Consider the following 55,024-nt stretch of genomic DNA (forward strand, 5'->3'; position numbering starts at 1 on the left):
GTCCAGCACGGTCGGGATGAAGGCGGAAGGCAAATCGGCATGGTACATCTTTCGCATATGGGGCGTCATCATGCTGGCCTGCAGCTTCTCCGCCTTCGCCGGAGTCGCGCTGATCGGCGCGCTTGGCGGGTTCTGGATTGGCGGCGCGACCGCCTTCGCGGCGGGGGCGATTTTCGTCATGCTGATCGACACGATGATCCCCGAAGCGTTCGACGAGATCCACGCGCTGTCCGGCCCGGTCGCGGCAGTCGGGTTCCTGTTGGCCTTCGCCGCGACACATCTGCTGTGAGGCCGTCCCCGGCCTTGGTCCTAGCCTTCGCCCATGCAAAAGGGGCGGCCCCATGGACCGCCCCTCAAGATCGTTCTGCACTACAGAGCCAGATTTATTTCTTGGCCTGCGTATGGTGCGCGCCGATGAACCATGCATCCTTGCTCACGCCGCGGCTGACGGCGGTGTAAAGGTCTGCCGTCTCCTCGTCGCCCGCGTCGCCGACTTCCTTCAGGCCCTCGTGGACCAGCGACACGAATTGCACCATGCGGCTCTTCAACGCTTCGATATGGGTATCCTGATGGACCGCATCGCGCGGATAGCCTTCCAGCTTGCCGTTCTTCTCGACGCCTTCCAGCGTGCCGTCGGCGGTGCCGCCCAAGATGACGATGCGTTCGGCGATCACGTCGACATGCTCGTCCATGCGCGCGCGCACCTCGTCCAGAAGCTCGTGGATGCCGATAAAGCTGGGGCCCTTGATGTTCCAATGCGCCTGTTTGAGCGCCAGTTGCAGCTGAATTCCGGTCGCCAGCGAAATGTTCAGATGGTTGATCGACGCCTCGCGGGCGTTGTCGCTCAGGTAGTCTGTGAACTTCTCGGTCATGTCTTGTCCTTTCCGGTATCTCGCGCCCTTGCACGGCAAAGGCAGTGTCCCTCAGGCGGGATATACCACTACTACGCGGCAGGGCGCGCTGAGGTTCCATGCGGCGCGTTCTGCGGGCGGAATTCTCGGGGGTCGGCACACTTATGGCGGTGCGGCGCCGAATTTTGGCCGCAGATGCAGCGTGATGACAGCAAATTGAGGCAAGCGTCCAACCCGCCTTAAGCGGCCTGATCGGCGCGCGGACAATTGCGCTTGCCCTTGCGGAAAGGCCCTGCGCAAATGCCGGTATGAGACTGTCCGAAAATACCATTGGCGCGCTGCTGATGATGGCCTCGATGGCGGCCTATACGCTGAACGACACGCTGATGAAGTCGCTTTCGGGGCATGTGCCGCTGTTCCAGGTGATCTTTTTGCGCGGCTGCCTGACCAGTGCGGCGGTCGCGGTGATCGCGTGGCGCATGGGCGCGTTTTCCAAGCGCGTCTCGCGCCGCGATACCGGCGCCATCGCCTTGCGGGTGCTGGGCGAGGTGGCGGGCACCTATTTCTTCCTCACGGCGCTTTATCACATGCCGCTGGCGAATGTGACGTCCATCCTTCAGGCGCTGCCGCTGGCGATCACGCTGACCGCCGCGTTGGTGTTTCGCGAAAAGATCGGGCTGCCGCGCCTTGGCGCGATCACGGTGGGGTTCATCGGCGTCATGCTGATCGTGCGGCCGGGCGCGGAGGGGTTCAACCTCTATGCGCTTTACGGCCTGGCCGCGGTGGGGTGCCTGACGGTGCGCGATCTGGCCACCCGCAGCCTCAGCCGCGAGACGTCGTCCATGCTGGTGACATTCGCCACGTCGGTGACGGTGATGGCGGCCTTCGGTCTGGCGCAGCTGGGCGGTGAGTGGGCGCCGCTGGACCGCACCGACATCGCCAAGATCGGCGGCGCGGCGGCACTGATCGTCGCGGGATACCTCACGTCGATCATGGTGGTGCGCGTGGGCGACATCGGATTTACCGCGCCGTTCCGCTATACCGCGATCCTCTGGGCGCTGGTGCTGGGCTGGCTGGCCTTTGGCGACTGGCCGGCGCCCATCGTTCTGGTCGGCGCCGGGATCGTGGTGGCCAGCGGGCTGTTCACGCTTTACCGCGAGGCGCGTCTAGGGCGGAAAAGACGGCCCGTACCTGTTCTTCGTCCACGTTGAAGCGGTCCCTGAAGATCTGCCTTTGCGCATCCGTCAGCGGCTTCAGCCCGGTGGGGCGGAACTTGGCGGCGCTGTCATTGTCGGTGTGCTTGGCGCGGATATACATCGGCGGGCGCGGCTGGATGATGGCCGGCATCTCGTGATGCAGCTTGTGATGGCCGTAATTCATGATCGTGCGCGCGTCGCCTTCGGCGAAATGCACCGCAAGGCCGCAGGCCCAGAAGGCGCTGATCACGTCGCCCGCAATGATGCCATCGGCGGACAGGGTCGCCGAATAGCCGCGGTTGAACTCGATCACCGTGCGCGGCTCGCGGCGGCGGAGCCGACCGGTGCGGCGCGCGACCGAGCGGATCTGTTCGACGAAATCGACCCCCATCGCGTCGTCGTCGTCAAGCCGGAACTGCAGGCTTTCGGGGCGCGCCTTGCCCAGCTCGTCCTGTATCGCCAGTTGCAGGGCAAGGCGGTGTTTCAGCGGCTCGCGCGGCACGATCTTGATCTGTGGCACCGGATCGCAAAGCGCGTGAAGTTTTTCCAGAAACGGCGCGGGCATGTTCGGCCCGATGATGACGAGAAAGGTGAAATCTGGATCGGTCTGCGCGCGGACCGACGGCAGGGTCAGCGCCTCGAAATGGGCAAAGCGCAGCGCCATGCGGGCAGGCGCGTAAAGATACGCCTCGCGCTCGGCGACGGTGTCGTGCATCCGCTTGAAGCCGCCAAGCGCGGGATAGGAGAAACGGCAAACGCCGATGACGCGCATGGGATATCCTAACGGTACAGCGCGCGGACGGCGTGCGCGTCGATATTGTAGGTCCGCCGGAAGGCCGCTTCGCCTTCGCCGTCCAGCAGGGGCAGGCGGACAGGTTTGATCCCGTCCTTCTGGCGCGAATCGTTGAACCGGTTGTGCCCGCGAACGAACATGTCCTCGCCGGGCAGGGTGACGACAGGCATCACGCGGCCCAGCTTGGCATGGCTGAAATTCATGATGCCGCGCGACGCCCCCGGCGCAACGGCCATCCCCAGCGCGGGGGTCCACAGGGTTTCGACCGTCGGCTTGGCGTGGATGCCTTCGGGCCCGATGCGCGCGATATGCCCCTGATTGAAGTCGATGCCGACATAGCGATGCCTGCGCAGCATCGGCGCCAGATCGCCCGCCGCCTCGCGCAGGCGCTGCACGAAGGTGACGGCGACGGCATCGTCGTCATCCATGCGGAACTGGAGCGAGGGCAGGGCGCTGTCCTGGCGCACCTGGTTGATGACATCGCACATCACCTGCCTGTGGCGCCCCGGCGCGCGCGGAATCACCACCGCCTGCGGCATGTCCTGCACCAGATCCAGCAATCGGGTCAGCAGCGGCGCGGGCATCGCGTCGCCCACGACGATGGCCAGCGTGAAATCCGGGTCCGTCTGTGCCATCAGCGGCGGCAGGGTCAGCGCCTGAAACGTGGCGAAACGCTCGTCCATGCGCAGGGGATCGTACAGGAACGCGGCGCGCGCCTCGATGCTGTCATGCTCGATCTGGAAGCCCCCGAGGGCGGGGTAGGAGAACCGGCAAAGCCCGATCACCTGCATCTTGGTTTTGCTCATTGACTGTGCGATCCTGCCCCGTGCTGCCGTGGGCCGACACTGCCAGCCGATCACAGCCAAGACAAGGCAGGCGCAGTGCAGGGGCATGACATTTCGCAAAAAGGGCCGAGGACATGAGCAAGCGTCTGGTAATGGACTATGTCGAATTTTACGCGCCCGAACTGGAGCGCGAGCAGGCATTCATGGGCACTGCCTTCGGTTGGGAGTTCGTCGACTACGGCCCGGACTACAGGGATATCCGGCAGGCCGGCATCGGCGGGGGTATCGAGCGCGCGGCGCAGGCTGCGCCGCTGATCGTGCTGAAGGCGGATGATCTGGAGGCGGCGCTGGCGCAGGTGCGCGCCGCGGGGGCCACGATCACGCGCGATATCTTCGATTTCCCCGGCGGCCGACGGTTCGAGTTTCGCACGCCCGCGGGCACGCAGATGGCCGTCTGGTGCAAGGCGGCGGAGTGACTGCCGCATCCGGGCGCGCCACTGGCAAAAACTCGCGTTGCGACAGGGTGAAGGTGCCCTCGGGGGCCTGTTGACAACCCCTGCGACTCCCCCTATACGCGCCTCATCCGGCTTTGGGGGGTCGCCCCGTCTGCCGATATCAGAACTGAAGTGGTCAAGATCCGGACGCCCGCCGTCCCGATCCTCTGGAAACTCGCCGCGTCCGCACCAGCAAGGGTTCGGGTCGCGGTTGTTGCCTATTGCGGACGCGTAACGGGCATGGATTAACCGCGCAGGTAAGACCTGTGCACACACATGTGTTGAGAGACGGGGAAAGAACCGGAATGCCAACGATCCAACAGTTGATCCGCAAGCCGCGGCAGCCGAAAGTAAGAGCGCAGAAATCGCAGCATTTGCAGGGTTGCCCGCAAAAGCGCGGCGTCTGCACACGCGTTTACACAACCACTCCGAAGAAGCCGAACTCGGCCATGCGGAAGGTCGCCAAGGTGCGTCTGACCAATGGCTTTGAGGTCATCAGCTATATTCCGGGTGAGAGCCACAACCTGCAGGAGCACTCGGTGGTCCTGATCCGCGGCGGCCGTGTCAAGGACCTTCCCGGTGTGCGCTATCACATCCTGCGCGGCGTTCTCGACACCCAGGGCGTCAAGGACCGCAAGCAGCGTCGTTCGAAATATGGCGCCAAGCGCCCGAAGTAAGAGGATTACCAGATGTCCCGTCGTCACGCCGCCGAAAAGCGCGAAGTCCTGCCCGATGCCAAGTATGGTGACCGGGTTCTGACGAAATTCATGAACAACCTGATGGTCGACGGCAAGAAATCCGCCGCCGAGCGCATCGTCTACAACGCGATGACCCGCGTTGAGGAAAAGGTGAAGCGCGCCCCGATCGAGATCTTTCACGAGGCGCTCGATCTGATCAAGCCGTCCGTCGAGGTGCGTTCGCGCCGCGTTGGCGGTGCGACCTACCAGGTCCCCGTCGAGGTGCGCCCCGAGCGCCGCGAGGCGCTTGCGATCCGCTGGCTGATCAATGCCAGCCGCGCGCGCAACGAAAACACGATGGAAGAGCGCCTTGCAGGCGAGCTTCTGGATGCCGTGAACAGCCGCGGTAGCGCCGTCAAAAAGCGCGAAGACACTCACAAGATGGCCGACGCGAACAAAGCGTTCAGCCATTACCGTTGGTAATCTGATACACTGAGGAAGCAGCCACATGGCACGCGACTACGCTCTAGAACGCTACCGTAACTTCGGCATCATGGCCCATATCGATGCAGGCAAGACCACCTGCAGCGAGCGGATCCTGTTTTATACAGGCAAGAACCACGTGATGGGCGAAACCCATGACGGGGCCGGCACGATGGATTGGATGGAGCAGGAGCAGGAGCGTGGCATCACGATCACCTCGGCTGCGACCACCACCTTCTGGCAGCGCCAGAATGATCCGACGCAGGACGGCACGTCCGAAACCAAGTACCGGATGAACATCATCGACACGCCCGGCCACGTCGACTTCACCATCGAAGTCGAGCGTTCGCTGGCCGTGCTCGACGGTGCCGTCGCGGTTCTGGACGCCAACGCCGGCGTCGAGCCCCAGACCGAAACCGTCTGGCGCCAGGCCGACCGCTACAAGGTGCCGCGGGTCGTGTTCGTCAACAAGATGGACAAGATCGGCGCCGATTTCTTCAACTGCGTCAAGATGATCAAGGACCGGACGGGCGCCACGCCTGCACCGATCCAGATCCCGATCGGTTCGGAAAACGATCTGGAAGGCATCGTCGATCTGGTCACGATGGAAGAGTGGGTCTGGAAGGGCGAGGATCTGGGCGCGAACTGGACACGCGGTCCGATCCGCGACAGCCTCAAGGATCTGGCCGACGAATGGCGCGCCAACCTGATCGAGGTTGCCGTCGAAATGGACGACGACGCGATGGAGCAGTATCTGGAAGGCGTCGAGCCTGATGAAGACACGCTGCGCAAGCTGATCCGCAAGGGCACGCTGTCGCTGAGCTTCGTTCCGATCCTGTGCGGTTCTGCGTTCAAGAACAAGGGCGTGCAGCCTCTTCTTAATGCTGTGGTTGACTATCTGCCCAGCCCCAAGGACGTTGTCGACTACATGGGCTTTGCCCCCGATGACGAGACCGAGACGCGCAACATCCCGCGCCGCGCGGACGATTCGATGCCCTTCTCGGGTCTCGCGTTCAAGATCATGAACGACCCGTTCGTCGGCTCGCTGACCTTCACGCGCATCTATTCGGGCGTCCTCAAGAAGGGCGATACCGTCCAGAACACGACCAAGGGCAAGAGAGAGCGCATCGGCCGCATGATGATGATGCACGCGGTGCAGCGCGAGGAGATCGACGAGGCATTCGCCGGCGACATCATCGCGCTTGCGGGTCTGAAGGACACCACCACGGGCGACACGCTGTCGGATCCCAAGGATCTGGTGGTTCTGGAAACCATGACCTTCCCCGATCCGGTCATCGAGATCGCGGTCGAGCCCAAGACCAAGGGCGACCAGGAAAAGATGTCGGCCGGTCTGGCACGTCTGGCGGCCGAGGATCCCTCGTTCCGCGTCGAGACGGACATCGAATCCGGTCAGACCATCATGAAGGGCATGGGCGAGCTTCACCTCGACATCCTGGTGGATCGTCTGCGCCGCGAATTCAAGGTTGACGCCAATATCGGTGCGCCGCAGGTGGCCTACCGCGAGACGATCGGCCACGAGGTCGAGCATACCTACACCCACAAGAAGCAGTCGGGTGGTTCGGGTCAGTTCGCCGAGGTCAAGCTGGTCATTTCGCCGACGGAAGCCGGAGAAGGCTTCTCCTTCGAGAGCCGCATCGTCGGTGGCGCGGTGCCCAAGGAATATATTCCGGGCGTCGAAAAGGGTATCCGTTCGGTCATGGACAGCGGTCCTCTGGCGGGCTTCCCGGTCATCGACTTCAAGGTCGCGCTGATCGACGGCAAGTTTCACGACGTGGACTCCAGCGTCATGGCCTTCGAGATCGCGGCACGGATGGGCATGCGCGAAGGTCTGCGCAAGGCCGGCGCGAAGCTGCTCGAGCCGATCATGAAGGTCGAGGTCATCACCCCGGACGAGTATACCGGCGGGATCATCGGCGACCTGACATCGCGCCGCGGCCAGATTTCCGGCCAGGAAAATCGCGGCAACGCGATTGCGATCGACTGTAACGTGCCGCTGGCCAACATGTTCGGCTATATCAACACGTTGCGGTCCATGTCATCGGGCCGGGCCCAGTTCACGATGCAATTCTCGCATTACGAGCCGGTGCCGAGCAACATCTCGGAAGAGATCCAGGCCAAATACGCTTAAACCGGGTGGCGGGGACAACTCCGCCCTACCCAAACTGTAGGGCAGGCATGACGCCTGCCACCTGACTTGCAAAAAGAGGAGCCATACCATGGGCAAGGAAAAGTTTGACCGCAGCAAACCGCACGTGAACATCGGGACCATCGGTCACGTTGACCACGGCAAGACCACGCTGACGGCTGCCATCACCAAGTATTTCGGCGATTTCCGCGCATACGACCAGATCGACGGCGCGCCCGAAGAGAAGGCCCGCGGCATCACCATCTCGACCGCGCATGTCGAGTATGAGACCGAGAACCGCCACTACGCCCACGTCGACTGCCCCGGCCACGCCGACTACGTCAAGAACATGATCACCGGTGCCGCCCAGATGGACGGCGCGATCCTGGTCGTGAACGCGGCCGACGGCCCGATGCCCCAGACGCGCGAGCACATCCTGCTGGGCCGCCAGGTAGGTATTCCCTACATGGTCGTCTACATGAACAAGGTTGACCAGGTCGACGACGAAGAGCTGCTGGAACTGGTCGAGATGGAAATCCGCGAGCTGCTGTCCAGCTACGACTATCCCGGCGACGACATCCCCGTCATCCCCGGCTCGGCCCTGGCCGCTCTGGAAGACCGCGATCCCGAAATCGGCGAGCAGTCCATCCGCAAGCTGATGGCCGCGGTGGACGAGTACATCCCGACCCCGGCACGCGCCATCGATCAGCCCTTCCTGATGCCGGTCGAGGACGTGTTCTCGATCTCCGGTCGCGGAACGGTTGTGACCGGCCGTATCGAGCGCGGTGTGATCAACGTTGGCGACGAAATCGAAATCGTCGGCATCAAGGACACCAAGAAAACGACCTGCACGGGCGTGGAAATGTTCCGCAAGCTGCTGGATCGTGGTGAGGCAGGCGACAACATCGGCGCTCTGCTGCGCGGTATCGATCGTGAAGGCGTCGAGCGCGGCCAGGTTCTGTGCAAGCCGAAGTCGGTTACGCCCCACACCAAGTTCGAGGCCGAGGCGTATATCCTGAACAAGGAAGAGGGCGGTCGTCACACCCCGTTCTTCGCCAACTACCGTCCGCAGTTCTACTTCCGCACCACGGACGTCACCGGCACCGTCATCCTGCCCGAGGGCACGGAAATGGTCATGCCCGGCGACAACCTGCAGTTCGGTGTCGAGCTGATCGCCCCGATCGCGATGGAAGAGGGTCTGCGTTTCGCCATCCGTGAAGGCGGCCGTACCGTCGGCGCCGGCGTCGTTGCGAAGATCACCGAATAATCACCCTCGAATACTCACTCTGGGCGGGCGACATGCCCGCCCCAAGGGTTCGAAGAGGGAGGCCGGAATGGTCCGGCCTCCCTCCTATCAACTCCAATGCCGCGAAAGGCTAAAGACATGCAAAGCCAGAACATTCGCATTCGGCTGAAGGCGTTCGATTACCGCGTACTGGATGCCAGCACGCAGGAAATCGTCAACACCGCGAAGCGCACGGGCGCAGACGTCCGTGGCCCGATTCCGCTGCCGAACAAGATTGAAAAATTCACCGTTCTGCGTGGTCCCCACGTGAACAAGAAATCCCGCGATCAATGGGAAATCCGCACGCACAAGCGTCTGCTGGACATCGTTGATCCGACGCCCCAGACCGTGGACGCGCTGATGAAGCTCGACCTGGCTGCCGGCGTCGACGTTCAGATTTCGGTTTAAGGAGGGCACCCGGTATGTTGCGCTCTGGCGTTATCGCAAAGAAGGTGGGCATGACCCGTCTTTTCATGGAAGACGGCCGACAGGTTCCTGTCACCGTTCTTCAACTGGACAAACTGCAGGTCGTCGCACAGCGCACGGCCGAAACCCACGGCTATTCCGCGGTTCAGCTGGGCGCAGGCTCGGCCAAGGCCAAGCGGACCAGCCAGGCCATGCGCGGCCATTTCGCCGCCGCCAAGGTCGAGCCCAAGCGCAAGATCGCGGAATTCCGCGTGGCGCCCGAGAACCTGATCGCCGTCGGCGAGGAGATCACCGCGAACCACTACTTCGAAGGTCAGTTCGTGGATGTCTGCGGCACGTCGATCGGTAAGGGTTTTGCCGGTGCCATGAAGCGGCACAACTTCCGCGGTCTGGAAATGACCCACGGCGTGTCGATCAGCCACCGCTCGCACGGCTCGACGGGCCAGTGCCAGGATCCCGGCAAGGTCTTCAAGGGCAAGAAGATGGCGGGCCATATGGGTGCTGCGCGCATCACCACGCAGAACCTGCAGGTGATCAAGACCGATGCGGGCCGCGGCCTGATCATGGTCAAGGGCGCCGTTCCCGGCTCCAAGGGCGGCTGGGTGACGATCAAGGATGCGGTGAAAAAGCCGTTCCCCGAGAACGCCATCCTGCCCGCCGCGCTGAAATCTGCCGCTGAGGAGGCCGAAAAGGCCGCAGCCGAGGCCGCAGCAGCCGCAGCCGCCGAGGAAGAAGCCGCAGCCAAGGCCGCAGCCGAGGCGCAGGCCGCCCAGGAAGCCGCAGCCGAGAAAGAGGCCGAGGCCCAGATCGAGGCAGATACGGCAGAAGCCGCGGACCAGAGCGAGACTCTGGACGAGACCAAGAAGGATGACGAAGCATGAAACTCGACATGATCAAACTGGACGGCAGCACCGCCGGCTCGGTCGATCTGGGCGAAGACATCTTCGACCTGGAGCCCCGCGCCGACATCCTGCACCGTGTCGTCCGCTGGCAGCGCAACAAGGCGCAGGTCGGCACGCACAAGGTGAAAACCCGCTCCGAGGTCAAGTATTCGACCAAGAAGATCTACCGCCAGAAGGGCACCGGCGGCGCACGCCACGGCGCGCGCTCGGCTCCGATCTTCCGCGGGGGCGGCATCTACAAGGGCCCCGTCGTGCGGAGCCATGCGCATGACCTGCCCAAGAAGGTCCGCGCGCTGGGTCTCAAGCATGCCCTGAGCGCCAAGGCGCGCGCAGGCGAGCTGGTGATCATCGAGGATATCTCGGGCGTCACCAAGACCGGCATGCTGGCCAAGCAGATCAAGGATCTGGGCTGGAAGCGCGCGCTGGTCATCGACGGCGCCGAGGTGAACGAAGGTTTCGCCAAGGCCGCGCGCAACATCGACGGTCTGGACGTTCTTCCGACCATCGGTGCGAATGTCTATGACATCCTCAAGCGTGACACGCTGGTGATCACGAAGGCGGGCGTCGAAGCACTGGAGGCACGACTGAAATGAGCGCGAAACCCGAACATTACGACGTGATCCGCAAGCCCGTCGTGACCGAGAAGGCCACCATGGCGTCCGAGAACGGCGCGGTTGTCTTCGAGGTCGCCATCGGCGCCGCAAAGCCGCAGATCAAGGAGGCCGTCGAGGCGCTCTTCGGCGTCAAGGTGAAGGCCGTGAACACGACCATCACCAAGGGCAAGGCCAAGCGCTTCCGCGGCCAGATGGGCCGCCGCGCAGACGTCAAGAAGGCGTATGTCACGCTGGAAGAAGGCAACACGATCGACGTGACCACTGGTCTCTGAGGTCTGAATTGGCTTGAAGATTTGAAAACCCCGGCTGTAGTGGCCGGGGTTTTTTTCGTCGGCATGAACTCGGTGGCCAGACGGAAATTATTTCTGGCGCTGTGCTTTCTATTTGAGGCATACAGATCGGGTTTGCTTTGGCAGCGCAGAAATAGGGTTTTCAGAAATGGTTAAGTGGTTATTTAGGCTAGTTCTCTTCGGCGTAATTGGACTAGTGGCATATACAGCCTTGGAAACCTATCGTAAGGGATATTTTAACATCCCCGATTTGCCGGACGGAGCATATGTAATATCATACCGAAACGGGTTCCGTGGTATTGTTTTGGATGCGGAAGTCTCCAATGCATCCGTTGCCGACTATCCAAAATTTCTCCGCAGAATACACTTTGCAAACCCGAATAGAACATATCTTCTCGTACCCTTGGAGTTGCCAAATTGGATGTCCGATGTATGGTGCGTATTGCACTCAACCTTCGGACGACGAACGCGCAGTTTTCCAAGAGTCTATGCCGGAAGCTTTGAAGCGACAACTTGAGTATGCGCGACTGGATAGGGTATGCGGTATCGAGGTCGAAGGTGAAATAGTGCGTCGCGGTTTGATCTATTCGGCTCCGAAGCTGTAGTACGATTTGTAGCTCGCTTTGTATGGAAGATGTTCTCGCCATTCCCCCCGGCGCGTCAGGGCAAAGCGCCCTGGGTTGGCGGGGCAGGGGGGCAATCTTTGAAATCCTCGCATCCCCCACTTGACCGCGCCGCGCCAACCTCCTAAACGAGCCTATCACCGCAGCCCCGGATTCGTCCGGGGCTTCGTTTTCGTCCTTTTGGACGACCTAGCCGGGGACCTTCGGGGCCCTATACCCACGGTGGGCACGCGCCCACCCCTACATAGGCAGGACCACACCCCTGCCGTTTGCTAAACGGAAGACAGAAAGCATGGCACTCAAGTCGTATAAGCCAACGACGCCGGGCCAGCGCGGGCTGGTGCTGATCGACCGTTCGGAGCTGTACAAAGGACGCCCCGTCAAATCCCTCACCGAGGGTTTGTCGAAATCGGGCGGCCGGAACAACACCGGACGTATCACATCGCGTCGTCGCGGGGGTGGGGCCAAGCGCCTCTACCGGATCGTTGATTTCAAGCGGAACAAGTTCGACATGGCGGCCACCGTCGAGCGGATCGAATATGACCCGAACCGGACCGCCTTCATCGCGCTCGTCAAGTATGACGATGGCGAGCAGACCTATATCCTGGCGCCGCAGCGCCTCGCCATCGGCGACAAGATCTATTCCGGCGCGCGCGTCGACATCAAGCCCGGCAACTGCATGCCGTTCTCGGGCATGCCCATCGGCACGATCGTGCACAACATCGAGATGAAGCCCGGCAAGGGTGGCCAGATCGCACGCGCGGCAGGCACCTATGCCCAGTTCGTCGGCCGTGACGGTGGCTATGCACAGATCCGCCTCAGCTCGGGCGAATTGCGCCTCGTGCGTCAGGAATGCCGTGCCACGGTCGGTGCTGTCAGCAACCCCGACAACTCGAACCAGAACTACGGCAAGGCCGGGCGCATGCGTCACAAGGGCGTGCGTCCCAGCGTTCGCGGTGTCGTGATGAACCCGATCGACCACCCCCATGGTGGTGGTGAGGGCCGCACGTCGGGTGGTCGCCACCCCGTCACGCCCTGGGGCAAGCCCACGAAGGGTGCACGCACCCGCAACAAGAACAAGGCGTCGCAGAAGCTGATCATCCGCTCGCGTCACGCCAAGAAGAAGGGCCGCTAAGACATGGCACGTTCTGTATGGAAAGGCCCCTTTGTCGATGCCTACGTCCTGAAAAAGGCGGAAAGCTCGCGCGAGGGTGGCCGCAATGAAGTCATCAAGATATGGTCGCGCCGCTCGACGATCCTGCCCCAGTTCGTGGGCCTGACGTTCGGCGTCTACAACGGTCGCAAGCATATCCCTGTCAACGTCAGCGAAGACATGATCGGTCAGAAGTTCGGTGAATACTCGCCGACACGGACCTACACCGGTCATGCCGCCGACAAAAAAGCGAAGCGGAAGTAAGTCATGGGCAAGGAAAAGAACCCCCGCCGCGTGGCCGATAACGAAGCAATGGCAAAACTGCGCATGCTTCGCACCAGCCCGCAGAAACTGAACCTTCTGGCACAGCTCATCCGTGGCAAGAAGGTGGACAAGGCCCTGAACGATCTGACGTTCTCGCAAAAGCGGATCGCCGAGGATGTTCGCAAGTGCCTGCAATCCGCCATCGCCAACGCCGAGAACAACCATAATCTCGACGTGGATGAACTGGTCGTGGCCGAGGCCTATGTCGGCAAGAACCTGGTCATGAAGCGCGGTCGCCCGCGTGCCCGTGGCCGGTTCGGCGCCCTGCGCAAGCCGTTCTCGGAGATCACGATCAAACTGCGCCAAGTTGAGGAGCAAGCCTGATGGGTAACAAAGTCAATCCGATTGGCATGCGCCTTCAGATCAACCGGACCTGGGACAGCCGCTGGTATGCGGATACCAAGGATTACGGTAATCTGCTGCTCGAAGATCTTGCCATGCGCGAATTCATCAAGAACGAGTGCAAGCAGGCCGGCGTCAGCCGCGTCGTCATCGAGCGTCCGCACAAGAAGTGCCGCGTGACCGTTCACACAGCACGCCCCGGCGTCATCATCGGCAAGAAAGGCGCAGACATCGAAACCCTGCGCAAGAAGCTGGCGGCGATGACGGCAAGCGAGTTGCACCTGAACATCGTAGAAGTGCGCAAGCCTGAACTGGACGCCGCGCTGGTGGGTGAGAGCATCGCCCAGCAGCTGGAGCGCCGCGTCAGCTTCCGCCGTGCGATGAAGCGTGCCGTGCAGAACGCCATGCGTATGGGTGCCTTGGGTATCCGCGTGAACCTCGCCGGCCGCCTTGGCGGCGCCGAGATCGCCCGGACCGAATGGTATCGCGAGGGCCGCGTGCCCCTGCACACGCTGCGGGCCGATATCGATTACGCGCATGTCGAGGCGATGACCGCCTATGGCATCATCGGGATCAAGACCTGGATCTTCAAAGGCGAGATCATGGATCATGACCCGTCCGCGCGTGACCGCAAGGCCCAGGAACTTCAGGACGGCCCGGCACCTCGCGGTGCAGGCGGTCGTCGCTAAGGGGGAATGACAGATGCTACAACCAAAGCGCACTAAATTCCGCAAGCAGTTCAAGGGCCGCATCAAGGGCGAGGCCAAGGGCGGCTCGGACCTGAACTTCGGCTCGTTCGGCCTGAAGGCGACCCAGCCCGAGCGCATCACGGCGCGTCAGATCGAAGCGGCCCGCCGCGCGATGACACGCCACATGAAACGTCAGGGCCGTGTCTGGATCCGGATCTTCCCGGATGTGCCGGTCTCGTCCAAGCCGACCGAAGTCCGTATGGGTAAAGGTAAAGGCTCGGTCGACTACTGGGCCGCACGGGTCAAGCCGGGCCGGATCATGTTCGAACTGGACGGCGTCAGCGAAGAAGTCGCGGTCGAGGCCCTGCGCCTTGCGGCGATGAAGCTGCCGATCAAGACACGCGTCGTTCAGCGCGAAGATTGGTAACGGCGCGTCGGCGCAGCCGATAGAGAACAAAAGCCCCCGCCGAGCGATCGGCGGGGGCTTTAACTTTGTTAAACTGCGATACGCATTGGTTTTAGCGATCTCATGCCGCGCATGGCGATCCGGCGCGCTTCAGTCGTCGTCCGCGGGCTGCTCTTTGTTTTCAGGCGCCCTTTGCAACGGCAGCGGTTCTTTGAAGGTCAGCGTGCGATAGGGGAAAGGGATCTCGATCCCTGCGTCGTCCAACGCGCGCTTGACCGCCGCGACGACCTGATCGCGCGACGCGCGCACCTCGACCGGTTTCGAGCCGGTCCACCATGTCACTTCGAAATTGATCGAGGAGGACGCGAATTCCTGCGCAAAGATCTGGATCGGTTTGCTATCGCTTATCACGGTATCGCAGCCGCGCACCGCGTCCGTGATGACCGTGCGGGCCTCGTCCACGTCGACGTCATAGGCAACGCCGCAAATCACCGTCACCCGGCGGTGCTCCTGATCGGTGCGCACGGTCACGGGGTTCTTGAACAGGATCGAATTGGGCACGATCACCAGTTGCCCGTCAGTCTGGCGGATGTGGCTTTCGCGGATCGCGATGCGCGCGACCACGCCTTCGACCCCTTCGCATTCGACGTGATCGCCGATCCGCATCTCGCGGCGGAAGAGAATGATGATTCCGGCCAGAAAATTCTCGAACACGTCCTTGAACGCGAAGCCGATCGCGACCGAGCCGATGCCCAGCCCGGCCAGGATACTGGCCGGTGTCAGGCCGGGAAAGAGGATCACGGCGGCAATCATGATCCCGATGACCCAGATCGCGATCGAGGTCAGCAGGGTGAACAGCTCTTGCAGGCTTTTGCGCAGCCGGGTGCGCCGCAGCGTCCGGGCCAGTGCCGCCGCGGCCAGCTTGTTGACCAGCCACGCCAGAAAAATGACGATGATCGCCACTGTCAGTGACGGAACCAGGGTGATCGCGCCGCGTGCAATGCCGTGCAGCTGATCGATGAGAAGGTTAACAGGCTCCAGCGGTCATCTCCTTGTCGGGTCTGAAGCCAACGCCGCAGGCCCCGGATCGTTCAATCGGATGCGCCGGGGCGGCGGGATTATCCCCAAGCGTAGTTGAAACTGACCGAAATGCGATCATCTTCGGACATGTTCACCGGCACCTCGTGGCGCAGCCACGATTCCCACAGCAGCACCTCGCCGGCCTCGGGGGTCATATATGTAAACGTGCGCAGTTCATCCCGTGCATCCTTGCGGCGGGGCGGCGCGGCCATCATCATCGGCAGGCGCGGATCCTCGAACTTGATCGCGCTGGTGCCCTCGGGCATCGTCACATAGGTCGTGCCGGAAATCACCGAATGAGGGTGTATGTGCGACGCATGCGTGCCGCCTTCGGGCAGGATGTTGATCCACAGGCTGTCGAGCTTCAGCTTCTTTCCGCCCAGATCGAACTCCAGATCTTCCGCGAAAGCGGCGACGTGTTTGTCGAGCACCTTGACCAGATCGGCGAAGATCGGAAAGCGGTAGGGCAGGTCGTCCAGTGACGCATAGGAGGTGTAGCCGGGATAATCGTTATCCTCGCACCATTGCTGGCCGGCCTCGTCGTCATCGGCGATGGACCAGCAGGACGCCTCCAGCTCGCCCGCGTCGATGGGCTTGCCCAGCTCGCGCAGCGCGGCACGGTAAAGGCGGGTGACGAAGAGGGACGATATATCTGACATGGCCATTGTGATAGCGCAGCGGGCAGGGCGTGGCGAGAGCCTTTTGCAGACAGGGGTTGCGCCGGACGCGAGGGACCTCTATACGCGCCAGATCACAAGGATCTCCACCGGAATCAGGGTGACGCGTCGTGCGGCCCTCCAGTGATGTTGAAAGGAAAAAGGCGATGGACGCCAAGGAACTTCGCGAGAAGACACCCGACCAGCTGCGCGATGAGCTGGCAAATCTGAAAAAGGCGCAATTCAACCTGCGTTTCCAGGCGGCGACCGGCCAGCTGGAGAATGCGGCACAGATGCGCACCGCGCGCCGCAACGCGGCCCGTGTGCTGACCATCCTGAACGAGAAAGCCGCAGCCGCGGCAGCAGAATAAGGAGCCTGCAAGATGCCCAAACGTATCCTCTCTGGCACCGTGACAAGCGACGCCAACGCACAGACCATCTCGGTTTCGGTCGAGCGCCGCTTCAAGCACCCGGTTCTGCAAAAGACGATCCGGAAGTCCAAGAAATACCGCGCCCATGACGAGAACAACACGTTCAAGGTGGGTGACAAGGTGCGCATCATCGAATGCCCGCCGCGGTCCAAGACGAAGCGCTGGGAGGTTCTGGAGGGCTGAGCCCGCCAAGACCAAGCCAGCTTAATCGAAACCCCGGGGCAAGGGCCGCATCGCCCCCCGGTAGGTCGGGAGAAACCAAATGATCCAGATGCAGACAAACCTGGATGTTGCTGACAACAGCGGCGCGCGCCGCGTTCAGTGCATCAAGGTTCTGGGTGGTTCCAAGCGTCGTTACGCGAGTGTCGGTGACATCATCGTCGTATCGGTCAAGGAAGCCATCCCCCGCGGCCGTGTGAAGAAGGGTGACGTCCGCAAGGCCGTCGTCGTTCGCACCGCCAAGGAAGTGCGCCGCGAAGACGGCACCGGCATCAAGTTCGACGGCAACGCCGCCGTCATCCTGAACAACGCGGGCGAGCCGATCGGCACCCGTATCTTCGGGCCGGTGGTTCGCGAGCTGCGCGCCAAGAAATTCATGAAAATCATCTCGCTCGCCCCGGAGGTGCTGTGACATGGCTGCCAAACTGAAGAAGGGCGACAAGGTCGTCGTGATCGCAGGCAAGGACAAGGGCAAGGAAGGCACGATCGCCTCCGTTGATCCCAAATCCGGCAAGGCCGTTGTCGATGGCGTCAACATGGCCATCCGCCACACCCGCCAGAGCCAGACCAACCAGGGCGGCCGCCTGCCGAAGGCGATGCCGATCGAGCTGAGCAACATCGCGCTGCTGGATGCCAAGGGCAAGCCGACACGCGTCGGCTTCGACATCAAGGACGGCAAGAAAGTGCGCGTCGCCAAGACCACGGGGGACGTGATCGATGCTTGATACCGCAAACTATACCCCGCGCCTGCGCGCGCAGTTCGACGGTGAGATCAAGGCCAAGCTGAAAGAAGAATTCGGCTATACCAACGACATGCAGATCCCGCGTCTGGACAAGATCGTCCTGAACATCGGCTGCGGGTCCGAGGCGGTCCGCGACAGCAAGAAGGCCAAGTCGGCTCAGGATGACCTGAGCACGATCGCAGGCCAGCGCGCCGTCGTGACCAAGGCCAAGAACTCGATCGCGGGTTTCCGCGTCCGCGAGGATATGCCGCTGGGGACCAAGGTCACCCTGCGCGGTGCCCGCATGTACGACTTCCTCGACCGTCTGATCACGGTCGCGATGCCCCGTATCCGCGACTTCCGCGGTGTTTCGGGCAAATCCTTCGACGGCCGTGGCAACTATGCCTTCGGCATCAAGGAGCACATCGTCTTCCCCGAGATCAACTTCGACAAGATCGACGAATCCTGGGGCATGGATGTCATCATCGCAACCACGGCGAAAACCGACGCTGAAGCCAAGGCGCTGTTGAAGCATTTCAACATGCCCTTCAACAGCTGAAGCAGCGGGAGAGAGAGTTATGGCTAAAAAAGCAATGATCGAGCGCGAGAAGAAGCGCCAGAAGCTGGTCCAGAAGTACGCCGCGAAACGCGCCGCGCTGAAAGAGATCATCAACGACGAGAGCAAGCCGATGGAAGAGCGTTTCCGCGCCACCCTGAAGTTGGCCGACCTGCCGCGCAACAGCAGTGCAACACGTCTGCACAACCGCTGCCAGCTGACGGGCCGCCCGCATGCGTATTACCGCAAGCTCAAAGTGTCGCGTATCGCGCTGCGGGAACTGGGCCAGTCCGGCCTGGCCCCCGGCCTCGTGAAATCCAGCTGGTAAGGGAGATTTGAAATGAATGATCCTATCGGCGATATGCTCACGCGGATCCGCAACGCCTCGATGCGCGGCAAGTCCACGGTGATGACCCCGGCCTCCAAAATGCGCGAGCGTGTGCTCGGTGTTCTGGCGGACGAGGGCTATATCCGCGGTTTTGAATCCGTGACCGGCAAGGATGGCCACCCGGCCATCGAGATCAGCCTGAAATACTTCGATGGCGCCCCCGTCATTCGCGAAATGAAGCGGGTCTCCAAACCCGGTCGTCGCGTCTATCTGGGCGTCAAGGACATCCCCTCGGTCCGTCAGGGCCTGGGCGTGTCGATTGTCTCCACCCCCAAGGGTGTGATGTCGGATGCAAGCGCGCGCAGCCAGAATGTTGGCGGCGAAGTGCTCTGCACGATATTCTAAGGAGGGCTGTTTTATGTCTCGTATCGGCAAACTGCCCATTCCCCTGCCTGATGGTGTCACCGCGTCGCTCAGCGGCCAGACGCTTGAGGTCAAGGGGCCGAAGGCAACGAAAAGCTTCACCGCGACGGACGATGTCACGATCACGATCAACGACAGTGACATCACCATCACGCCGCGCGGCAAATCCAAGCGCGCGCGCCAGCAGTGGGGCATGACCCGCAGCGTTGTGGCGAATGTCGTTCACGGCACCAACGCGATCTTCAAGAAGGATCTTGAAATTCGCGGCGTTGGTTACCGGGCGCAGCTTCAGGGCAATGTCCTGAAACTGAACCTCGGCCTGTCGCATGATGTCGATTTTGAAATTCCGGAAGGTGTGACTGTTACCGTCCCCAAGCCCACCGAGATCACGGTCGAAGGCACGGACAAGCAGCTCGTCGGTCAGGTCGCGTCTGATATTCGCGACTGGCGTCCGCCAGAGCCCTACAAGGGCAAGGGCATTCGCTACAAAGACGAGTATATCTTCCAGAAAGAAGGCAAGAAGAAGTAAGGAACGGGTAGATGGCAAACAGCAAGAGAAAACTGTTTCTGAAACGCCGCCTGCGCGTTCGGAACAAACTTCGCAGCGTGAATGCAGGGCGTATGCGCCTGAGCGTTCATCGCTCCAACAAGAATATCAGCGTTCAGCTGATCGACGATGTGCGCGGCGTGACGCTCGCATCGGCCTCGACCCTGGAAAAGGATCTGGGCCTGATCGGCAAGAACAACGTGGAGGCGGCCGCCAAAGTGGGCGCCACCATCGCAGAGCGCGCAAAGAAGGCCGGCGTCGAAGAGGCGTATTTCGACCGTGGCGGTTTTCTGTTCCACGGCAAGGTGAAGGCCCTGGCCGACGCCGCGCGTGAAGGCGGGCTGAAGATCTAAGAGCAGCGCAGGCGGCCCCCGTTCGGGGCCGCCTCGATGATCCGGGGGCATGTTGCCCACCTGGATTGATACATCTGGCGCAACGCGCGCCGCATTCGAGAGGACATGCCGCATGGCAAGAGATGACAACCGTGGAGGGGGCCGCCGCAACCAGCGCGACGAAACTCCGGAATTCGCCGACCGCCTGGTCGCAATCAACCGCGTCTCCAAGACCGTCAAGGGCGGCAAGCGCTTCGGCTTTGCGGCGCTGGTCGTCGTAGGCGATCAGAAGGGCCGCGTCGGCTTTGGCAAGGGCAAGGCGAAAGAAGTGCCCGAGGCCATCCGCAAGGCGACCGAGGCCGCCAAGCGCGCCATGATCCGCGTGCCGCTGCGCGAGGGCCGCACGCTGCACCATGACATGGAAGGGCGCCACGGCGCCGGCAAGATCGTCATGCGCTCCGCACCGCAGGGTACCGGCATCATCGCCGGTGGTCCGATGCGTGCCGTGTTCGAGATGCTGGGCGTTCAGGACGTCGTCGCCAAGTCGAACGGCAGCCAGAACCCCTACAACATGATCCGCGCCACCATGAACGGCCTGACCAAGGAGTCGAGCCCCCGCATGGTCGCGCAGCGCCGTGGCAAGAAGGTTGCGGACATCATGACCACAACCGACGCGCCCGCCATCAAGGGCGAACAAGCGCCCGTCGCGCAGGAGGGCTAAGCAATGGCCAAGACAATCGTCATCAAGCAGGTGGGCAGCCCCATCCGCCGCCCCAAAGAGCAGCGCGCGACGCTGATCGGCCTCGGCCTGAACAAGATGCACCGCGTGCGCGAGTTGGAGGACACGCCCTCTGTCCGCGGCATGATCAACAAGATCTCGCACATGGTGGAGATCGTGGAAGAAAAGGGCTGAGGGTTCTCAGTCCGGAAATGAAGCGCCCCGGTCAGAAATGGCCGGGGCGTTTTCCGTTTCCAGGGCGCTCATGTGGCCACCCGGCACCGGCAAATCGGCCGCGTCCGGACCGCCGGCTCGGGAGATGTCCTGATCAGTCGCAGATGCGCCCCTGCAACAGGTGGCGCGAGCGCAGGCGCAGCGGGTCCAGCTCGAATAGCATATTGGGCGCTTCGGTCTCGTAAATTCCGTTTCTCACGACACGCCATGGATCTTCGGGCGTCGGCACGCGGGTGGTGGGGACGTATTCCCGTTCGAATGGCGACATTTCCGGTTCGTCGAATTCGAGGCTGACGGACTGGCAGATCGACCGCGGCGAGATCTCCGCGTCCCGTGCCTCCGCCGCGCGCGAGCGCAGGTCCACCTTGTGCCCGCCCTTGACGCCGAATCCGCGTATTTCGAAGGTCAGCGGGGAAGCGAGGGTGAAGGATGCCGTGTCCGGCCCATCACCGAAAAGTTCGGTCTTGCCCTGCCACGTCGTGCCCTGCTCGAAATGCAGGGTGAATGTGCCGGGCGGGACCAGCACCTGAAAGAACTCGCCGCCGACGATATAGGCGGCAAGGATGTCGGCGCCCGTCGCGGCGTCCTTTAGCGTCAGATGATATGCATGGTCCGGCGGGGTCATCACAAGCAAGGGAAAGGTCGCGGGCAATCCGCTTTTGTTCCACAAAAGCCCCGTCTGCGGCGCGCTCGGAGCCTCGGCAGAGGCGCCCGGCGGCACCAGCAACCCGAGGCAGAGCGCAATCGCATGCGCCGCCTGCCGGATGGCGCGGCAAGGCATTCCGATCGCCAACATGTATTGTCGCCTGTTCATGATCCAGATATAGGGCTGCGTCATCGGGCTGTGTAGGGCGCGTGCCGGGCACGTGGCGGCAAATCGGCTGATCATGGCTCTTGATTGCCGGGTGTATCGCGTCTATACGCCCACGGTGGCGTGATGCCACACCAATCCATACGCAAGCCGCGTTCGGCCGCTCCCGTCGCTGGGGGCCGCATCCGGCATAAGGAGAAGCGACATGAAATTGCATGAACTGCGCGATAATGACGGCGCAACGAAAAAGAAAAAGCGCGTTGGCCGCGGCCCCGGCTCCGGCATGGGCAAGACCGGCGGACGCGGCATCAAGGGCCAGAAGTCCCGTTCGGGCGTGGCGATCAAGGGTTTCGAGGGCGGCCAGATGCCGCTCTATCAGCGTCTGCCCAAGCGCGGCTTCAACAAGCCGAACCGCAAGGCATTCGCCGTCGTCAACCTGGGCCTGATCCAGAAATTCATCGACGACAAGAAGCTGGACGCAGGCGCGGCCATCACCGAGGACGCGCTGGTTGAGTCGGGCCTCGTGCGCCGCAAGCTGGACGGTATCCGCGTTCTGGCAAAGGGCGATGTGACCTCCAAGATCACGCTGGAAGTCACCGGTGCGTCCAAATCGGCCGTCGAGGCGGTCGAGAAGGCGGGCGGCACCCTGACGCTTCCCAGCGTGCAGGCGGCTGAATAAGAGGTTGTGAGCGGCCCGCGCGCCGCTTACATACCCCATAGTTTTTCAAAACACGCCGCCGAGCTGCTGGAAAACAGCACTCGGCGGCGTTGTCATTCCGAAAGAGAGCCGAATGGTATCTGCAGCAGAACAAATGGCGGCCAACACCAGCTGGGCGGCGCTCGGCAAGGCCACCGATCTTCGCAAGCGCATCGTGTTCACCCTGATGCTGCTGGTGGTCTACCGCCTTGGCACATGGATTCCCGTCCCCGGCATTGACGGTGCCGAGCTGCGCGAATTCATGGCGGGCGCGGGTGCCAGCATCGGCGGCATGCTGTCGATGTTCACCGGCGGAGCGCTGGGGCGGATGGGCATCTTTGCGCTGGGAATCATGCCCTACATTTCGGCCTCGATCATCGTGCAGTTGATGACCGCGATGGTTCCGTCGCTGGAGCAGCTGAAGAAAGAGGGCGAGGCTGGCCGCAAGAAGATCAACCAGTACACGCGCTATGGCACGGTCCTGCTGGCGACGTTGCAGTCCTATGGTCTGGCTATCAGCCTGCAATCGGGCGATCTGGTGACCAATCCGGGCATGTTCTTTATCGTGTCCTGCATGGTCACGCTGATCGGCGGCACCATGTTCCTGATGTGGCTGGGCGAGCAGATCACCGCGCGCGGCATCGGCAACGGCATCAGCCTTATCATCTTCGTCGGCATCATCGCCGAGGTTCCCGCCGCGCTGGCGCAGTTCTTTGCATCGGGCCGGTCGGGCGCGATCAGCCCCGCGGTCATCATCGGCGTGATCGTGATGGTCATCGTCGTGATCGCCTTTGTCGTGTTCATGGAGCGGTCCTTGCGCAAGGTGCATATCCAGTATCCGCGCCGCCAGGTGGGGATGAAGGTCTATGACGGCGGCTCGTCCCATCTGCCGATCAAGGTGAACCCGGCGGGCGTGATCCCGGCGATCTTCGCCTCGTCGCTGCTGCTGTTGCCGACGACGATCAGCACGTTTTCGGGCGGGCAGGGCAGCAGCCCGGTCATGTCGACGATCCTGGCCTATTTCGGCCCCGGCCAGCCGCTTTACCTGCTGTTCTTCACCGGCATGATCGTCTTCTTTGCCTATTTCTACACCTACAACGTGGCGTTCAAGCCCGATGAGGTCGCCGAGAACCTGAAGAACCAGAACGGTTTCGTCCCCGGCATCCGTCCGGGCAAGCGCACGGCGGAATATCTGGAATATGTTGTCAGCCGCGTTCTCGTCCTCGGCTCCGGCTATCTGGCGCTGGTCTGCCTGCTGCCGGAAATTCTGCGCGCACAGTTCGCCATCCCCTTTTACTTTGGCGGCACATCGGTTCTTATCGTCGTGTCGGTCACGATGGACACGATTCAGCAGGTGCAAAGCCACCTTCTGGCACATCAATACGAAGGGCTGATCGAAAAATCGCAGCTGGGCGGCAAGGGCAAGAGGCGCGCACGCCGCAAAGGGACAGGACGCAAGTAAATGAACATCATTCTTCTCGGACCGCCGGGCGCGGGCAAGGGCACGCAGGCGCATCATCTGGTGGCCACCCGCGACATGATCCAGCTGAGCACCGGCGACATGCTGCGCGAGGCCAAGGAGTCCGGGACCGAGATGGGCAAGCGCGTGGCCGAGGTGATGGCCCGCGGCGAGCTGGTGACGGACGAGATCGTGATCGGCCTGATCCGCGAGAAGCTGGAAGGCGACCGGCATGGCGGCTTCATCTTCGACGGCTTCCCGCGCACCCTGCCGCAGGCGGACGCGCTGGGGCAGCTTCTGGAAGAAGAGGGGATGCAGCTGGATGCCGTGATCGAGATGCAGGTCGATGACGAGGCGCTGGTTGACCGCATCACCGCGCGCGCGACCTGCGCGGGCTGCGGCGAGGTCTATAACGACAACACCAAGCCGATCCCGGCGGACGGCGTCTGCACCAAATGCGGCGAGGCGCACGAATTCACGCGCCGCGCCGATGACAATGAGGAGGCGCTGCGCAACCGCCTCATGGAATACTACAAGAAGACGTCGCCGCTGATCGGCTATTACTATGCCAAGGACATGCTGAGCACCATCAACGGCCTCGGCACGGTCGAGGATGTCAGGGCCAGCATCGCGGGCGTTCTCAAGGGCTAGGGCGGTCGCCCGGCGGCTCTGATCGCGCCGCTGGATGCCTTGGAAACGGGAGCGCAGCGGTATTGTTTCCCCGCCGGCCTTGACGGCTGGGTCATTTCCTCCTAACCAGCACCATCCCGCAAGGGATTTGATTCTCATGGGGCTTTCCCCGACCGAATCGATCACCTGAATTCAGCTACGGCCCGATGCTATGCGCCTCGGGCCTGCGTTGTGAAAAAAGGGTCCGGCATTACGGACTCGCAACGAAAAGGAACATGCACGTGGCACGCATCGCCGGCGTCAACATCCCGACGCATAAACGGGTCCCAATCGCCCTCACCTATGTCACCGGAATCGGTCACTCGACCGCGAAAACCATCTGCGACGCGGTCGGCATCGACCAGACGCGCCGCGTCAACGAGCTGAGCGATACCGAAACGGTTGCGCTGCGCGAGTATATCGACGCCAACCTGACCGTCGAGGGCGATCTGCGCCGCGAGACGCAGATGAACATCAAGCGTCTGATGGATCTGGGCTGCTACCGCGGTCTGCGCCACCGCCGGAACCTGCCGGTTCGCGGCCAGCGCACCCATACCAACGCCCGCACCCGCAAAGGCCCCGCAAAGGCCATTGCCGGCAAGAAGAAATAAGGGAGGGCACACGATATGGCACGCGATACCAAACGCACCAAACGGAAGGTTTCCAAGAACATCGCCACCGGCGTTGCGCATGTGAACTCGTCCTTCAACAACACCAAGATCCTGATCTCGGACGTTCAGGGCAACGCGATTGCGTGGTCCTCGGCCGGCAGCTGCGGCTTCAAGGGCTCGCGCAAGTCGACCCCCTACGCCGCCCAACTGGCCGCAGAAGATGCAGGCAAGAAGGCGCAGGAACATGGCATGCGCACGCTCGAAGTCGAAGTGCAGGGCCCCGGTTCGGGCCGCGAGAGCGCATTGCGCGCGCTGGCTGCCGTCGGCTTCAACATCACGTCCATCCGCGACGTGACGCCGATGGCCCATAACGGCTGCCGCCCGCCGAAGCGCCGCCGCGTCTAAGCTCACTGCTTCAAGTGGGGCTGCGCATGTCCGCGCGGCCCCGCTTGCCGTCATTTTAAACCTCGGGCGTTCTGGCCGTCGGACATGCGGACAGGACTGGTATGGAGGGACACATGATCCACAAGAACTGGGCTGAATTGATCAAGCCGACGCAGCTGGACGTCAAGCCGGGCAATGACCCGATGCGTCAGGCGACGGTGATCGCCGAGCCGCTGGAGCGCGGTTTTGGCCTGACGCTGGGCAATGCGCTGCGCCGCGTGCTGCTATCCTCGCTGCAGGGGGCGGCAATCACCTCCGTGCAGATCGACAACGTGCTGCACGAGTTTTCGTCGGTCGCGGGCGTGCGCGAGGATGTCACCGACATCATCCTGAACCTCAAGGGCGTCGCCATCCGCATGGAGGTCGAAGGCCCCAAGCGTCTGTCGATCAACGCCAAGGGTCCGGGCGTGGTGACGGCTGGCGACATCTCGGACAGCAACGGCATCGAGATCCTGAACCGCGAGCATGTGATCTGCCACCTCGACGACGGTGCGGACCTGTTCATGGAACTGACCGTCGGCACCGGCAAGGGTTACGTCGCCGCCGACAAGAACAAGCCCGAGGACGCGCCGATCGGCATGATCCCCGTGGACGCGATCTATAGCCCGGTCCGCCGGGTCAGCTATGACGTGCAGCCCACCCGCGAGGGCCAGGTGCTGGACTATGACAAGCTGACGATGAAGATCGAGACCGACGGCTCGATCACGCCGGATGATGCCGTGGCCTATGCCGCGCGCATCCTGCAGGATCAGCTGAGCATCTTCGTCAACTTCGACGAGCCCGAGTCGGCCGGCCGCCAGGACGACGATGACGGTCTGGAATTCAACCCGCTGCTGCTCAAGAAGGTGGACGAGCTGGAACTGTCCGTGCGCTCGGCCAACTGCCTGAAGAACGACAATATCGTCTATATCGGCGATCTGATCCAGAAGACCGAGGCCGAGATGCTGCGCACGCCGAACTTCGGCCGCAAGTCCCTGAACGAGATCAAGGAAGTGCTGTCGGGCATGGGCCTGCATCTGGGCATGGACGTCGAGGATTGGCCGCCAGACAATATCGAGGATCTGGCGAAGAAATTCGAAGATGCCTTTTAAGAACTCGCAGGCCGGGCCACGTCGCCCGGCCTGCTGACACGACCGGGCACATGCCCCAAGGAGAGCGGCCTGACACGCATCACGCCGCCGGACAAAGCAAAACACGCTAAGGAGATAGAAAATGCGTCACGCAAGAGGTTACCGCCGCCTGAACCGCACCCATGAGCACCGCAAGGCGCTGTGGGCGAATATGGCCGGCTCGCTCATCGAACATGAGCAGATCAAGACGACACTGCCGAAAGCCAAGGAACTGCGCCGCATCATCGAAAAGATGATCACGCTGGGCAAGCGCGGCGACCTGCATGCGCGCCGCCAGGCCGCAAGCCAGCTCAAGCAGGACCAATATGTCGCCAAGCTGTTCGACGTGCTGGGCCCTCGCTACAAGGACCGCCAAGGCGGCTATGTGCGCGTGCTGAAGGCCGGCTTCCGCTATGGCGACATGGCGCCGATGGCGATCATCGAATTCGTTGACCGCGATCCTGCCGCCAAGGGCAAGGCCGACAAGGAGCGCGTCTCGCGCGAGATGGCCGAGATCGACGAGGATTGATATTTGCCCGTCACGCGGGCTGATTTGCGAAACCCCTGCCGGACCGGCGGGGGTTTTTGCGTTTCTGCCCGCGCCTCGCCAACTTGCAATCGGATGCGGCGCGGCGCATATCAACGGGGCGAAGATGACGAAAGGCACGTTATGCTGAAACCCTTGGCCATTGCCCTCCTCGCGCTTGGGTCGCCCGCCTTTGCCGACACCCGCGTGCCTGCCAGCCAGGCAGAGATCCAGCTTGGGTTCGTGCCGGTGGTCAAGGCGGTGACGCCTGCCGTCGTCAATATCTACGCGCGCCGCGTGATCGAGGGACGGGCCAGCCCCTTTGCCGATGATCCTTTCTTTGGCCAGCTTTTCCAGAATTTCGGCGCACAGCGGCCGCGGGTTGAAAACTCGCTCGGCTCCGGCGTGATCCTTGGGTCCGATGGCATTGTCGTGTCCAATTATCATGTGGTGGGGCAGGCGACCGATATCCGCGTCGTGCTGAACGACCGGCGCGAATTCGACGCGCGCGTGCTGCTGGCCGATGAGGAAAGCGATCTGGCGATCCTCAAGGTGGACGCGGGCGATCTGCCCGCCCTGACCTTGCGCGACAGCGAAAGCGTCGAAGTGGGCGAGCTGGCGCTGGCCGTCGGCAATCCGTTCGGTGTGGGCCAGACCGTCAGCAGCGGCATTGTGTCCGGCCTTGCGCGATCCGGCACCGTGACCGGCAACACGCGCGGCTATTTCATCCAGACCGACGCGCCGATCAATCCAGGCAATTCCGGCGGCGCGCTGGTGGACACGAACGGGCGGCTGATCGGCATCAACACCTCCATCCTGTCGCGCTCCGGCGGATCGAACGGGATCGGCTTTGCCATTCCTGCCACGCTGGTCGGGCAATTCGTGCAGCAGGCCCGCGCGGGCGAGACGGTGTTTCAGCGCCCCTGGGCCGGTGTCAGCGGCCAGCCCGTGACCTATGACATGGCCGAGGGCCTCGGCCTGCGGCGCGCGGGCGGTCTTATCCTGTCGGACATGCACGAGGCCAGCCCCTTCGGCGCCGCGGGTCTGGCGCCCGGTGACGTGATCCTTGCCGTTGGCGGGCGGGAGGTGAACAACCCCGCCGAGATGATCTATCGCATGACGATTGCCGGGCTGGGGACCGATCTGGCCGTGACCGCGCTGCAGGGCGGCGAACGGCGCGAGATCGCGGTGCCGATGCGCCCCGCGCCCGACAGCCCGCCGCGCGCCACGCTGACGACAGGCGCGCGCGCCGCGGTGCCGGGCGTGACGCTGAGCACGATCAACCCGGCGGTGATGGCCGAATATGATCTGCCCCTGACGCTGTCGGGCGTTCTGGTGGAGGATCCGGGCGATATCGGCGCGCGGGCGGGCTTGCGCGCGGGCGATGTTCTGCGCGGCATCAACGGCGCCGCCGTGACCGACAGCGCCAGTGCCAGCGCGGCGCTGGAGGCGGCGCGCGGCCGTCTGGCGCTGGATGTGCAGCGCGGGCAGCGGCGGCTGACCATGCGCTTCAGGCTCTAGGGATGGCGGACCTGTTCGATACGGGCGCCGCCGCGCCGGAGGGGCAGGGGCAGGGCCACCGCCCGCTGGCCGACCGCCTGCGGCCCAAATCGCTGGGCGAGGTGATCGGGCAGGAGCAGGTGCTGGGCCCCGAGGCGCCCTTGGGCGTGATGCTGGCCGCAGGCAGCCTTGGCAGCCTCATCTTCTGGGGGCCGCCGGGGGTGGGCAAGACCACCATCGCGCGGCTTCTGGCGGATGAGACGGACCTGCATTTCGTGCAGATCAGCGCGATCTTCTCGGGCGTGGCCGAGCTGAAAAAGGTGTTTCAGGAAGCCCGGCATCGTCGCCAGAACGGCCAAGGCACGCTGCTTTTCGTGGACGAGATCCACCGCTTCAACAAGGCGCAGCAGGACGGCTTCCTGCCTTACATGGAGGATGGCACGATCCTTCTGGTCGGCGCCACCACCGAGAACCCCAGTTTCGAGCTGAACGCGGCCCTTCTCAGCCGCTCGCAGGTGTTGGTGCTGACACGCCTGACCCTGTCGGACCTTGAGCGCCTTGCCCAGCGGGCCGAACGCGAGATGGACCGCGCGCTTCCGCTGGACGGCCCCGCGCGCGAGGCGCTGCTGGAGATGGCTGACGGCGACGGACGCGCCCTGCTCAACCTGATCGAGCAGATCGCGGCGTGGAAGGTGGAGGGCAAGCTGGGCACCGAGGGGCTGGCCAGCCGCCTGATGCGCCGCGCGGCGAAATACGACAAGTCGGGGGACGAGCATTTCAACCTGATCTCGGCGCTGCACAAATCCGTGCGCGGGTCCGATCCGGACGCGGCGCTCTACTGGCTGGCGCGGATGCTGACGGGGGGCGAGGATCCGCGATATCTCGCGCGGCGCATCACGCGTATGGCGGTCGAGGATATCGGGCTGGCCGATACGCATGCGCACCGCGTCTGCCTCGATGCGTGGGAGACGTATGAACGTCTGGGTAGCCCCGAGGGCGAGCTGGCGCTGGGGCAGGCGGTGACATATCTGGCGCTGGCGCCCAAATCCAACGCCGGCTACGCGGCCTTCAAGGCGGCGATGCGCGAGGCGAAAAAGACCGGCTCCGAGCCGCCGCCGAAACATATCCTGAACGCGCCGACAAAGCTGATGAAAGAGCAGGGCTATGGCGCCGGATACGCCTATGACCACGATGCCGAAGACGGGTTTTCGGGCCAGAACTATTTTCCCGAAACGATGAAGCGGCCGGTGCTCTACCAGCCGGTCGAGCGCGGATTCGAACGCGAGCTGAAAAAACGTCTCGACTATTTCTCCAAGCTGCGAATGAAGCGAAACTGACTGCGTCGGCGCACCGGTGGGTTGTGCGCTCCATGATCTGCCGCCCTTCGCATCCGTCAAAAAGGCCGTTCAAACGGCGCCCAAGGCACGAAAACGCGACGTCAACCCAATAAAACATGGGTTTTTGCGCTGCTGGACTGGCGAAAAAACCGGTTTTGTGTTTTCATGTGGCAATGTCGAAATCAGCCAAGTCAACTTGCCGCAGATGCCGATACGCCCCGCGCTGCGATTTCGCACCGCGTGTCTGATCACTTGAAGCGCCTTAGCGCTGTCCGTTCAACATGATCTGCGGCGACACCAAATAATCAGGGAGAAAATCATATGACCAAAGCAAAAGACAGCCGTCTGCAATTGAACCAGGGCCGCAACCTGCATCGCCGCGGCCTGTCGCGCCGCGCGTTTCTGAACCGCTCGGCGCTGGCCGGAGTGGGGGCATCTGCGGCCGGGGGGCTGTGGACATCGCGCGCGCAGGCCGCGCCGCAGAAGGGCGGCACGTTCCGCTTCGGCATCCATGACGGCAACTCGTCGGACAGCCACGATCCGGGCACCTATGTCAGCCGGCAGCAGATCTATCTGGCGCATCAGTACCGCTCGTATCTGACGATGATCAATCCCGACGGCACGCTGGGCAAGGATCTGGCGACGGCGTGGGAGCCGAACGAGGATGCGTCGGTCTGGACCTTCGAGATCACGCCTGACGCCACGTTCCACAGCGGCAAGCCGGTGGTGGCCGAGGATGTCGTGAATTCGCTGAATTTCCACCGCGGCGAGAAGTCCACATCGGCGGCGAAGACGCTGCTGTCGGCGGTCATCGACATCCGCGCCGATGGCGAACATACCGTCGTGGTCGAGCTGGACGGCGGCAATGCCGACGTGCCGTGGCTGATGACGGACTATCATTTCGCCGTCTGCCCCAGCGACGGGGAAGGCGGGATTGACTGGAAATCCGGCGACGGCTCGGGCCCCTACAAGATCGACGAGGCCGAGTGGGGCGTGCAGTTCAGTCTGTCGCGTCATGAAGGCTGGCATCTGGAGGGGGCATGGTTCGACAAGCTGCTGATGCTGGTCCTGAACGATCCCAACGCGCGTCAGACGGCGCTGGTGACGGGCGATGTCGACGCGATTTCGCTGGTGGATCTCAAGACCAAGTCGCTGCTGGAACGTGATCCGTCCATCGTGATCAAGTCGGTGCCGTCCGCCGCTGCGATCACCATGCCGATGTTCTGCGACACTGCGCCCTATACGGACGTGAACGTGCGCAACGCCATGAAGCTGGTGATGGATCGCGACGAGATCATTCAGAAGATCGCGTTTGGCGAGGCAACCAAGGGCAATGATTTTCACCACAGCCCCGCGATGCCCTATTTCCCCGAAGGGATCGAGCAGCGCGAATACGATCCCGATCAGGCCAAATCCCTGCTGAAAAAGGCCGGAGCCGAGAATATCGAGGTCAATCTCAGCACTGCCGACTCGGTGTTTTCGGGGGCCGTGGACCTCTGCGTGCTCTATTCCGAGCAGGCCAAGAAGGCCGGGATCACCGTCAATGTCGTGCGCGAGCCCAATGACGGCTATTACTCCGATGTCTGGCTGAAAAAGCCGTTCACCACGGTCAGCTGGGGCGCGCGTCCGACGCCGGACGTGATGTACAGCCTTGCCTATGCGCCCGATGCCGCGTGGAACGAATCGCACTGGCAGAACGAGGAGTTCAATCAGCTGCGGCTCAAGGCCAAGGCCGAGCTGGACGACGAGCTGCGCAGCGAGATGTATCGCGACATGGCGCTGCTGGCGCGCAACGATGGCGGCACGATCATCCCGTTCTTCAACAATTTCGTCTACGCAGTGCGCGACAACGTCTCGACCGGCGATGACCTTGCGCCCAGCTGGGAGCTGGACGGCGCGCGCGGCCCCAGCCGCTGGTGGTTCAGCAGCTGATCCATGGGCCGCCCCCCGTTGGCGGTGAAGAGGGGCCCGGCGCAATGGTGCGCCGGGCCTTTTCGCGCTCGCGGGCGATGTGCGAGGCGCCGAGTCGTGTCATGGCGCGCCCGGCTGGCAAGGCACGCGCCGCGATATGCAATTTTCTTTCATGACAGGCGAAAAACCTGCGGCGCCCGGATGTTGCGCCGGGTTTTGCGAAACACTTTCCTTGCATCTTCATAAAGTTGTGGATGCGACCCGGCTTTCGTGTTTTGCTGACGGAATGTCGCTTTTGTGCTCACCGCGGGCCTAAGATGCGCCGAAACTGTCCAAGCGCCGAGGTCAACGGTCGGCGCCAAGAGAACAAATCAAAAACGACTCACAGGGAGATGAAATGAAAAACTCAATCAATCAGATGATGCTGGACCGCCTTGCCGATGCGGCGCGCGAGGGCCGTATCTCGCGGCGCTCCTTCATGCATTATTCGATGGCTGCCGGGGTCACCGCCAGCGCGGCGACCGGCCTGTGGGGCACCGCCGCCAACGCCGAGCCCAAGCGCGGCGGCACCTTCCGCCTGGCGCAGCATGACGGCAATTCGGGCGACAGCCATGATCCGGGCCTCTATGAATCCAACGCCGAGATCAATCTGGCGCATACGTTCCGCGCGTTCCTGACGCAGATCAATACCGATCAGTCGCTCGGTGCCGACGTCGCCACCGAATGGTCGGCGACCCCGGATGCATCCGAGTGGACCTTCAAGCTGAACCCCGCTGCAACCTTTCATTCGGGCGCCAAGGTGACGGCAGAGGATGTCGTCGCCTCGATGAATTTCCACCGTGGTGAGCAGTCGACCTCGGCGGCCAAATCGCTGCTGGCCGGTGTCACCGATATCGTCGCCGATGACGAGCATACCGTCACCTTCAAGATGGAGTCAGGCAACGCCGATCTGCCCTGGCTGATGACGGATTATCACCTCGTCATCCTGCCGCGGAACGAGGACGGCACCGCGAACTGGAAATCCGGCGACGGCTGCGGCCCCTACAAGCTGGACAGCTGGGAGCCGGGCGTGAACGCCTCGCTGACGCGCCACGAGGAATGGCACGGGGAAGGCGCCTATTTCGACGCGGTCGAGATTACGTATGTCAACGATCCGAACGCGCGCCAGACGGCGCTGGTGACCGGCGATGCCGACGCCACCAGCATGATCGAGAACAAGACGATGGCGCTGCTCGAACGGCGGCCCGACATCACCGTCATCAACGTGCCCTCGGCGCAGGCGGTTACATGGCCGATGTTCTGCGACACCGCGCCTTTCGACAATGTCGACGTGCGCAACGCGATCAAGCTGTCGGTCAACCGTCAGGAGCTGATCGACAAGATCGCCTTCGGCGCTGCGACGATGGCCAACGATTTTCACCATTCGCCCGCCATGCCGTATTGGCCCGATGACATCCCGCAGCGGGAATACGATCCCGAGCAGGCCAGGGCCCTTCTGAAGAAGGCGGGAATGGAAAACCTGTCCGTCGAAATCAGCACAGCCGATTCGATCACCTCGGGGGCCGTCGACTCTGCTGTGCTCTATTCCGAGCACGCAAAGGCGTCGGGCATCAACATGACCGTCAAGCGCGAGCCGAACGACGGATATTATTCCGATGTCTGGCTGAAAAAGCCGTGGTGCATGGTTCAGTGGGGCGCGCGTCCCACGCCCGACGTCATGTATTCGCTGGCCTACAAGGACGACGCGGCCTGGAACGAATCGCACTGGCAGAACGAGGAGTTCAACAAGCTGCTGCGTCAGGCCAAGGCCGAGCTGGACGACACCCTGCGCGCCGAGATGTATCGCGACATGGCGATTCTGGCCAAGGACGATGGCGGCACGGTGATCCCGTTCTTCCCCAACTTCGTTTACGCAATCAGCAAAAAGGTCGGCACGACCGGCGAATATGCGGCCAGCTGGCACATGGATGGCTACCGCGCCGCCAGCCGCTGGTGGTTCAATAGCTGATCCGCGCAAATACCGGGCCCGGCGCAGTGATGCGCCGGGCCGCCTCAGCCCATCCGTGCCGTGCGCGTGCGGGTTTACGGGCCAAAATCAATGCGATGCAAGGCCCGGATCAACCGGCGTCATGGCAAAAAACTGTTAATCCGGTGGCTGGCGTGTTAGCGATGGCATCCCGGAAACAACAGCAGGAGGGATAAATGGGAGACATTCTTGGGCTCGTTGCAAAACGGCTCGGTCTGGGACTGGTCATTCTACTCGTGATTTCAGTCATCATCTTCTTCATGGTCGAACTTCTTCCCGGCGATATCGCCGAGGCGGTTCTTGGTCAGGGAGCGACCGAGGAGAACGTCAGGAACCTGCGCGAACAGATGGGGCTGAACGATCCCGCCCTCGTGCGGTATTTCGATTGGCTGAAAGGGGCGGTCATGCTCGATTTCGGCCGGTCCATCGTGACCCAGGAAACGGTGATGAGCGTGATCGGCGAGCGGTTCCGCAACACGCTGTTCCTTGCCACCTATGCCGCCGTCATCGCGGTGCCGTTCGCCATCGTGCTGGGTGTCATCGTCGCGCTATTGCGCAACTCGGTCTTCGACCGGGTGGCCAACGTGCTGACGCTGACGTCGATCTCCAGCCCGGAATTCTTCCTCGGATATATCCTGATCCTCTATTTCTCGGTCAAGTGGAGCATGTTCCCCGCCATCGCCAGCCTCAGTGACGGCATGTCGTTCCTGGATCTGCTCGAGCGGACCTTCCTGCCCGCGCTGACGCTGGTCCTGGTGGTCACGGCGCACATGATGCGCATGACGCGGGCGGCCATCATCAACCTGCTGGCATCGCCCTATATCGAGATGGCCAAGCTGAAGGGCACGCCGCCCTGGAAGGTGATCGTGCGCCACGCGCTGCCCAACGCATGGGCCCCGATCATCAACGTCGTGGCGCTGAACCTTGCCTATCTCATCACCGGCGTCGTGCTGGTCGAGGTGGTGTTCGTCTATCCCGGCATTGGCCAGGCGCTGGTCGACGCGGTCAGCAAGCGTGACTTCCCCGTTGTTCAAGCCTGCTGCCTGATCTTCGCGGCTACCTTCATCCTGCTCAATCTTGCGGCAGATGTGGGCGCAATCCTGACCAACCCGCGCCTGCGGCATCCGAAGTAAGGGAGAGAGAACAATGGAAGATATTGCGACCCTTTTCTACTTTGGCATGTCGCCAAGCGTATTTGCGATCGTGTATTTCGCGGTGCTTCTCGTCGCGTCCTGCGCGGCGGCCTACTATAACCAGCGCTCGGCCTTCTTGCTGATCTTCTCGCTGACGCTGCTGTCGATCATCGTCGGCATCATTGGCGGAGCCAGCGCGCTTTCGATGATCGCCGTCACGGCCTTTGTCATCGCGATGGCGGCTATGATGTCCTATGCGTTCCGCGAGTTCCTGATCCTCATCGTCTCGACCGAGATGGCCAAGGAATTGCGCACCGCGCCGCTGACGGCCGCCTTCGGCATGTTCATCATCTTCATCTATGCGATCGCCGGCATCTTCGCGCCGTGGATCGCCCCGCATGGCGAGGCAGAGGTGATCGCGTCCGCCTTTGCGCCTGCGGATGAAAACATGCTGCTGGGCGCCGATCAGCTGGGCCGCGACATGTTCAGCCGCCTGATCTATGGCACGCGAAACTCCGTGGGATTGGCCCTGACGGCGACGCTGCTGGCGTTCTTCATGGGCGCGTTCGCGGGGCTTCTGGCCGCCACCAAGGGCGGCTGGTTCGACAATTTCATGGGCCGTGTTGCCGATGTGATCATGTCGATCCCGTCGCTGATCTTCGCGCTTTTGATGCTGTCGATCTTCGGCCCCTCGATGCCGGTCATCATCATCGCCGTCGCCATCATCTACGCGCCGCGGGTGTTCCGCCTGACGCGGGCGGTGGCGGGCAACGTCGTGGTGATGGACTATATCGAGGCCGCCAAGCTGCGCGGCGAGGGGATGTGGTATCTCATCCGGCGCGAGATCCTGCCGAATTCGACCGCGCCTTTGATCGCGGAATTCGGTCTGGAATTCTGCTTTGTGTTCCTGCTGGTGGCGGGCCTGTCCTTCCTTGGCCTCGGCATCCAGCCACCCACGGCCGACTGGGGCTCGATGGTGCGTGAGAACGCGACGCTGATCTCGTTCGGCGAAATCACCCCGCTCATCCCCGCCGCGGCGATCGCGCTGCTGACCGTCGGGGTCAACTTCGTGGTCGACTGGATGCTGCACCGGTCCTCCGGTCTGAAGGAGTAATCATATGAAACCGAACAAGAAAAAAGAAGTCCTGCTGAAGATCCGGAACCTCAAGATCGAAGGCTACACCGACGAAACCTGGGTGCCGATCATCAAGGGGGTCGATCTGACGCTGCATCGCGGCGAAGTGATGGGCCTGATCGGCGAATCGGGCGCGGGCAAGTCCACCATCGGCGCCGCCGCCATGGGCTATGCCCGTGATGGCACGCGCATCACCGAGGACAGCTCGATCGAGTTCGACGGGATGGAGCTGACCACCGCCACCGAGGGCGAGCGGCGCGCCCTGCGCGGCGCGCGCATCGCCTATGTGGCGCAATCGGCGGCGGCGTCCTTCAACCCGGCGCACAAGATCATCGACCAGCACACCGAGGCGCCGCTGCATTACCGCCTGAAAAAGCGGATGGAGGCGCAGGAGGACGCGATCGACCTCTATAACCGCTTGCGCCTGCCCAACCCCGAGGAAATCGGGTTTCGCTATCCGCACCAGGTATCGGGCGGGCAGCTTCAGCGCGCAATGACGGCGATGGCGATGTCCTGCCGCCCCGATCTGATCATCTTCGACGAGCCGACGACAGCGCTCGACGTGACCACCCAGATCGAGGTGCTGGCGGCGATCCGCGATATCGTGGACCAGTTCGACACCGCCGCGCTTTATATCACGCATGATCTGGCCGTGGTCGCGCAGATGGCCGACACGATCAAGGTTCTGCTGAAGGGCGAGGAGGTCGAGGAGGCCCCGACCAAGCAGATGCTGGACAACCCGCAGGAGGATTACACCAAATCGCTCTGGGCCGTGCGCAGCTTTGAATCGCCCCAGCGGTCCCGCGAGGGGCGCGAATGCCTGATCTCGGTCAAGAATGTCGATGCGGCCTATTCCGCCGGGCCGAAGATCCTAGATGACGTCAGTTTTGACATCTACGAGGGCATGACGGTGGCCGTGGTGGGCGAATCGGGCTCTGGCAAGTCCACCACCGCGCGCGTCATCACCGGCCTCCTGCCGCCGCAAAAGGGCGAGGTGTTGTTCAAGGGCGAGCCGTTCCCGGCAGATTACCGTGACCGCAACAAAGAACAGCTGCGCCAGTGCCAGATGATTTACCAGATGGCCGATACCGCGCTGAACCCCAAGGTGAAGATCAGCGAGATCATCGGCCGACCGGCCAAATTCTATTCCGGCCTGTCGGGCGCCGCGCTGAAGAACCGCGTGGATGAATTGCTCGATCTGATCGAGCTGGAGCCGTCGCAATATTACAACCGCTATCCGCCCGAGCTGTCCGGCGGGCAGAAACAGCGCATCGGCATCGCCCGCGCGCTGGCGGCCGAACCCAGCTTCATCGTCTGCGACGAGGTGACATCGGCGCTGGATCAGCTGGTGGCCGAAGGGATCCTGCGCCTGCTGGACCGGCTGCAGGACGAATTCAACCTGGCCTACATGTTCATCACCCACGATCTGGCGACGGTCCGCTCCATCGCCGATGAGGTGGTGGTGATGCAGAACGGGCAGGTGGTGGAGCAGGGGCCGAAGGGCGAGATGTTCACGCCGCCGCACCACCCTTACACCGACCTGCTGCTCAGCTCGGTTCCGGAGATGGACCCCGAGTGGCTGACGACCCTTCTGGAAGAGCGCGGGTTGGAGAATATCGGCGAAGCGGCGTCCGACAACATCGATCCGGACGCCAAGAAGGTGATGCCGTCCGACGTCTGATCCGGCCGCCCGCGTGCGCCGCGGGGCAGAAATGAAAAGCGGCGGATGGAAAACCATCCGCCGCTTGTTTTGGTCAGGGCGCGCCCGCGTTTTGGCGCGGAGGGCAGGTCTGGATCAGACCATGCTCATCCCGGTCAGGATCATCGTGCCGAGGATCACGGCATACACGATCAATACAGCGGGGAATGTTGCGCTATGGGCGCGGAGCTCGCGGTTCAGTTGGTCTCTAGTCATGGCTTGATCGCTTTTGGTGGCAGGACCGGGGATACTCCGTTTCCTCGGTCATAATTGAGAATTGGCGCATGGGGTGTGCCCCATCCGCCGCTTGATCTGCTGAACTTTCCGAAAGATCGCCCCGCAAGACGGGCGACCGGCCTCGCGTGTCAGGTCATCGACATCGCGGACAGGACCATGGTCCCGACAATCAGGCCATAGACAAAAAGCACAGCAGGCCATGTAGCACTATGCATGCGAAGTTCGCGATTCAGTTGATCCCGGGTCATGTGTGCCTCCTTCGTGCTGCGTTTCGTCAGGGCGATGCGTTATGCCCTGACCCGCATCTATCTATTTTCCCTGTAAAAGCAATGGGTAAACATAGATAATTTCATGCATTGCGCGCATGGCAGGGGCGATCAGTGCGCATGGCTGTTCTGGTTTTGCATAACATGCTGATTATACAGGGTTAAAGTCGCGTGCCCAAAAGGGCACAGGCGCGTAATAATATTGCGTGCGAACTGCTCATTTCCCTTTTGCAACACAGCGTGAGCTGCCCAGATTGGCCGGGGCGCCGCCCCGGCCGGGCGTGCCGCCCGATCAGACGGGCGCCGGGCCCTGGAGCGGCATCACCTTCAGATCGCCCTCGGCGCGGGCCTGCATCGCTTGCGCGGCGGCCAGCGATGCGGCGGCGGTGGTGAAATACGGGATCTTGTCATAAAGCGCGACCGACCGGATCTCGCGGCTGTCCTCGACCGAAAGCGCGCCTTCGGTCGTGTTCATCACCACCGCGATTTCGTTATTCTTCAACATGTCCACGATGTTCGGGCGCCCCTCATAGACCTTGTTCACGACGGTGCAGGGCAGGTCGTGTCCGCTCAGGAACGCCGCCGTGCCGCGCGTGGCGACGATGGTGAATCCCATGTCCAGCATCAGGCGCGCGGCCTCGATGATCAGCGCCGTCTTGTCGGAATCCTTGATCGAAAAGAACACCGCGCCGCTTGTCGGCAGGATCACGCCCGCGCCCATCTGCGCCTTGAGGAACGCGCGGGCAAAGCTGACATCCCAGCCCATCACCTCGCCGGTGGAGCGCATTTCGGGCCCCAGGATCGTGTCCACGCCGGGGAACCGCGCGAAGGGCATCACCGCCTCCTTCACCGAGAACCACGGCATCGCATAATCGGCCAGCGTCATCTGGTCCGCCATCGGCAGGCTTCCGGGCGTGGCGCCCGAAGGATAGGGGCCGCGATACGGGAAAGCGCTGAGCGGCTCGCCCGCCATCAGGCGCGCGGCGATCGAGGCGATGGCGCTGTCGGTCGCCTTGGCCACGAAAGGCACCGTGCGGCTGGCGCGGGGGTTCACCTCGATCAGGTAGATCTCGCCATCCTTGACCGCGAATTGCACGTTCATCAGCCCGACGACCTTCAGCGCGCGTGCGAGCGCGACGGTCTGGCGCTCGATTTCCTCGATGATGCCCTTGTCCAGCGTATAGGGCGGGATCGAACAGGCGCTGTCGCCGGAATGAACGCCGGCCTCCTCGATATGCTGCATGATGCCCGCGACATGGACGTTCTCGCCGTCGCAGAGCGCATCGACATCGCATTCGATCGCGCCCGACAGATAGCTGTCCAGCAGCACGGGGCTGTCGCCCGAAACCACCACCGCCTCGTTGATGTAGCGCTCCAGTTGCGGCATGTCGCGCACGATCTCCATCGCGCGCCCGCCCAGAACGTAAGACGGGCGGATGACCAGCGGGAAGCCGATCTTATCCGCAATCGCAAAGGCCTGCGCGTCGGTCGAGGCGATGCCGTTCACAGGCTGCTTCAGGTTCAGCCGGTTGACCAGATCCTGAAACCGCTCGCGATCCTCGGCCAGGTCGATGGCGTCGGGCGAGGTGCCGAGGATCGGAATGCCCTCATCTTGCAGCGCATTGGCCAGCTTGAGCGGGGTCTGCCCGCCGAACTGCACGATCACGCCGTGCAGCGTGCCTTCGGACTGCTCCACGCGCAGGATTTCCATCACATGCTCGAAGGTCAGCGGCTCGAAATAGAGGCGGTCGGAGGTGTCGTAATCGGTGCTGACCGTCTCGGGGTTGCAGTTGATCATGATCGTCTCATAACCCGCATCCGACAGCGCATAGCAGGCGTGACAGCAGCAATAATCGAACTCGATCCCTTGGCCGATCCGGTTGGGACCGCCGCCGAGGATGACGACCTTCTTGGCGCCCGTCGGCCGTGCCTCGCATTCCACGTCGCCCATCATGGGCGCCTCGTAGGTGGAGTACATATAGGGCGTCTGCGCCTCGAACTCGGCGGCGCAGGTGTCGATCCGCTTGAAGACGGCGACAACGCCCACATCGCGGCGGGCGGCGCGCACGGCCTTTTCGGTCTGGCCCGTGAGGGTGGCCAGACGCGCGTCGGTAAAGCCCATCATCTTGAGCCGGCGCAGCCCCGCCGCGTCACCGGGCAGGCCCGCCGCGCGCACGTCTTCCTCGGCCTCCACGATCTCGCGGATGCGGGCCAGGAACCAAGGATCATACATGGTGACGGCGTGGATATCGTCGTCGCCGAGGCCGTGGCGCATGGCCTGCGCGATCACGCGGATGCGGTCCGGCGTCTGCTTGGCCAGTGCGCGGGTGACGGCGGCCTTGTCCGGCGCACCCTCGATCGCGATCTCGTCAAAGCCGGTCAGGCCCGTCTCCATCGAGGCGAGCGCCTTTTGCAGGCTCTCGTGGATGGTGCGGCCGATGGCCATCGCCTCGCCCACCGATTTCATGGCGGTGGTCAGATGCGGCTCCGACCCTGCGAATTTCTCGAAGGCAAAGCGCGGGATCTTGGTCACGACATAGTCAATCGACGGCTCGAAACTGGCCGGCGTCACTTGCGTGATGTCATTGTCCAGCTCGTCCAGCGTATAGCCGACGGCCAGCTTCGCCGCGATCTTGGCAATCGGAAATCCCGTCGCCTTGGAGGCCAGCGCCGAGGAGCGGCTGACGCGCGGGTTCATCTCGATCACCACCATGCGCCCGTCAGCGGGGTTGATCGCCCATTGCACGTTCGATCCGCCCGTCTCGACCCCGATCTCGCGCAGGACAGCGATCGAGTGATTGCGCATCACCTGATATTCCTTGTCCGTCAGCGTCAGGGCAGGGGCCACGGTGATCGAATCGCCCGTATGCACCCCCATCGGATCGACGTTTTCGATGGCGCAGACGATGATCGCGTTGTCCGCCTTGTCGCGGACGACCTCCATCTCGAACTCTTTCCAGCCCAGCAGGCTCTCGTCGATCAGGATCTGGCCCACCGGGGACGCGTCCAGCCCGGTCTTGCAGTAATGCTCGTAATCGTCGCGGTTATAGGCCACGCCGCCGCCGGTGCCGCCAAGGGTAAAGGCGGGGCGGATGATCGCGGGAAGTCCAACGTAATCAATGGCATCCATACATTCCTGCATGGTGTTGGCGATGGTCGCCTTGGGGTTTTCGATCCCCAGCCGGTCCATCGCCTCGCGGAACAGCTTGCGGTCCTCGGCCATCTCGATGGCCTCGCGGTTGGCGCCGATCAGCTCGACGCCGAATTTTTCCAGCACGCCCATATCGGCCACCGCCAGCGCGGTGTTCAGGCCGGTCTGGCCGCCCATCGTGGGCAGCAATGCGTCGGGGCGTTCCTTTTCGATGATCTTGGCGACGATTTCGGGCGTGATCGGCTCGATATAGGTGGCATCGGCGAGGCCCGGATCGGTCATGATCGTGGCGGGGTTGGAGTTCACCAGGATCACCCGGTACCCTTCCTCGCGCAGCGCCTTGCACGCCTGCGCGCCGGAATAGTCGAATTCGCACGCCTGCCCGATGATGATGGGGCCGGCCCCGATGATCATGATGGATGAAATATCGTCGCGCTTCGGCATATCCGGTGTCCCCGCTGGCAGCTGTGGTTGCGCGGGCCCGCCGGGAGCGCCGCATCGCTTGGCGTGGGGCGGGCGCGCAAATTGTTGGCGTTATATCCATGCGGCGCCCCGGCGCAAGGGAATAGCCACCGGCACGCCGGGCCGGCGCGCCCGGATTCGCAACTTGTGTTTCAACTCGGCACCGAAACGCACTAGGTAGCGGCGGGCAGGACTGCGCATTTGGGAGGTGCCGGTGAAGATTCGCTTCGATCATGGGCCGGTGGGGCCGGGGGGTGATGTGCAGCGCGGCGCCTGCGTGTTCGACGCGCCCCGCCGGATGATCGCGGCCCATACGGCGCAGGAGGTGCCCGCCGCGCTGGACGCGCTGGATGCGGCGCGGGAGGGCGGCGCGTGGCTGGCGGGATATGCCAGCTACGAGCTCGGCTATGCGCTGGAGCCGCGCCTTTTTCCCTTGATGCCGCAGGACCGCCGCCTGCCGCTTCTGGCGTTCGGGGTCTATGAGGCGCCGCGCGCCGCGCCCGATCTGGTCGCAGGGGACGCGGCCTTGTCCGAATGGGCGCCCGCATGGGACGCGGCGCGCTACGCTGCGGCCTTCGACCGGGTGCATGCCTATATCTGCGCGGGCGATATCTATCAGGCCAATCTGACCTTCCCGCTGGAGGGCGCGGCCACGGGCGATGCCAATGCGCTTTATGCCGCGCTGGTGGCGGCGCAGCCGGTGCGCCACGGCGCGCTTGTCCGGCAGCCGGGCCTGCCCACGATCCTGTCACGCTCGCCCGAGCTGTTCTTTCGCACCGATGCCGCGGGCCGGATCGAGACGCGCCCGATGAAGGGCACCCAGCCGCGCAGCAGCGATCCGGCCGAGGATGCCCGCCGCCGGATGTTCCTGGCCAGCGATGACAAGAACCGCGCCGAGAACCTGATGATCGTCGATCTTCTGCGCAACGACCTGAGCCGCGTCTGCGCGCCCGGCAGCGTCGAGGTGCCCGAGCTTTTCACCGTCGAAAGCTACAGCACCGTGCACCAGATGACGTCGCTGATCGCCGGGCAACTGGTGCAGGGCACCAGCTTGGGCGCCATCCTTGCCGCGCTCTTTCCCTGCGGGTCGATCACCGGCGCGCCGAAACTGCGCGCGATGCAGATCCTGCGCGATCTGGAGCCGCAGGCGCGCGACATCTACTGCGGCACCATCGGCTGGGCCGCGCCGGACGGGCGGGCCGATTTCAACGTGGCCATCCGCACCCTTCTGCTGGACGGTGCGCGCGTGACGCTGAATGTCGGCGGCGGCGTCGTGCATGACAGCACCGCGGAGGCCGAATATGAGGAGGCGCTGTGGAAAACCCGCTTTGCCCGCCCGCTGATCCGGGATTTGCCCTGATCGAAACGATGCGATGGACGCCCGGCGGCGGCATCGCGCACCGCGCCCGCCATATGGCGCGCCTCGCCAGAACGGCGCGCGCGCTCGGCATCACCCCGCGCGGCGTGAGCAGCGCACTGGACGCGATCACCAGCAGCGGCCCCTTGCGGGTGCGCCTGACCGTCGATGCCGAAGGGCGCACCAATCTGACCTCCGCCCCGTTTCAGGCGCTGGGTCCGGACGCGCGCTGGCGCGTGGCGATCCACCCGCAGCGGCTGGATGCGGCCGATCCGTGGCTGCGCCACAAGACGACGCGCCGCGCAGTCTACGACGCCGCGCGCGCCGCGCTGCCGCGGGGCATTGACGAATGGATCTTTCTAAACGAAGGCGGCGCCGTTTGCGAAGGCACGATCACCAACATCCATATCCGCCCCGCAGAAGACGCCGCATTGCTCACCCCGCCGCGCGCCTGCGGCCTGTTGCCGGGCATCGGCCGCGAGGTGCTGATCGCGTCCCGCCGCGCCCGGCCCGCGCGCCTGACGCTGCAGGATCTGGAGCAGGCGCATGCGATCTATGTGGGAAACGCCCTGCGCGGGTTGATCCGCGCCGAGCTTGTTTCTTCTTGCTGAAAATATCCTCGTCGAAGGCCGGAAAATTCGCAGGATTTTCTCACCTGTTGCCGCGATAGAGGTAATCGCGCGTCAGCGGCACCGCCTCTTGCTGCCGCGCAAGCTGCACCTGGAACACCACCTGCCGGTCCAGCCGGAACGTCAGCTCGCACGCCTTCAGATAGAACCGCCACATGCGGCAGAACTGATCGTCATAAAGCTGCCTTGCCTCGTCGATCCGGTCCATGAAACGGTCATACCAGTGGCGCAGCGTTTCGGCATAATGCAGGCGCCAGACCTCCAGATCGGTGGTGATGAGGCCCGATTGCTCGACCGCGGCGGTCATCTCGGACATCGACGGCACATAGCCGCCGGGAAAGATGTATTTCAAGATCCACGGACTGGTCACGCCCGGCGGCTTCGCGCGCCCGATCGTATGAACCAGCGCGACGCCGTCATCGGTCAATAGCTCGTTTATCTTGTTGAAATACGTGCGGTATTGCGGCGTGCCGACATGCTCGAACATGCCGACCGATACGATGCGATCGAACTTGCCCTGCACATCGCGGTAATCGATCAGCTCGAACTTCGCGACGTCCTGCAGGCCCGCGTCCCGCGCGCGCTGATTGGCGATCTTGTGCTGCTCCTCGCTCAGCGTCACGCCCAGCACATTGGCCCCGTGATCGCGCGCCAGCGTCAGGCCCATGCCGCCCCAGCCGCAGCCGATATCCAGCACCCGCATCCCCGGCCGCAGCAGCAGCTTGCCCGCGATATGCGCCTTCTTGGCCTCCTGAGCCTCGCCCAGCGTCATGCCCTCGCGCTTGAAATAAGCGCAGGAATACTGCCGGTCGGCGTCCAGAAACAGATCATAGAGCGCGCCGGACAGATCATAATGATGCGCCACATTCGCGCGCGACCGGCCTGCCGGATTGAACTGCGCCGCGCGGCGCCCAAGATAGCGCAGGACCGCCAGCGGCTGGTGATACCAGGCATGCCCCTGGGACGCGATATTGCTGATAGCAAGGCGCAGAAACCCCTCCAGATCGTCGTTTTCGATGGTCAGATCGCCCTCGACATACCCCTCGCCGACGCCCATTTCGGGCGACAGCATGATCCGCCGGGGAAGGGCCGGGTTCTTCAGCGTCACGGCGATGTGCGGCCCTGCCGCGCTGCCCTGGTATTTTCGGGTGGTTCCGTCGGGATAGGTGAGGGTCAGTTGCCCCGTCTTGATCAAGGTTTCCAGGAACCGGTGAAGTGCTGCGCTCCACATAAGTCATCCCCTTTGCACGGCGGAGCCACCCGTGTGCGGTTCCGCATTCCACAATGCCGGTCACGTCCGGTAACGCGCCATGGCGATACGAAGTTTCCGGGCAAGATAAAAATATGCCTGTTTTCAGAATTTTGTAAACAGGTTCGCGTGCAATGCGGCGACCGCCTGCCTGCGCGGGGTCCGGGGGCGCCCCTTGACTTTGCCGCGCGGGGCATGTGTATCGGCGCGATATGATGACAGCCCCAGCGCGGGACCGCATGAGAGGATCCGATGATGCACGCCTATCGCAGCCATACCTGCGCCGACCTTGACAAATCGAACGTGGGCGACACGGTGCGCCTGTCGGGCTGGGTTCATCGCATCCGCGATCATGGTGGCGTGTTATTCGTCGACCTGCGCGATCACTACGGCATGACGCAGCTGATCTGTGACCCCGACAGCCCCGTTTTCGATCAGGTCGAGGCGGTGCGCAGCGAATGGTGCATCCGCATCGACGGCACCGTCAAGGCGCGCGATGCCGCCTTGGTCAATCCCAAGCTGCCCACCGGCGAGATCGAGGTTTTCATCCGCGATATCGAGGTTCTGGGCGCGTCCAAGGAACTGCCGCTGATGGTCTTCGGCGATCAGGACTACCCCGAGGAAACCCGGCTGAAGCACCGCTACCTGGACCTGCGCCGCGAGGCGATGCAGCGCAACATGACCCTGCGCAGCGATGTCGTGGCCTCCATGCGCCGCCGCATGTGGGACGCGGATTTCCGCGAATACCAGACGCCGATCATCACCGCCTCCTCCCCCGAAGGAGCGCGCGATTTTCTGGTGCCCTCGCGCCTGCATCCGGGCAAATTCTACGCGCTGCCGCAGGCGCCGCAGCTGTTCAAGCAGCTGATCATGGTGTCCGGCTTTGACAAGTATTTCCAGATCGCGCCCTGCTTCCGTGACGAGGATCCGCGCGCCGACCGCTCGCCCACCGACTTCTATCAACTCGACCTCGAGATGAGCTTTGTCGAGCAGCAGGACGTCTTCGACACGATCCAGCCGGTCATTCAGGGCATTTTCGAGGAATTCGGCGGCGGGCGCACGGTTGACGATGTCTGGCCGCAGATCAGCTATGCCGATGCGGCGCTGTGGTACGGCACCGACAAGCCCGACCTGCGCAACCCGATCAAGATGCAGGTTGTCTCGGATCATTTCCGCGGCTCCGGCTTTGCCATCTTCGCCAAGCTGCTGGAGCAGGACGGCACCGAAATCCGCGCCATTCCCGCGCCGGGCGGCGGCAGCCGCAAGTTCTGCGACCGCATGAACGCATTTGCGCAGAAAGAGGGCCTGCCGGGGATGGGGTATATCTTCTGGCGCAAGGGGGATGACGGGATGGAAGCCGCAGGCCCCTTGGCCAAGAATATCGGCCCCGAGCGCACCGAGGCCATCCGCCAGCAACTGGGTCTGGGCGAGGGCGACGCGGCCTTCTTCCTCGGCGGCAAGCCGTCCGGTTTCGAGCGGGTCGCGGGCAAGGCGCGCACCGAGATCGGCAATGAGCTGAAGCTGACGGATGAAAACCGCTTCGCCTTTGCGTGGATCGTCGATTTCCCGATGTATGAGGCGGACGAGGAAACCGGCAAGATCGACTTCTCGCACAACCCCTTCTCGATGCCGCAGGGCGGGTTGGACGCGCTGCAGGGCGATCCGCTGAAAGTGCTGGGATATCAGTATGATCTGGCGTGCAACGGATATGAGCTGGTCTCGGGCGCAATCCGGAATCATCGCCTCGACATCATGATCGCCGCCTTCGAGAAGGCCGGTTATGACGAGGCCGAGGTGCACAGCCGTTTCGGCGGCCTCGTTCAGGCGTTCCAATATGGCGCGCCGCCCCACGGTGGCTGCGCGGCGGGCATCGACCGCATCGTCATGCTGTTGGCGGACGAGGCGAACATTCGCGAGGTCATCATGTTCCCGATGAACCAGCGCGCCGAGGATCTGATGATGAACGCCCCCAGCGCGCCCACGTCCGATCAGCTGATGGAACTGGGCCTGCGGGTGATTCCGCAAAAGTAACGGGACCGCAGCAGCGGCGCGGGGTCAGTCCTCCAGACTGTCCTCACGCTTTTCGGCGATCAGCGCGGCGGCAGCACCGGATCGCTTGCAACGCGCACAAGGCGCGTCAGATCGCTCAAGGATGATTGCTGAAGGCCGTCTGCGTCGAAATTCGCCGGATTCAGCCATAGCTGGAATGCCTCATTCAGCGCGGGCCATTCGGCATCTATGGCGGCAAACCAGGCGGTGTCGCGGTTACGACCCTTGACGATCGTGGCCTGCCGGAAAATCCCCTCGTAGCTGAAACCCAGCCGCTGCGCCGCGCGGCGCGACGGCAGGTTCAGCGCGTCGCATTTCCATTCATAGCGGCGGTATCCGGCCTCGAACGCCCATTTCATCATCAGATACATCGCCTCGGTGGCGGCGATGGTGCGCTGCAGGCGGGGGGCCATGGCGATGAACCCGACCTCGATGGAGCCGGCTTCGGGCGCGATGCGCAGGAACGACGCAAAGCCGCCATAGGCGCCGCGATCCTTGTCATAGATCGCCACGAACACATGGTCCGGGGAGTCCGCCATTTCGCGCATCCAGCGATGAAACTGGGCCGACGAGGCGTAGGGGCCGACCGGCATGTAGGTCCAGACCTCGTCATGGCCCTCGAACGCGGGGTGCAGCAGGGCCGCATGGGTCTCGGCATCGAGCGGCTCCAACCGCACGTGGCGCCCCTCCAGCGCGATGTTTTCGGGCCTGGGGGGGACGGTCCAGTTCTCGACAACCGGACCTCTTGGGCGGGGATCAGTCATGGCGGGCTCTCGCATCAGGGGCTGCGCGCGATCATAGGCTTTGGGCGGCGCAGGGAAAGCGGTTTTTGCGAGCGCCCGCGCGCGACGCGCTACATCGCGGCCCGGCTGGCCAGCCGCTCCTGCACAAGGCCCGCAACCTGCGCCAGCCCGCTGTTGAGCGCGGCGCCGCCGCGTTGCTGCGCGGCCAAGGCCTCGGCTGCTGCGGCCAGTTGCGCATCATCGGCAGACCGCGCCACGCCGCTGAGGAATTGTGCGACGTAATCCAGCACCGGCCCCTCGGAATGCTCGTCCAGCAGGTTGGACACGTGCACCATGTCATCGCGGTATGCCAGCGGATCGCGATACACATCCTCGTTGCGCAAGGCGCGCGGACCGGCCGACTGGCGATCCGCGGGCAAGGTGGACAGAACCGCCTGTTGGAAGACGCCAAGATTGGTCAAAGGCTTGGCCAGGAAGGCATCGGCGCCAGCGGCGCGCGCCTGCGCCTCGGCGTCCTCAAGTCCGCTGGTCGCGATGATCGAGGTGACGCGCGGCTCGGCGCCGGTCAGCTCCGCGATCAGATCGAGGCCCGATCCGTCCGGCAGACCCAGATCGATGATGACCGCGGTCGGCCGGTAAACCTGCAAATGCCGCCGCGCCGAGCGCAGGCAGTCCGCGCGCCGGATGCGGGCGCCCGAATGCAGGCACATAAGGCGCATCGCATCGCACGCATAAAGGCTGTCTTCGACCACGAGGATGGTCATGCCCAGCAGCGGGCGCGCCGCGGTCGGGTTGGTGATTTGGGTCAGTCCGGGCAGATCGTCCATGCGCATGTCTCCTTTGGCAGCTTCGACGACTCAAGGGTTACGCAGACTTGGCTAACGCAGGGTTAACGCCAGATGCGGAAATCCGGCCCGTTGCGCGGCGCGTGCGTCACAGCGCGCGCTTGCCACGGCCCGCCGTGCGCGCGATAACGTGCACCGACCCGCCGATAGAAAGGACATTCCATGATCGGACGCCTCAATCACGTCGCCATCGCCGTGCCGGATCTTGCGGCCGCGATCGCCCAGTATCGCGATGCGCTCGGCGCCGAAGTGGGCGCCCCCCAGGACGAGCCGGACCACGGCGTCACGGTGGTTTTCATCAATCTTCCCAATACGAAGATCGAACTTCTTCATCCTTTGGGTGAGGCCAGCCCGATTGCCGGGTTTCTGGAAAAGAACCCGTCGGGCGGCATCCATCATGTCTGCTACGAGGTCGAGGATATCACGGCCGCACGCGACCGCCTGACCGCGTCGGGCGCGCGCGTGCTCGGGGACGGCGCGCCCAAGATCGGCGCCCATGGCAAGCCTGTGCTTTTCTTGCATCCCAAGGATTTCAACGGCTGCCTGATCGAGCTGGAGGAAGTCTGATGGGCCCCGTCACCGGTCTGGTGCTCTATGCGGTCATCTGGTCGATGACGTTCCTCGTCGCGATTCCGATTCGCCTGCAGACCCAGGGTGAGGCAGGGCAGGTGGTGCCCGGCACGCATCAAGGCTCGCCCCAGCGTCACGATCTGCGCAAGAAGGCACTGATCAGCACCGTCATCGCCGCGCTTATATGGGCGCTGGCCGCTTGGATCATCCTGACGGGTCAGATCACGCTGAGCGATATCGACCTGTTCACGCGATTCGGGCCCGGCCCGATCGAAGAGCGTGGACTAGGTGGGTGAAGGTCGCGGCGCCAAGTATCGGGATGATGAGGTTCAGGATCGGCACGCTGAGCGGCATCGCCATCAGCGTGCCCGCCACCCAGATCCGCGCCCAGTGACGCTTGCGCAACTCGCGCGCGCCCACGCGGCCAAGGCGACGCATTGCGGCCATCTGGAAATACTCGCGCCCCAGCAGGAAGCCGTTGAGCGCCCCGAAAATCCCCAGCGCGGCGAAGGGCAGCAGCCCGTATAGCATCAGCGCCACGAGGTTCGCACCGATAAGCACCCCCAGAAACGCCGCCGTGTCGCGCAGCACATCCATCCATGGCAGGCGCGGCACCGGCGGCAGGTCTGGGTAATACCGCGCCTCGACCGCCTCGGCGACATCGTCAAGAAACAGCGACGTGATCGCCGATGCGACGGGGACCATCAGAAACACCGACATGACCATCATCGCGATCAGGCTGCTCCAGCCCAGCAGATCGTCAAGCCAGCGCACCTCGCCCACCAGCGGCAAGACCACCACATCCCCCGTCAGCCACGAGATCAGCATCAGAACCGCCGCGTAAGCCGCGAAAAGCAGCGCGACGGTCAGCGCGATCCCAAGGAACAGGACACGGCGAAACCGCGGATCGCCCATCTGCGCCATTGCCTTGGCGAAGGCGGAAAAGATCATGCGTCCGCCCAGGTTGTCAGCGTCTCGACATCGGGCCTCGGCCGGTCTGGCGGCGTCTCGCCCTCGGTGCCGATATGGATGAAGCCCGCGACCCGCTCGTTCTGGTCGAGGTCGAGCGCGTCCTGAACGAAACTGCGGTCATGGCTCGGCCAGCCGGTCAGCCAGTTGGCCCCCCAGCCCGACGCCAGCGCGGCATTCAGCAGCGCAAGGCAAACGGCGCCCGCCGAATAGGTCTGCTCGATCGCGGGTATCTTGGGCGAGGGGCGCTGCACCTCGATCACGGCGACCGCGAGGTTGGCGTCATCAAACTGCTTTTGCGCCTTGGCGATCGCCTTTTCATCCATGCCTTCTGCCGCGTCGCAGCGGGGCACCGCCGCCGACAGCCGGTCCAGCGCCGCGCGCTGCAGCACGACAAAGCGCCACGGCACCAGCTTGCCATGGTCGGGCGTCCGCGCCGCCGCCGTGAGCAGCGGCATCAGCGCCTCGCGGTCCGGCACCGGCAGGCCCAGCGTCTTGGCCGGGCGCGACCGCCGCGTCAGCAGGAAATTCAGGGCTTCGGGGCAGGGGGCTGGCATGGCGCGTCTCCGATATAACTCGTCTGTCGAGCCTTATGTCGGGGCGCAGGGCGGCCCGGTCAAGAGCCCTTGCCGACGGGCAGGCGGGTATAGACGCCCTCGGGCAGGTTGAGCGCGGCGCCCAGATCGCGCAGTTGCGCCATGGACAGCGTAATGGTGCGCATCTCCTCCAGCCGCGTGTCGAACTGGTTGATGGTGATGCAGTCCTCGAAGGCGTTGATGATCACATCCTCCTGCAAGGGCGCGGCGCCCTCGTCCACCAGCGTGATGACGGTCGTGTCGAATTCATGTTCTATCGAAAACACTTGGCGCCTCCCTCTCTTGCGATCCAAGGGCGCAGCTTGGCGTGATCGGCGATGCCTTGCAAGGCGCGCGCAAACCGGCTGGTCCTTGCGGCGTGGCTTGGATAAGCTGGGGCAAATCATCCTAGCGGAGATACTCCATGCGTAAACTGACGCTCTTGTGCGTTCTGGCCCTTGCAGCCTGTGATGTGCCGCCGCCCGTGTCGCAGGGCCCCGGAAGCACCCAGACCAGCCAACCGGCACGAGGCAGGGTGCCGACCCCGACATCGGCGAAGCTGGCGCAGTTCGACGCGGTCGTCGCCGCGGTCGAGCCGGTGGCCGAGCGCGAGTGCAACGCGCGCACCAACGGGATCAACTGCGATTTTCAGATCGTGGTCGATGATCGGCCCGGCCAGCCCGCAAACGCGTTTCAGACCGTCGACAAGCAGGGCCGTCCGATTCTGGCGTTCAACCTCGCGCTGATCGCCGAGGTGCGCAACCGCGACGAGCTTGCCTTCGTCATGGGCCATGAGGCCGCGCATCACATCAACGGCCACCTGGGCAGGCAGCGCAACAACGCGATGGCCGGGGCGATTTTGCTCGGCGGTCTGGCAGCGATCACGGGCGCGGGGCAGGGCGCGGTGCAGAACGCCACCGATCTGGGCGCGGGGCTTGGCGCGCGCACCTATTCCAAGGATTACGAGCTTGAGGCCGACGCGCTGGGCACCGTCATCACCAAAAGGGCGGGATATGATCCGGTGCGCGGTGCCGCCTTCTTTACCCAGATCGCCGATCCGGGCGACAGGTTCCTGGGCACCCATCCGCCCAACGCCAAGCGGATCGAGACGGTGCGGCGGGTGAACGCCGGCCTTTGATGCGCCAGTTGACCGGCATCGTCAGCGACCGGGGATCGAAATATGCGGTCTCCGGTGGCCCCGCCGCGTCGCGGGAAGAGGTCGATGCATTTCTGAAGGATCTCAAGCGCGACAAGAAATTCGCCAAGGCCACGCACAATACATGGGCCGTTCTGCTGCCCGATGGAACGCCCCTCAAGGGCGACGACGGCGAGGCGGGGGCGGGCATGGTCATCGTCCGGATGCTGGAGCGCGCGGAGCTTACGGGCCAGTTGATCGTGGTGACGCGCTGGTATGGCGGCAAGCATCTGGGCGGCGACCGGTTTCGCCATGTGCAGACCTGCGTTTCGGAATGGCTGGACAGCTTCGCCGACTGAGATCCGTGCGTCATGCTGTGGCGTAGACGGCCCCCGCAATTCCCGCAAAGAAACATCCCGAGGCCAACATCACGAAAACATGCCAGATCGCATTGGCGAAGCGCAGCTTTTCCCACGTGTAGAATGACAGCCCTGCCGTATAAAGCAGCCCGCCCGCGAGGATCAGATTCAGGCTCATCCATGAAAGGTGCGGCAGCAAGGGGATGAACAGCGCGACGCCCAGCCAGCCAAGCGCGAGATACGGCCAGTATCCTGTCGTCATGCGGCCGCGCCGCGCCATCAGCTTGGCCGCCGCACCCAACAGGGCCAGCCCCCAGACCAAGCCCAGCAGAAGATATCCGAAAGCCGTGCCCAGAAGTACCGCAAGGGGGGTGAAGGTGCCCGCGATCTTGAAATAGATCGCCGCGTGATCGAGCCGCCGCAGCACCGGCCGGGCAATGGTATCGGCCAGAAGATGATACAGACCCGACGCGCAGAGCATCGCCAGCAACGTCGCGCAATAGATCGCAAGCGCCGACCAGATGCCCCATCCGGCACTGCCCGCACCGCGCCCCAGAAGCCAGATGACCGCGGCGATGCCGAGCGCGACGCCCGCGATGTGGACGGCGCCGTCGGCAATGCGCTCGGCACGGGAGTAGGGAGGGTAGGACATGATCGTCATACCTTTCAGACTAGGGTGGAACTGTTAAGAAATCACTATCTCAGATCATTGCGCAGGCGGTCATGCCGCGCCAATCATAACACAAATGCCGTCGGTTCGGTTCCGGCCCGCACTGGTTTTACCGGATGCGCGGCGTGCCCCAGAGATCATACTCGCCCGCCTCGTCCACCAGCACGCGCAGCACATCGCCAACGGCGATGCCCGATGTATTCTCGTCAATGAAAAGATTGCCGTCGATTTCGGGCGCATCGGCCTTGGTGCGGCAAGTGGCAATGCCGTCTTCGTCAATATCGTCGACAATCACCTCTTGCACAGAGCCAACCTTGGCGGCCAGTTTCTCGACGGAAATCGCCTGCGCCTTTTCCATGAAGCGATCCCAGCGCTCCTGCTTGACCTCAGCGGGCACATGATCCGGCAGATCGTTCGAGCGGGCACCGGCCACGTTTTCATATTGAAAGCAGCCCACGCGATCCAGCTGCGCCTCGTCCAGCCAATCCAGCAGGGTTTGAAACTCGGCCTCGGTCTCGCCCGGATAGCCGACGATGAACGTGCTGCGCAGCGTGATGTCGGGGCAGATGTCGCGCCATGCGGCAATCTCGTCCAGCGTTTTCGCCGCCGCCGCAGGGCGCGCCATGCGGCGCAGCACATCAGGGTGCGCATGCTGAAACGGGATGTCCAGATAAGGCAGCACCAGCCCGTCCGCCATCAACGGAATCAACTGCCGCACATGGGGGTAGGGATAGACGTAATGCAGCCGCAGCCAGGCGCCAAGACTGCCCAGATCGCGCGCCAGATCGGTAATATGCGCGCGATGCCCGCGCTCCTCGGCGTGTTTGATATCGACGCCGTAGGCGGAGGTATCCTGAGAGATCACCAGCAGTTCGCGCACGCCGTTTTCCACCAGCTTCTCGGCCTCACGCAGCACCGCATGCGCCGGGCGCGAGGCAAGGCGGCCGCGCATGTCGGGGATGATGCAGAACTTGCACTTGTGGTTGCAACCCTCGGAAATCTTTAGATAAGAGTAATGCCTTGGCGTCAGGCTGACTGCCGATTGCGGTAGCAGGTCGATGAAGGGATCGGGCCGGGGCGGCACGGCGGCATGCACCGCGTCCAGCACCTGCTCATACTGGTGCGGGCCGGTCACGGCCAGCACGCGGGGATGCGCGCCGGTGATATAGTCCGGCTCAGCCCCCAGGCAGCCCGTCACGATCACCCGGCCATTCTCGCGCAGCGCCTCGCCGATCGCGCTCAGGCTTTCGGCCTTGGCGCTGTCCAGAAATCCGCAGGTGTTCACGATCACCGCATCGGCGCCGACATAATCGGGCGAGATGCCGTAGCCCTCGGCGCGCAGGCGCGTCAGGATCCGTTCGCTGTCCACCAGCGCCTTGGGGCAGCCGAGCGACACCATGCCGATGGTCGGCTGGCCGTCGCGTTTGGCGCCGGACGCGAGGCGCGCGCGGGCAAGGTCGGGGCGAAGATCGGGAGGATTGATGTTCATCTGCGCGATATAAACGACCGGAGGCGCGTGCAAAAGGGGCAAACTGTTGCCGCTGCCCCGGCGGCGCCCTAGACTGCGATACAAAGCGGGCCGCAGGCCACATGTCGAAAGAGCAGCCGGATGAAATTTATCTTCAAACTTCTTGGATTTGTCCTGATTGCGGTGATCCTCGCGGTCGGCGCGCTGTTTTTCCTGCCGGGCGAGCGGATCGCGCGCATCGCCGCCGAGCGCATCAGCGACATGACGGGCCGAGAGGTCACGATGTCCGGCGAGACGTCGATCAGTTTCTATCCGATCCTGGGAATCAGCACCGGCGCGACGACCATCGCCAATGCCGAATGGGGCACCGGCGGCCCGATGCTGAGCGCCAAGAGCTTCAAGGTCGGCGTCGATCCCATGGCGCTGATCGCGGGCGATATCAAGATCACCGGGCTTGAGATCACCGATCCCAGCATCGTGATCGAACGCGACAGGAAC

Annotated in this window: 64 protein-coding genes (2 of these 64 cut by a window edge); 49 read left to right on the forward strand and 15 right to left on the reverse strand. The window is 63.3% G+C overall.

Going from position 1 to position 55,024, the window contains the following annotated elements; all coding sequences use genetic code 11:
* Positions 1-289, forward strand: partial view of a ZIP family metal transporter gene (locus DC366_RS05555; protein ID WP_108691364.1) — the 3' end only. The gene continues 464 nt to the left of window position 1, outside the view; only the last 289 of its 753 coding nucleotides appear in the window; its start codon lies off the left edge, out of view; its stop codon occupies positions 287-289.
* 94 nt (positions 290-383) lie between these two features.
* Here DC366_RS05555 and dps read toward each other — a convergent pair whose 3' ends face one another.
* Entirely contained in the window at positions 384-872 is a 489-nt protein-coding gene (gene dps, locus DC366_RS05560; RefSeq protein ID WP_108691195.1) for a DNA starvation/stationary phase protection protein Dps, read from the reverse strand.
* A gap of 287 nt (positions 873-1,159) precedes the next feature.
* Between dps and DC366_RS05565 the strand changes: the two genes are divergently transcribed.
* Positions 1,160-2,062: a DMT family transporter gene (locus DC366_RS05565; protein ID WP_108691196.1), complete on the forward strand. Its 903-nt coding sequence runs from the start codon at positions 1,160-1,162 to the stop codon at positions 2,060-2,062.
* Here DC366_RS05565 and DC366_RS05570 read toward each other — a convergent pair.
* On the reverse strand, positions 1,995-2,819 hold the full coding sequence (locus DC366_RS05570; RefSeq protein ID WP_108691197.1) for a putative rhamnosyl transferase: 825 nt from the start codon (positions 2,817-2,819) through the stop codon (positions 1,995-1,997). The genes DC366_RS05565 and DC366_RS05570 overlap by 68 nt on opposite strands.
* An 8-nt stretch (positions 2,820-2,827) precedes the next feature.
* Positions 2,828-3,646 (reverse strand): putative rhamnosyl transferase, encoded by an 819-nt coding sequence (locus tag DC366_RS05575; protein ID WP_243405045.1) that lies wholly within the window; start codon positions 3,644-3,646, stop codon positions 2,828-2,830.
* A gap of 113 nt (positions 3,647-3,759) precedes the next feature.
* On the opposite strand from DC366_RS05575, the gene DC366_RS05580 reads away from it, so the two are divergent.
* The 14 genes from DC366_RS05580 (at position 3,760) to rplP (ending at position 14,500) form a co-directional block, all read left to right on the forward strand.
* The gene (locus tag DC366_RS05580) at positions 3,760-4,101 is read left to right on the forward strand and encodes a VOC family protein (RefSeq protein WP_207768663.1); all 342 of its coding nucleotides are present in this window, start codon (positions 3,760-3,762) and stop codon (positions 4,099-4,101) included.
* A 323-nt stretch (positions 4,102-4,424) separates the two neighbouring features.
* Positions 4,425-4,796 carry a 30S ribosomal protein S12 gene (rpsL, locus tag DC366_RS05585; protein WP_076532270.1) on the forward strand — a complete coding sequence of 124 codons (372 nt, stop codon included), beginning with the start codon at positions 4,425-4,427 and terminating at the stop codon, positions 4,794-4,796.
* A gap of 12 nt (positions 4,797-4,808) precedes the next feature.
* Positions 4,809-5,279 carry a 30S ribosomal protein S7 gene (gene rpsG, locus DC366_RS05590; protein ID WP_108691198.1) on the forward strand — a complete coding sequence of 157 codons (471 nt, stop codon included), beginning with the start codon at positions 4,809-4,811 and terminating at the stop codon, positions 5,277-5,279.
* Between the two features lie 25 nt (positions 5,280-5,304).
* Complete coding sequence (fusA, locus tag DC366_RS05595; protein ID WP_108691199.1) at positions 5,305-7,428, forward strand: elongation factor G; 2,124 nt, start codon at positions 5,305-5,307, stop codon at positions 7,426-7,428.
* An 88-nt stretch (positions 7,429-7,516) separates the two neighbouring features.
* The gene (gene tuf, locus DC366_RS05600; RefSeq protein ID WP_108691200.1) at positions 7,517-8,692 is read left to right on the forward strand and encodes an elongation factor Tu; all 1,176 of its coding nucleotides are present in this window, start codon (positions 7,517-7,519) and stop codon (positions 8,690-8,692) included.
* 117 nt (positions 8,693-8,809) lie between these two features.
* On the forward strand, positions 8,810-9,118 hold the full coding sequence (rpsJ, locus tag DC366_RS05605; RefSeq protein WP_076532278.1) for a 30S ribosomal protein S10: 309 nt from the start codon (positions 8,810-8,812) through the stop codon (positions 9,116-9,118).
* A 14-nt stretch (positions 9,119-9,132) separates the two neighbouring features.
* Entirely contained in the window at positions 9,133-10,017 is an 885-nt protein-coding gene (rplC, locus tag DC366_RS05610) for a 50S ribosomal protein L3 (RefSeq protein ID WP_108691201.1), read from the forward strand.
* Complete coding sequence (gene rplD, locus DC366_RS05615; RefSeq protein WP_108691202.1) at positions 10,014-10,631, forward strand: 50S ribosomal protein L4; 618 nt, start codon at positions 10,014-10,016, stop codon at positions 10,629-10,631. The genes rplC and rplD overlap by 4 nt, the downstream gene beginning before the upstream one ends.
* On the forward strand, positions 10,628-10,924 hold the full coding sequence (locus DC366_RS05620; RefSeq protein ID WP_108691203.1) for a 50S ribosomal protein L23: 297 nt from the start codon (positions 10,628-10,630) through the stop codon (positions 10,922-10,924). The genes rplD and DC366_RS05620 overlap by 4 nt, the downstream gene beginning before the upstream one ends.
* 933 nt (positions 10,925-11,857) lie before the next feature.
* The gene (gene rplB, locus DC366_RS05625) at positions 11,858-12,700 is read left to right on the forward strand and encodes a 50S ribosomal protein L2 (protein WP_108691204.1); all 843 of its coding nucleotides are present in this window, start codon (positions 11,858-11,860) and stop codon (positions 12,698-12,700) included.
* A gap of 3 nt (positions 12,701-12,703) precedes the next feature.
* Entirely contained in the window at positions 12,704-12,982 is a 279-nt protein-coding gene (rpsS, locus tag DC366_RS05630) for a 30S ribosomal protein S19 (RefSeq protein ID WP_108691205.1), read from the forward strand.
* Between the two features lie 3 nt (positions 12,983-12,985).
* Positions 12,986-13,366: a 50S ribosomal protein L22 gene (rplV, locus tag DC366_RS05635; protein WP_108691206.1), complete on the forward strand. Its 381-nt coding sequence runs from the start codon at positions 12,986-12,988 to the stop codon at positions 13,364-13,366.
* Complete coding sequence (gene rpsC, locus DC366_RS05640) at positions 13,366-14,073, forward strand: 30S ribosomal protein S3 (RefSeq protein ID WP_108691207.1); 708 nt, start codon at positions 13,366-13,368, stop codon at positions 14,071-14,073. Before rplV ends, rpsC begins: the two co-directional genes overlap by 1 nt.
* Positions 14,074-14,086: 13 nt before the next feature.
* Entirely contained in the window at positions 14,087-14,500 is a 414-nt protein-coding gene (gene rplP / locus DC366_RS05645; protein WP_108691208.1) for a 50S ribosomal protein L16, read from the forward strand.
* A gap of 129 nt (positions 14,501-14,629) precedes the next feature.
* Here rplP and DC366_RS05650 read toward each other — a convergent pair whose 3' ends face one another.
* Together DC366_RS05650 and DC366_RS05655 are read right to left on the reverse strand one after the other, a co-directional pair.
* Entirely contained in the window at positions 14,630-15,520 is an 891-nt protein-coding gene (locus tag DC366_RS05650; RefSeq protein ID WP_108691209.1) for a mechanosensitive ion channel family protein, read from the reverse strand.
* A gap of 77 nt (positions 15,521-15,597) precedes the next feature.
* A complete protein-coding gene (locus DC366_RS05655) occupies positions 15,598-16,218 on the reverse strand; it encodes a TIGR02466 family protein (protein ID WP_108691367.1) in 621 nt (206 codons plus the stop codon).
* A gap of 164 nt (positions 16,219-16,382) precedes the next feature.
* Between DC366_RS05655 and rpmC the strand changes: the two genes are divergently transcribed.
* The 11 genes from rpmC to rpmD all read left to right on the forward strand — a co-directional run bounded on the left by rpmC (position 16,383) and on the right by rpmD (position 20,686).
* Positions 16,383-16,586, forward strand: coding sequence for a 50S ribosomal protein L29 (gene rpmC / locus DC366_RS05660; RefSeq protein ID WP_108691210.1), 204 nt, complete (start codon positions 16,383-16,385; stop codon positions 16,584-16,586).
* A 12-nt stretch (positions 16,587-16,598) separates the two neighbouring features.
* Complete coding sequence (rpsQ, locus tag DC366_RS05665; RefSeq protein ID WP_108691211.1) at positions 16,599-16,829, forward strand: 30S ribosomal protein S17; 231 nt, start codon at positions 16,599-16,601, stop codon at positions 16,827-16,829.
* Positions 16,830-16,908: 79 nt separating this feature from the next.
* Positions 16,909-17,277, forward strand: a complete 369-nt coding sequence (gene rplN / locus DC366_RS05670) for a 50S ribosomal protein L14 (RefSeq protein WP_108691212.1) — start codon at positions 16,909-16,911, stop codon at positions 17,275-17,277.
* Position 17,278: 1 nt separating this feature from the next.
* Entirely contained in the window at positions 17,279-17,590 is a 312-nt protein-coding gene (gene rplX, locus DC366_RS05675) for a 50S ribosomal protein L24 (protein ID WP_108691213.1), read from the forward strand.
* Positions 17,583-18,146 carry a 50S ribosomal protein L5 gene (gene rplE, locus DC366_RS05680; RefSeq protein WP_108691214.1) on the forward strand — a complete coding sequence of 188 codons (564 nt, stop codon included), beginning with the start codon at positions 17,583-17,585 and terminating at the stop codon, positions 18,144-18,146. The genes rplX and rplE overlap by 8 nt, the downstream gene beginning before the upstream one ends.
* 19 nt (positions 18,147-18,165) lie before the next feature.
* Positions 18,166-18,471 (forward strand): 30S ribosomal protein S14, encoded by a 306-nt coding sequence (gene rpsN / locus DC366_RS05685; RefSeq protein ID WP_108691215.1) that lies wholly within the window; start codon positions 18,166-18,168, stop codon positions 18,469-18,471.
* Positions 18,472-18,483: 12 nt separating this feature from the next.
* Positions 18,484-18,876 (forward strand): 30S ribosomal protein S8, encoded by a 393-nt coding sequence (rpsH, locus tag DC366_RS05690; protein ID WP_108691216.1) that lies wholly within the window; start codon positions 18,484-18,486, stop codon positions 18,874-18,876.
* 13 nt (positions 18,877-18,889) lie between these two features.
* Positions 18,890-19,423 carry a 50S ribosomal protein L6 gene (rplF, locus tag DC366_RS05695; RefSeq protein WP_108691217.1) on the forward strand — a complete coding sequence of 178 codons (534 nt, stop codon included), beginning with the start codon at positions 18,890-18,892 and terminating at the stop codon, positions 19,421-19,423.
* 11 nt (positions 19,424-19,434) lie between these two features.
* Positions 19,435-19,794, forward strand: coding sequence for a 50S ribosomal protein L18 (rplR, locus tag DC366_RS05700; RefSeq protein ID WP_108691218.1), 360 nt, complete (start codon positions 19,435-19,437; stop codon positions 19,792-19,794).
* A 112-nt stretch (positions 19,795-19,906) separates the two neighbouring features.
* The gene (gene rpsE / locus DC366_RS05705; protein ID WP_108691219.1) at positions 19,907-20,494 is read left to right on the forward strand and encodes a 30S ribosomal protein S5; all 588 of its coding nucleotides are present in this window, start codon (positions 19,907-19,909) and stop codon (positions 20,492-20,494) included.
* 3 nt (positions 20,495-20,497) lie between these two features.
* Positions 20,498-20,686, forward strand: a complete 189-nt coding sequence (gene rpmD, locus DC366_RS05710) for a 50S ribosomal protein L30 (RefSeq protein ID WP_108691220.1) — start codon at positions 20,498-20,500, stop codon at positions 20,684-20,686.
* Between the two features lie 133 nt (positions 20,687-20,819).
* On the opposite strand, the gene DC366_RS05715 is transcribed toward rpmD, so the two are convergent.
* Positions 20,820-21,521: a hypothetical protein gene (locus tag DC366_RS05715; protein WP_133176175.1), complete on the reverse strand. Its 702-nt coding sequence runs from the start codon at positions 21,519-21,521 to the stop codon at positions 20,820-20,822.
* A gap of 220 nt (positions 21,522-21,741) precedes the next feature.
* Between DC366_RS05715 and rplO the strand changes: the two genes are divergently transcribed.
* The 14 genes from rplO to DC366_RS05785 all read left to right on the forward strand — a co-directional run bounded on the left by rplO (position 21,742) and on the right by DC366_RS05785 (position 37,774).
* Positions 21,742-22,215: a 50S ribosomal protein L15 gene (gene rplO, locus DC366_RS05720; protein ID WP_108691222.1), complete on the forward strand. Its 474-nt coding sequence runs from the start codon at positions 21,742-21,744 to the stop codon at positions 22,213-22,215.
* 112 nt (positions 22,216-22,327) lie between these two features.
* Positions 22,328-23,695, forward strand: a complete 1,368-nt coding sequence (gene secY / locus DC366_RS05725) for a preprotein translocase subunit SecY (protein ID WP_108691223.1) — start codon at positions 22,328-22,330, stop codon at positions 23,693-23,695.
* Positions 23,696-24,343 (forward strand): adenylate kinase, encoded by a 648-nt coding sequence (locus DC366_RS05730; RefSeq protein ID WP_108691224.1) that lies wholly within the window; start codon positions 23,696-23,698, stop codon positions 24,341-24,343.
* A gap of 260 nt (positions 24,344-24,603) precedes the next feature.
* Positions 24,604-24,972, forward strand: coding sequence for a 30S ribosomal protein S13 (gene rpsM / locus DC366_RS05735; RefSeq protein ID WP_108691368.1), 369 nt, complete (start codon positions 24,604-24,606; stop codon positions 24,970-24,972).
* 15 nt (positions 24,973-24,987) lie between these two features.
* Positions 24,988-25,377, forward strand: a complete 390-nt coding sequence (rpsK, locus tag DC366_RS05740) for a 30S ribosomal protein S11 (protein ID WP_108691225.1) — start codon at positions 24,988-24,990, stop codon at positions 25,375-25,377.
* Between the two features lie 113 nt (positions 25,378-25,490).
* Positions 25,491-26,507: a DNA-directed RNA polymerase subunit alpha gene (locus DC366_RS05745; RefSeq protein WP_108691369.1), complete on the forward strand. Its 1,017-nt coding sequence runs from the start codon at positions 25,491-25,493 to the stop codon at positions 26,505-26,507.
* 121 nt (positions 26,508-26,628) lie between these two features.
* Positions 26,629-27,054, forward strand: coding sequence for a 50S ribosomal protein L17 (rplQ, locus tag DC366_RS05750; protein ID WP_108691226.1), 426 nt, complete (start codon positions 26,629-26,631; stop codon positions 27,052-27,054).
* 141 nt (positions 27,055-27,195) lie between these two features.
* Positions 27,196-28,572 (forward strand): trypsin-like peptidase domain-containing protein, encoded by a 1,377-nt coding sequence (locus DC366_RS05755; RefSeq protein WP_108691370.1) that lies wholly within the window; start codon positions 27,196-27,198, stop codon positions 28,570-28,572.
* 2 nt (positions 28,573-28,574) lie between these two features.
* Positions 28,575-29,888, forward strand: a complete 1,314-nt coding sequence (locus DC366_RS05760; RefSeq protein WP_108691227.1) for a replication-associated recombination protein A — start codon at positions 28,575-28,577, stop codon at positions 29,886-29,888.
* A gap of 321 nt (positions 29,889-30,209) precedes the next feature.
* On the forward strand, positions 30,210-31,820 hold the full coding sequence (locus DC366_RS05765; RefSeq protein ID WP_108691228.1) for an ABC transporter substrate-binding protein: 1,611 nt from the start codon (positions 30,210-30,212) through the stop codon (positions 31,818-31,820).
* A 376-nt stretch (positions 31,821-32,196) separates the two neighbouring features.
* Complete coding sequence (locus DC366_RS05770) at positions 32,197-33,807, forward strand: ABC transporter substrate-binding protein (protein ID WP_108691229.1); 1,611 nt, start codon at positions 32,197-32,199, stop codon at positions 33,805-33,807.
* 194 nt (positions 33,808-34,001) lie between these two features.
* A complete protein-coding gene (locus tag DC366_RS05775) occupies positions 34,002-34,958 on the forward strand; it encodes an ABC transporter permease (protein WP_108691230.1) in 957 nt (318 codons plus the stop codon).
* Positions 34,959-34,971: 13 nt separating this feature from the next.
* A complete protein-coding gene (locus tag DC366_RS05780) occupies positions 34,972-36,072 on the forward strand; it encodes an ABC transporter permease (RefSeq protein ID WP_243405046.1) in 1,101 nt (366 codons plus the stop codon).
* A 4-nt stretch (positions 36,073-36,076) separates the two neighbouring features.
* Positions 36,077-37,774, forward strand: a complete 1,698-nt coding sequence (locus tag DC366_RS05785) for an ABC transporter ATP-binding protein (RefSeq protein ID WP_108691231.1) — start codon at positions 36,077-36,079, stop codon at positions 37,772-37,774.
* A gap of 813 nt (positions 37,775-38,587) precedes the next feature.
* On the opposite strand, the gene carB is transcribed toward DC366_RS05785, so the two are convergent.
* A complete protein-coding gene (carB, locus tag DC366_RS05790) occupies positions 38,588-41,890 on the reverse strand; it encodes a carbamoyl-phosphate synthase large subunit (RefSeq protein WP_108691232.1) in 3,303 nt (1,100 codons plus the stop codon).
* Positions 41,891-42,122: 232 nt separating this feature from the next.
* Between carB and DC366_RS05795 the strand changes: the two genes are divergently transcribed.
* Complete coding sequence (locus DC366_RS05795) at positions 42,123-43,268, forward strand: aminodeoxychorismate synthase component I (protein WP_108691372.1); 1,146 nt, start codon at positions 42,123-42,125, stop codon at positions 43,266-43,268.
* Positions 43,223-43,876, forward strand: a complete 654-nt coding sequence (locus DC366_RS05800; protein WP_108691373.1) for an aminotransferase class IV family protein — start codon at positions 43,223-43,225, stop codon at positions 43,874-43,876. Before DC366_RS05795 ends, DC366_RS05800 begins: the two co-directional genes overlap by 46 nt.
* Before the next feature lie 40 nt (positions 43,877-43,916).
* On the opposite strand, the gene DC366_RS05805 is transcribed toward DC366_RS05800, so the two are convergent.
* Complete coding sequence (locus tag DC366_RS05805) at positions 43,917-45,125, reverse strand: SAM-dependent methyltransferase (protein ID WP_108691233.1); 1,209 nt, start codon at positions 45,123-45,125, stop codon at positions 43,917-43,919.
* A gap of 273 nt (positions 45,126-45,398) precedes the next feature.
* On the opposite strand from DC366_RS05805, the gene aspS reads away from it, so the two are divergent.
* Positions 45,399-47,174: an aspartate--tRNA ligase gene (gene aspS / locus DC366_RS05810; protein ID WP_108691374.1), complete on the forward strand. Its 1,776-nt coding sequence runs from the start codon at positions 45,399-45,401 to the stop codon at positions 47,172-47,174.
* A gap of 59 nt (positions 47,175-47,233) precedes the next feature.
* On the opposite strand, the gene DC366_RS05815 is transcribed toward aspS, so the two are convergent.
* A complete protein-coding gene (locus DC366_RS05815) occupies positions 47,234-47,956 on the reverse strand; it encodes a GNAT family N-acetyltransferase (protein WP_108691234.1) in 723 nt (240 codons plus the stop codon).
* 89 nt (positions 47,957-48,045) lie between these two features.
* The gene (locus tag DC366_RS05820) at positions 48,046-48,762 is read right to left on the reverse strand and encodes a response regulator (protein ID WP_108691375.1); all 717 of its coding nucleotides are present in this window, start codon (positions 48,760-48,762) and stop codon (positions 48,046-48,048) included.
* Between the two features lie 180 nt (positions 48,763-48,942).
* Here DC366_RS05820 and mce point away from each other — a divergent pair, with 180 nt between their 5' ends.
* Both mce and DC366_RS05830 read left to right on the forward strand, forming a co-directional pair.
* Entirely contained in the window at positions 48,943-49,347 is a 405-nt protein-coding gene (mce, locus tag DC366_RS05825) for a methylmalonyl-CoA epimerase (protein WP_108691235.1), read from the forward strand.
* Positions 49,347-49,646, forward strand: coding sequence for a DUF1467 family protein (locus tag DC366_RS05830; protein WP_108691236.1), 300 nt, complete (start codon positions 49,347-49,349; stop codon positions 49,644-49,646). The genes mce and DC366_RS05830 overlap by 1 nt, the downstream gene beginning before the upstream one ends.
* Here the strand turns inward: DC366_RS05830 and DC366_RS05835 are convergent.
* Genes DC366_RS05835 through DC366_RS05845 form a run of 3 tightly spaced genes read right to left on the reverse strand, consistent with a single transcriptional unit; the run spans position 49,597 to position 51,181 of the window.
* A complete protein-coding gene (locus DC366_RS05835) occupies positions 49,597-50,301 on the reverse strand; it encodes an EI24 domain-containing protein (RefSeq protein ID WP_108691237.1) in 705 nt (234 codons plus the stop codon). The two genes, DC366_RS05830 and DC366_RS05835, sit on opposite strands and share 50 nt — an antisense overlap.
* Positions 50,298-50,876, reverse strand: a complete 579-nt coding sequence (locus tag DC366_RS05840) for a nitroreductase family protein (protein WP_108691238.1) — start codon at positions 50,874-50,876, stop codon at positions 50,298-50,300. Before DC366_RS05840 ends, DC366_RS05835 begins: the two co-directional genes overlap by 4 nt.
* Before the next feature lie 59 nt (positions 50,877-50,935).
* Entirely contained in the window at positions 50,936-51,181 is a 246-nt protein-coding gene (locus DC366_RS05845) for a DUF8831 family protein (protein ID WP_108691239.1), read from the reverse strand.
* Positions 51,182-51,318: 137 nt separating this feature from the next.
* Here DC366_RS05845 and DC366_RS05850 point away from each other — a divergent pair, with 137 nt between their 5' ends.
* Together DC366_RS05850 and DC366_RS05855 are read left to right on the forward strand one after the other, a co-directional pair.
* Positions 51,319-52,032 carry a M48 family metallopeptidase gene (locus DC366_RS05850; protein ID WP_108691240.1) on the forward strand — a complete coding sequence of 238 codons (714 nt, stop codon included), beginning with the start codon at positions 51,319-51,321 and terminating at the stop codon, positions 52,030-52,032.
* A complete protein-coding gene (locus DC366_RS05855; protein ID WP_108691241.1) occupies positions 52,032-52,388 on the forward strand; it encodes a YigZ family protein in 357 nt (118 codons plus the stop codon). The genes DC366_RS05850 and DC366_RS05855 overlap by 1 nt, the downstream gene beginning before the upstream one ends.
* 10 nt (positions 52,389-52,398) lie before the next feature.
* Here DC366_RS05855 and trhA read toward each other — a convergent pair whose 3' ends face one another.
* Together trhA and rimO are read right to left on the reverse strand one after the other, a co-directional pair.
* On the reverse strand, positions 52,399-53,040 hold the full coding sequence (gene trhA / locus DC366_RS05860) for a PAQR family membrane homeostasis protein TrhA (RefSeq protein ID WP_341476682.1): 642 nt from the start codon (positions 53,038-53,040) through the stop codon (positions 52,399-52,401).
* A 127-nt stretch (positions 53,041-53,167) separates the two neighbouring features.
* Positions 53,168-54,547 carry a 30S ribosomal protein S12 methylthiotransferase RimO gene (gene rimO, locus DC366_RS05865; protein ID WP_165802852.1) on the reverse strand — a complete coding sequence of 460 codons (1,380 nt, stop codon included), beginning with the start codon at positions 54,545-54,547 and terminating at the stop codon, positions 53,168-53,170.
* A gap of 120 nt (positions 54,548-54,667) precedes the next feature.
* Here rimO and DC366_RS05870 point away from each other — a divergent pair, with 120 nt between their 5' ends.
* A protein-coding gene (locus DC366_RS05870; RefSeq protein ID WP_108691243.1) for an AsmA family protein crosses the window boundary here: on the forward strand, positions 54,668-55,024 show its 5' end (the start). The gene runs 1,626 nt beyond the window's last position; the window shows 357 of its 1,983 coding nt (coding positions 1-357); it begins with the start codon at positions 54,668-54,670; its stop codon lies off the right edge, out of view.

This window comes from Pelagivirga sediminicola (assembly GCF_003072125.1).
Classification (GTDB): domain Bacteria; phylum Pseudomonadota; class Alphaproteobacteria; order Rhodobacterales; family Rhodobacteraceae; genus Roseovarius; species Roseovarius sediminicola.

Bases quoted from the DNA above. Each gene is read 5' to 3' on its own strand.
- rpsN (WP_108691215.1), top strand. From the start codon at position 18,166: ATGGCTAAAAAAGCAATGATCGAGCGCGAGAAGAAGCGCCAGAAGCTG.
- tuf (WP_108691200.1), top strand. From the start codon at position 7,517: ATGGGCAAGGAAAAGTTTGACCGCAGCAAACCGCACGTGAACATCGGG.
- rpsC (WP_108691207.1), top strand. From the start codon at position 13,366: ATGGGTAACAAAGTCAATCCGATTGGCATGCGCCTTCAGATCAACCGG.
- DC366_RS05760 (WP_108691227.1), top strand. From the start codon at position 28,575: ATGGCGGACCTGTTCGATACGGGCGCCGCCGCGCCGGAGGGGCAGGGG.
- rpsE (WP_108691219.1), top strand. From the start codon at position 19,907: ATGGCAAGAGATGACAACCGTGGAGGGGGCCGCCGCAACCAGCGCGAC.
- dps (WP_108691195.1), bottom strand. From the start codon at position 872: ATGACCGAGAAGTTCACAGACTACCTGAGCGACAACGCCCGCGAGGCG.
- rplC (WP_108691201.1), top strand. From the start codon at position 9,133: ATGTTGCGCTCTGGCGTTATCGCAAAGAAGGTGGGCATGACCCGTCTT.
- secY (WP_108691223.1), top strand. From the start codon at position 22,328: ATGGTATCTGCAGCAGAACAAATGGCGGCCAACACCAGCTGGGCGGCG.
- rpsH (WP_108691216.1), top strand. From the start codon at position 18,484: ATGAATGATCCTATCGGCGATATGCTCACGCGGATCCGCAACGCCTCG.
- trhA (WP_341476682.1), bottom strand. From the start codon at position 53,040: ATGTCCTACCCTCCCTACTCCCGTGCCGAGCGCATTGCCGACGGCGCC.
- rplO (WP_108691222.1), top strand. From the start codon at position 21,742: ATGAAATTGCATGAACTGCGCGATAATGACGGCGCAACGAAAAAGAAA.
- DC366_RS05850 (WP_108691240.1), top strand. From the start codon at position 51,319: ATGCGTAAACTGACGCTCTTGTGCGTTCTGGCCCTTGCAGCCTGTGAT.
- DC366_RS05840 (WP_108691238.1), bottom strand. From the start codon at position 50,876: ATGCCAGCCCCCTGCCCCGAAGCCCTGAATTTCCTGCTGACGCGGCGG.
- rpmC (WP_108691210.1), top strand. From the start codon at position 16,383: ATGGACGCCAAGGAACTTCGCGAGAAGACACCCGACCAGCTGCGCGAT.
- DC366_RS05820 (WP_108691375.1), bottom strand. From the start codon at position 48,762: ATGGACGATCTGCCCGGACTGACCCAAATCACCAACCCGACCGCGGCG.
- DC366_RS05575 (WP_243405045.1), bottom strand. From the start codon at position 3,646: ATGAGCAAAACCAAGATGCAGGTGATCGGGCTTTGCCGGTTCTCCTAC.
- DC366_RS05830 (WP_108691236.1), top strand. From the start codon at position 49,347: ATGGGCCCCGTCACCGGTCTGGTGCTCTATGCGGTCATCTGGTCGATG.
- rpsG (WP_108691198.1), top strand. From the start codon at position 4,809: ATGTCCCGTCGTCACGCCGCCGAAAAGCGCGAAGTCCTGCCCGATGCC.
- fusA (WP_108691199.1), top strand. From the start codon at position 5,305: ATGGCACGCGACTACGCTCTAGAACGCTACCGTAACTTCGGCATCATG.
- rplN (WP_108691212.1), top strand. From the start codon at position 16,909: ATGATCCAGATGCAGACAAACCTGGATGTTGCTGACAACAGCGGCGCG.
- DC366_RS05815 (WP_108691234.1), bottom strand. From the start codon at position 47,956: ATGACTGATCCCCGCCCAAGAGGTCCGGTTGTCGAGAACTGGACCGTC.
- DC366_RS05765 (WP_108691228.1), top strand. From the start codon at position 30,210: ATGACCAAAGCAAAAGACAGCCGTCTGCAATTGAACCAGGGCCGCAAC.
- rpsJ (WP_076532278.1), top strand. From the start codon at position 8,810: ATGCAAAGCCAGAACATTCGCATTCGGCTGAAGGCGTTCGATTACCGC.
- rpsK (WP_108691225.1), top strand. From the start codon at position 24,988: ATGGCACGCGATACCAAACGCACCAAACGGAAGGTTTCCAAGAACATC.
- aspS (WP_108691374.1), top strand. From the start codon at position 45,399: ATGCACGCCTATCGCAGCCATACCTGCGCCGACCTTGACAAATCGAAC.
- DC366_RS05565 (WP_108691196.1), top strand. From the start codon at position 1,160: ATGAGACTGTCCGAAAATACCATTGGCGCGCTGCTGATGATGGCCTCG.
- mce (WP_108691235.1), top strand. From the start codon at position 48,943: ATGATCGGACGCCTCAATCACGTCGCCATCGCCGTGCCGGATCTTGCG.
- DC366_RS05580 (WP_207768663.1), top strand. From the start codon at position 3,760: ATGAGCAAGCGTCTGGTAATGGACTATGTCGAATTTTACGCGCCCGAA.
- DC366_RS05805 (WP_108691233.1), bottom strand. From the start codon at position 45,125: ATGTGGAGCGCAGCACTTCACCGGTTCCTGGAAACCTTGATCAAGACG.
- DC366_RS05785 (WP_108691231.1), top strand. From the start codon at position 36,077: ATGAAACCGAACAAGAAAAAAGAAGTCCTGCTGAAGATCCGGAACCTC.
- rplB (WP_108691204.1), top strand. From the start codon at position 11,858: ATGGCACTCAAGTCGTATAAGCCAACGACGCCGGGCCAGCGCGGGCTG.
- rplR (WP_108691218.1), top strand. From the start codon at position 19,435: ATGGCAAACAGCAAGAGAAAACTGTTTCTGAAACGCCGCCTGCGCGTT.
- rplQ (WP_108691226.1), top strand. From the start codon at position 26,629: ATGCGTCACGCAAGAGGTTACCGCCGCCTGAACCGCACCCATGAGCAC.
- rplP (WP_108691208.1), top strand. From the start codon at position 14,087: ATGCTACAACCAAAGCGCACTAAATTCCGCAAGCAGTTCAAGGGCCGC.
- rpsL (WP_076532270.1), top strand. From the start codon at position 4,425: ATGCCAACGATCCAACAGTTGATCCGCAAGCCGCGGCAGCCGAAAGTA.
- DC366_RS05655 (WP_108691367.1), bottom strand. From the start codon at position 16,218: ATGTCAGATATATCGTCCCTCTTCGTCACCCGCCTTTACCGTGCCGCG.
- DC366_RS05835 (WP_108691237.1), bottom strand. From the start codon at position 50,301: ATGATCTTTTCCGCCTTCGCCAAGGCAATGGCGCAGATGGGCGATCCG.
- DC366_RS05775 (WP_108691230.1), top strand. From the start codon at position 34,002: ATGGGAGACATTCTTGGGCTCGTTGCAAAACGGCTCGGTCTGGGACTG.
- rplD (WP_108691202.1), top strand. From the start codon at position 10,014: ATGAAACTCGACATGATCAAACTGGACGGCAGCACCGCCGGCTCGGTC.
- rimO (WP_165802852.1), bottom strand. From the start codon at position 54,547: ATGAACATCAATCCTCCCGATCTTCGCCCCGACCTTGCCCGCGCGCGC.
- DC366_RS05780 (WP_243405046.1), top strand. From the start codon at position 34,972: ATGGAAGATATTGCGACCCTTTTCTACTTTGGCATGTCGCCAAGCGTA.
- rpmD (WP_108691220.1), top strand. From the start codon at position 20,498: ATGGCCAAGACAATCGTCATCAAGCAGGTGGGCAGCCCCATCCGCCGC.
- DC366_RS05715 (WP_133176175.1), bottom strand. From the start codon at position 21,521: ATGTTGGCGATCGGAATGCCTTGCCGCGCCATCCGGCAGGCGGCGCAT.
- DC366_RS05620 (WP_108691203.1), top strand. From the start codon at position 10,628: ATGAGCGCGAAACCCGAACATTACGACGTGATCCGCAAGCCCGTCGTG.
- DC366_RS05855 (WP_108691241.1), top strand. From the start codon at position 52,032: ATGCGCCAGTTGACCGGCATCGTCAGCGACCGGGGATCGAAATATGCG.
- DC366_RS05570 (WP_108691197.1), bottom strand. From the start codon at position 2,819: ATGCGCGTCATCGGCGTTTGCCGTTTCTCCTATCCCGCGCTTGGCGGC.
- DC366_RS05770 (WP_108691229.1), top strand. From the start codon at position 32,197: ATGAAAAACTCAATCAATCAGATGATGCTGGACCGCCTTGCCGATGCG.
- rplF (WP_108691217.1), top strand. From the start codon at position 18,890: ATGTCTCGTATCGGCAAACTGCCCATTCCCCTGCCTGATGGTGTCACC.
- DC366_RS05755 (WP_108691370.1), top strand. From the start codon at position 27,196: ATGCTGAAACCCTTGGCCATTGCCCTCCTCGCGCTTGGGTCGCCCGCC.
- rpsQ (WP_108691211.1), top strand. From the start codon at position 16,599: ATGCCCAAACGTATCCTCTCTGGCACCGTGACAAGCGACGCCAACGCA.
- DC366_RS05745 (WP_108691369.1), top strand. From the start codon at position 25,491: ATGATCCACAAGAACTGGGCTGAATTGATCAAGCCGACGCAGCTGGAC.
- carB (WP_108691232.1), bottom strand. From the start codon at position 41,890: ATGCCGAAGCGCGACGATATTTCATCCATCATGATCATCGGGGCCGGC.
- rplX (WP_108691213.1), top strand. From the start codon at position 17,279: ATGGCTGCCAAACTGAAGAAGGGCGACAAGGTCGTCGTGATCGCAGGC.
- rplV (WP_108691206.1), top strand. From the start codon at position 12,986: ATGGGCAAGGAAAAGAACCCCCGCCGCGTGGCCGATAACGAAGCAATG.
- rpsS (WP_108691205.1), top strand. From the start codon at position 12,704: ATGGCACGTTCTGTATGGAAAGGCCCCTTTGTCGATGCCTACGTCCTG.
- rplE (WP_108691214.1), top strand. From the start codon at position 17,583: ATGCTTGATACCGCAAACTATACCCCGCGCCTGCGCGCGCAGTTCGAC.
- DC366_RS05730 (WP_108691224.1), top strand. From the start codon at position 23,696: ATGAACATCATTCTTCTCGGACCGCCGGGCGCGGGCAAGGGCACGCAG.